47 protein-coding genes, 1 other RNA gene and 1 pseudogene (1 of these 49 running past the window's edge) are annotated in these 57,671 nt (G+C 43.4%); 41 read left to right on the top strand and 8 right to left on the bottom strand.

What is annotated here, in order from left to right; translation table 11 throughout:
- Positions 1 to 156: 156 nt before the first annotated feature.
- Positions 157 to 254, top strand: an RNA gene (gene ffs, locus ACHBIE_RS02360) — signal recognition particle sRNA small type.
- A 148-nt stretch (positions 255 to 402) separates the two neighbouring features.
- On the opposite strand, the gene ACHBIE_RS02365 is transcribed toward ffs, so the two are convergent.
- Complete coding sequence (locus ACHBIE_RS02365; protein ID WP_105111132.1) at positions 403 to 1,209, bottom strand: formate/nitrite transporter family protein; 807 nt, start codon at positions 1,207 to 1,209, stop codon at positions 403 to 405.
- A gap of 157 nt (positions 1,210 to 1,366) precedes the next feature.
- Here ACHBIE_RS02365 and gla point away from each other — a divergent pair, with 157 nt between their 5' ends.
- The 7 genes from gla to glnA all read left to right on the top strand — a co-directional run bounded on the left by gla (position 1,367) and on the right by glnA (position 8,624).
- A complete protein-coding gene (gene gla, locus ACHBIE_RS02370; RefSeq protein WP_105111131.1) occupies positions 1,367 to 2,212 on the top strand; it encodes an aquaglyceroporin Gla in 846 nt (281 codons plus the stop codon).
- Positions 2,213 to 2,341: 129 nt separating this feature from the next.
- A complete protein-coding gene (locus ACHBIE_RS02375) occupies positions 2,342 to 3,862 on the top strand; it encodes a helicase HerA-like domain-containing protein (protein ID WP_394732629.1) in 1,521 nt (506 codons plus the stop codon).
- A 112-nt stretch (positions 3,863 to 3,974) separates the two neighbouring features.
- Entirely contained in the window at positions 3,975 to 4,607 is a 633-nt protein-coding gene (locus tag ACHBIE_RS02380) for a CoA pyrophosphatase (protein WP_105122151.1), read from the top strand.
- Positions 4,608 to 4,851: 244 nt separating this feature from the next.
- A complete protein-coding gene (locus ACHBIE_RS02385) occupies positions 4,852 to 6,051 on the top strand; it encodes a phosphoglycerate kinase (protein WP_105122150.1) in 1,200 nt (399 codons plus the stop codon).
- A 236-nt stretch (positions 6,052 to 6,287) separates the two neighbouring features.
- A complete protein-coding gene (locus ACHBIE_RS02390; protein WP_105122149.1) occupies positions 6,288 to 6,803 on the top strand; it encodes an aromatic acid exporter family protein in 516 nt (171 codons plus the stop codon).
- A 75-nt stretch (positions 6,804 to 6,878) separates the two neighbouring features.
- Entirely contained in the window at positions 6,879 to 7,250 is a 372-nt protein-coding gene (locus ACHBIE_RS02395; protein ID WP_394732630.1) for a MerR family transcriptional regulator, read from the top strand.
- Between the two features lie 27 nt (positions 7,251 to 7,277).
- Positions 7,278 to 8,624: a type I glutamate--ammonia ligase gene (gene glnA / locus ACHBIE_RS02400; RefSeq protein WP_394732631.1), complete on the top strand. Its 1,347-nt coding sequence runs from the start codon at positions 7,278 to 7,280 to the stop codon at positions 8,622 to 8,624.
- Between the two features lie 359 nt (positions 8,625 to 8,983).
- On the opposite strand, the gene rnjA is transcribed toward glnA, so the two are convergent.
- Positions 8,984 to 10,663, bottom strand: coding sequence for a ribonuclease J1 (gene rnjA, locus ACHBIE_RS02405; protein WP_394732632.1), 1,680 nt, complete (start codon positions 10,661 to 10,663; stop codon positions 8,984 to 8,986).
- Between the two features lie 3 nt (positions 10,664 to 10,666).
- On the bottom strand, positions 10,667 to 10,897 hold the full coding sequence (locus ACHBIE_RS02410) for a DNA-dependent RNA polymerase subunit epsilon (RefSeq protein ID WP_044754810.1): 231 nt from the start codon (positions 10,895 to 10,897) through the stop codon (positions 10,667 to 10,669).
- Between the two features lie 298 nt (positions 10,898 to 11,195).
- Here ACHBIE_RS02410 and ACHBIE_RS02415 point away from each other — a divergent pair, with 298 nt between their 5' ends.
- From ACHBIE_RS02415 to gap, 9 genes are all read left to right on the top strand, one after another.
- Entirely contained in the window at positions 11,196 to 12,062 is an 867-nt protein-coding gene (locus ACHBIE_RS02415; RefSeq protein ID WP_394732633.1) for an Rgg/GadR/MutR family transcriptional regulator, read from the top strand.
- Positions 12,063 to 12,332: 270 nt separating this feature from the next.
- On the top strand, positions 12,333 to 12,914 hold the full coding sequence (locus tag ACHBIE_RS02420; RefSeq protein ID WP_024397995.1) for a hypothetical protein: 582 nt from the start codon (positions 12,333 to 12,335) through the stop codon (positions 12,912 to 12,914).
- Positions 12,915 to 12,950: 36 nt separating this feature from the next.
- Positions 12,951 to 14,054: a S8/S53 family peptidase gene (locus ACHBIE_RS02425; protein ID WP_073259261.1), complete on the top strand. Its 1,104-nt coding sequence runs from the start codon at positions 12,951 to 12,953 to the stop codon at positions 14,052 to 14,054.
- Positions 14,055 to 14,360: 306 nt separating this feature from the next.
- The gene (tsaB, locus tag ACHBIE_RS02430; RefSeq protein ID WP_394732634.1) at positions 14,361 to 15,044 is read left to right on the top strand and encodes a tRNA (adenosine(37)-N6)-threonylcarbamoyltransferase complex dimerization subunit type 1 TsaB; all 684 of its coding nucleotides are present in this window, start codon (positions 14,361 to 14,363) and stop codon (positions 15,042 to 15,044) included.
- Complete coding sequence (gene rimI, locus ACHBIE_RS02435; protein WP_394732635.1) at positions 15,041 to 15,481, top strand: ribosomal protein S18-alanine N-acetyltransferase; 441 nt, start codon at positions 15,041 to 15,043, stop codon at positions 15,479 to 15,481. Before tsaB ends, rimI begins: the two co-directional genes overlap by 4 nt.
- A complete protein-coding gene (gene tsaD, locus ACHBIE_RS02440) occupies positions 15,471 to 16,478 on the top strand; it encodes a tRNA (adenosine(37)-N6)-threonylcarbamoyltransferase complex transferase subunit TsaD (protein WP_105123038.1) in 1,008 nt (335 codons plus the stop codon). Before rimI ends, tsaD begins: the two co-directional genes overlap by 11 nt.
- Positions 16,479 to 16,534: 56 nt before the next feature.
- Positions 16,535 to 17,233 carry an AzlC family ABC transporter permease gene (locus ACHBIE_RS02445; RefSeq protein ID WP_394732636.1) on the top strand — a complete coding sequence of 233 codons (699 nt, stop codon included), beginning with the start codon at positions 16,535 to 16,537 and terminating at the stop codon, positions 17,231 to 17,233.
- Positions 17,223 to 17,549 carry an AzlD domain-containing protein gene (locus ACHBIE_RS02450; protein WP_105123036.1) on the top strand — a complete coding sequence of 109 codons (327 nt, stop codon included), beginning with the start codon at positions 17,223 to 17,225 and terminating at the stop codon, positions 17,547 to 17,549. Before ACHBIE_RS02445 ends, ACHBIE_RS02450 begins: the two co-directional genes overlap by 11 nt.
- A gap of 289 nt (positions 17,550 to 17,838) precedes the next feature.
- Positions 17,839 to 18,849, top strand: coding sequence for a type I glyceraldehyde-3-phosphate dehydrogenase (gene gap / locus ACHBIE_RS02455; RefSeq protein WP_024397990.1), 1,011 nt, complete (start codon positions 17,839 to 17,841; stop codon positions 18,847 to 18,849).
- Here gap and ACHBIE_RS02460 read toward each other — a convergent pair.
- Positions 18,842 to 19,039, bottom strand: a pseudogene (locus ACHBIE_RS02460) (IS5/IS1182 family transposase); the annotation flags it as partial. The gene gap and the pseudogene ACHBIE_RS02460 overlap by 8 nt on opposite strands.
- A gap of 261 nt (positions 19,040 to 19,300) precedes the next feature.
- Between ACHBIE_RS02460 and ACHBIE_RS02465 the strand changes: the two are divergent.
- The 10 genes from ACHBIE_RS02465 (at position 19,301) to ACHBIE_RS02510 (ending at position 34,079) form a co-directional block, all read left to right on the top strand.
- Positions 19,301 to 20,248 (top strand): substrate-binding domain-containing protein, encoded by a 948-nt coding sequence (locus ACHBIE_RS02465; protein ID WP_172009766.1) that lies wholly within the window; start codon positions 19,301 to 19,303, stop codon positions 20,246 to 20,248.
- 193 nt (positions 20,249 to 20,441) lie between these two features.
- Entirely contained in the window at positions 20,442 to 26,897 is a 6,456-nt protein-coding gene (locus tag ACHBIE_RS02470; protein WP_394732637.1) for a pullulanase, read from the top strand.
- 315 nt (positions 26,898 to 27,212) lie between these two features.
- Entirely contained in the window at positions 27,213 to 29,183 is a 1,971-nt protein-coding gene (gene tkt / locus ACHBIE_RS02475; RefSeq protein ID WP_105123033.1) for a transketolase, read from the top strand.
- A 71-nt stretch (positions 29,184 to 29,254) separates the two neighbouring features.
- Positions 29,255 to 29,518 carry a hypothetical protein gene (locus tag ACHBIE_RS02480; protein WP_105123032.1) on the top strand — a complete coding sequence of 88 codons (264 nt, stop codon included), beginning with the start codon at positions 29,255 to 29,257 and terminating at the stop codon, positions 29,516 to 29,518.
- 229 nt (positions 29,519 to 29,747) lie between these two features.
- Entirely contained in the window at positions 29,748 to 30,191 is a 444-nt protein-coding gene (locus ACHBIE_RS02485; RefSeq protein ID WP_125266202.1) for a zinc-dependent MarR family transcriptional regulator, read from the top strand.
- Positions 30,191 to 30,901 (top strand): metal ABC transporter ATP-binding protein, encoded by a 711-nt coding sequence (locus ACHBIE_RS02490; protein ID WP_394732638.1) that lies wholly within the window; start codon positions 30,191 to 30,193, stop codon positions 30,899 to 30,901. Before ACHBIE_RS02485 ends, ACHBIE_RS02490 begins: the two co-directional genes overlap by 1 nt.
- Positions 30,894 to 31,706: a metal ABC transporter permease gene (locus ACHBIE_RS02495; RefSeq protein WP_105123029.1), complete on the top strand. Its 813-nt coding sequence runs from the start codon at positions 30,894 to 30,896 to the stop codon at positions 31,704 to 31,706. The genes ACHBIE_RS02490 and ACHBIE_RS02495 overlap by 8 nt, the downstream gene beginning before the upstream one ends.
- Positions 31,707 to 31,714: 8 nt before the next feature.
- A complete protein-coding gene (locus ACHBIE_RS02500; protein ID WP_105123028.1) occupies positions 31,715 to 33,223 on the top strand; it encodes a zinc ABC transporter substrate-binding protein AdcA in 1,509 nt (502 codons plus the stop codon).
- Positions 33,224 to 33,321: 98 nt separating this feature from the next.
- Entirely contained in the window at positions 33,322 to 33,792 is a 471-nt protein-coding gene (locus ACHBIE_RS02505) for a CopY/TcrY family copper transport repressor (RefSeq protein WP_161943389.1), read from the top strand.
- A 77-nt stretch (positions 33,793 to 33,869) separates the two neighbouring features.
- Positions 33,870 to 34,079 carry a heavy-metal-associated domain-containing protein gene (locus ACHBIE_RS02510; protein WP_105123026.1) on the top strand — a complete coding sequence of 70 codons (210 nt, stop codon included), beginning with the start codon at positions 33,870 to 33,872 and terminating at the stop codon, positions 34,077 to 34,079.
- Positions 34,080 to 34,105: 26 nt separating this feature from the next.
- Here the strand turns inward: ACHBIE_RS02510 and ACHBIE_RS02515 are convergent, their stop codons facing one another.
- Positions 34,106 to 34,483 (bottom strand): HIT family protein, encoded by a 378-nt coding sequence (locus ACHBIE_RS02515; protein WP_105123025.1) that lies wholly within the window; start codon positions 34,481 to 34,483, stop codon positions 34,106 to 34,108.
- Between the two features lie 56 nt (positions 34,484 to 34,539).
- Positions 34,540 to 35,796 carry a tyrosine--tRNA ligase gene (gene tyrS / locus ACHBIE_RS02520; protein ID WP_105123024.1) on the bottom strand — a complete coding sequence of 419 codons (1,257 nt, stop codon included), beginning with the start codon at positions 35,794 to 35,796 and terminating at the stop codon, positions 34,540 to 34,542.
- 121 nt (positions 35,797 to 35,917) lie between these two features.
- Here tyrS and pbp1b point away from each other — a divergent pair, with 121 nt between their 5' ends.
- The 3 genes from pbp1b (at position 35,918) to rpoC (ending at position 46,028) form a co-directional block, all read left to right on the top strand.
- The gene (gene pbp1b, locus ACHBIE_RS02525; RefSeq protein ID WP_394732639.1) at positions 35,918 to 38,338 is read left to right on the top strand and encodes a penicillin-binding protein PBP1B; all 2,421 of its coding nucleotides are present in this window, start codon (positions 35,918 to 35,920) and stop codon (positions 38,336 to 38,338) included.
- Positions 38,339 to 38,626: 288 nt separating this feature from the next.
- A complete protein-coding gene (gene rpoB / locus ACHBIE_RS02530) occupies positions 38,627 to 42,199 on the top strand; it encodes a DNA-directed RNA polymerase subunit beta (protein ID WP_394732640.1) in 3,573 nt (1,190 codons plus the stop codon).
- 181 nt (positions 42,200 to 42,380) lie between these two features.
- A complete protein-coding gene (gene rpoC, locus ACHBIE_RS02535; RefSeq protein WP_394732641.1) occupies positions 42,381 to 46,028 on the top strand; it encodes a DNA-directed RNA polymerase subunit beta' in 3,648 nt (1,215 codons plus the stop codon).
- 99 nt (positions 46,029 to 46,127) lie between these two features.
- Here the strand turns inward: rpoC and ACHBIE_RS02540 are convergent, their stop codons facing one another.
- Positions 46,128 to 47,279: a glycerophosphodiester phosphodiesterase family protein gene (locus ACHBIE_RS02540; protein ID WP_105123020.1), complete on the bottom strand. Its 1,152-nt coding sequence runs from the start codon at positions 47,277 to 47,279 to the stop codon at positions 46,128 to 46,130.
- A 103-nt stretch (positions 47,280 to 47,382) separates the two neighbouring features.
- Positions 47,383 to 48,147, bottom strand: coding sequence for an alpha/beta fold hydrolase (locus tag ACHBIE_RS02545; protein WP_105123042.1), 765 nt, complete (start codon positions 48,145 to 48,147; stop codon positions 47,383 to 47,385).
- A 219-nt stretch (positions 48,148 to 48,366) separates the two neighbouring features.
- Here ACHBIE_RS02545 and ACHBIE_RS02550 point away from each other — a divergent pair, with 219 nt between their 5' ends.
- The 11 genes from ACHBIE_RS02550 to lacG form a co-directional block, all read left to right on the top strand.
- Positions 48,367 to 48,957, top strand: coding sequence for a CHAP domain-containing protein (locus tag ACHBIE_RS02550; protein WP_105123019.1), 591 nt, complete (start codon positions 48,367 to 48,369; stop codon positions 48,955 to 48,957).
- Positions 48,958 to 49,094: 137 nt separating this feature from the next.
- Positions 49,095 to 50,291 (top strand): iron-containing alcohol dehydrogenase, encoded by a 1,197-nt coding sequence (locus tag ACHBIE_RS02555; RefSeq protein ID WP_105123018.1) that lies wholly within the window; start codon positions 49,095 to 49,097, stop codon positions 50,289 to 50,291.
- Between the two features lie 114 nt (positions 50,292 to 50,405).
- Positions 50,406 to 50,882, top strand: coding sequence for a type II toxin-antitoxin system antitoxin PezA (gene pezA / locus ACHBIE_RS02560; RefSeq protein ID WP_105123017.1), 477 nt, complete (start codon positions 50,406 to 50,408; stop codon positions 50,880 to 50,882).
- A complete protein-coding gene (pezT, locus tag ACHBIE_RS02565) occupies positions 50,882 to 51,640 on the top strand; it encodes a type II toxin-antitoxin system toxin PezT (protein ID WP_105123016.1) in 759 nt (252 codons plus the stop codon). Before pezA ends, pezT begins: the two co-directional genes overlap by 1 nt.
- Before the next feature lie 137 nt (positions 51,641 to 51,777).
- Positions 51,778 to 52,545, top strand: a complete 768-nt coding sequence (locus ACHBIE_RS02570; protein WP_394732642.1) for a DeoR/GlpR family DNA-binding transcription regulator — start codon at positions 51,778 to 51,780, stop codon at positions 52,543 to 52,545.
- A gap of 205 nt (positions 52,546 to 52,750) precedes the next feature.
- Positions 52,751 to 53,173: a galactose-6-phosphate isomerase subunit LacA gene (gene lacA / locus ACHBIE_RS02575; RefSeq protein WP_002941127.1), complete on the top strand. Its 423-nt coding sequence runs from the start codon at positions 52,751 to 52,753 to the stop codon at positions 53,171 to 53,173.
- A gap of 26 nt (positions 53,174 to 53,199) precedes the next feature.
- Positions 53,200 to 53,715, top strand: coding sequence for a galactose-6-phosphate isomerase subunit LacB (gene lacB / locus ACHBIE_RS02580; RefSeq protein WP_002941130.1), 516 nt, complete (start codon positions 53,200 to 53,202; stop codon positions 53,713 to 53,715).
- 9 nt (positions 53,716 to 53,724) lie between these two features.
- The gene (locus ACHBIE_RS02585) at positions 53,725 to 54,657 is read left to right on the top strand and encodes a tagatose-6-phosphate kinase (RefSeq protein WP_394732643.1); all 933 of its coding nucleotides are present in this window, start codon (positions 53,725 to 53,727) and stop codon (positions 54,655 to 54,657) included.
- Position 54,658: 1 nt separating this feature from the next.
- Entirely contained in the window at positions 54,659 to 55,636 is a 978-nt protein-coding gene (gene lacD, locus ACHBIE_RS02590) for a tagatose-bisphosphate aldolase (protein WP_394732644.1), read from the top strand.
- A gap of 186 nt (positions 55,637 to 55,822) precedes the next feature.
- Positions 55,823 to 56,659: a PRD domain-containing protein gene (locus tag ACHBIE_RS02595; protein ID WP_394732645.1), complete on the top strand. Its 837-nt coding sequence runs from the start codon at positions 55,823 to 55,825 to the stop codon at positions 56,657 to 56,659.
- Between the two features lie 10 nt (positions 56,660 to 56,669).
- A protein-coding gene (lacG, locus tag ACHBIE_RS02600; protein WP_394732646.1) for a 6-phospho-beta-galactosidase crosses the window boundary here: on the top strand, positions 56,670 to 57,671 show its 5' portion. The gene runs 399 nt beyond the window's last position; only the first 1,002 of its 1,401 coding nucleotides appear in the window; it begins with the start codon at positions 56,670 to 56,672; its stop codon lies beyond the right edge, outside the window.

Here is a 57,671-nt window from a genome sequence, read left to right on the forward strand (position 1 = left end):
CATGAGAAGATTTCCTTTTTGATGAGTAGGTGGTACTCTTATCATATCAGGGAATCTTCTTTTTGACTTCTAGAAGTCTCACATCTATTGTAACGCTACAATTTTCAGGAAGCTTGAAGTTGAGAAAAATATTGAATTTTAGTGAATTTGTGATATAATAATAAATGGAGCAAGGTTCGTGCGTGAAGCGGGTCAGGGGAGGAATCCAGCAGCCCTAAGCGATGTCGAGTCTGTGCTCTTTTTGTATGTATTCTAAAAACCCTTTGAAATCAAGCTTTCAGAGGGTTTTATTGTCATATTTCTAGAAACAGGGGCAATTAGATTATTCGCATCATATTCGGTCTCTCGGGCTATTGGTGAGTACAAAAAATACGGCTGGATTTCCAAACCGCATTCTCTAGATTAGTCGACATAGAGTTTTGATTTATCGCTGAGCCAGCTGTAAAGGAGACCGATAAGGAGACCACCGCCGACGTAGTTTCCAAGTCCTGAGAAGAGGAAATTCCTTAGGACACTGAGGATAGTCATGCCCTCGACTGGACCACCATTTGAGAAAAGGGCCAAGGAGAAGGTAGAGAAGTTGGCAATAACGTGCTCAAAGCCTAGGAAGGCAAAGATAAAGATGATAAAGATGAGGGAAATAACACGGCCCGCATCGTCTTTCATGCGCATAGAGATAAAGACAGCGATGTTTACTACGATGTTGGCAAAGATACCCTCGACAAACTGTGTCAGAGGTGTTTTTGCCAGTTTTGCGACAACAGCTTCAATCAGGTAACTATCATGTTCCAAATGTCCAACCTGGTAAGGAGTTGTGAAGGAGAGCATATAGGCTACAATGACTGCCCCAACAAAGTTGAAAAAGATACAAGTAGCTAGAATCTTGAGGGCTGTTTTGGTAGGGATCACTTTACGGTGGATAGCAGAGGTCATGTACATCATATTAGAAGTGCCTAGTTCAGCGTTCATATAAAGAATCATGACCAAGCACCAGCCGAACATGAGTCCGTAGCTGAATTTACCGAGGCCATCTACAATATGATTGAGCTTATCAGCTGTATAAACTGAGATAGCCAAACCAATTGCTAGGTAAACACTGGCCATAGCTGAGCGAATTGCATAGGCGAAGAAGTTGTTTTCAATCAAGTCTGCTTTTTTCTTGATACTTTTATCAATATTGTAAATGAGCGTGTCATTTTGGGAAGCCATATAAATCTCCTTTGGCGCTTGAAAAATAGTGTAAGTAATCATATGTTTTCAGAAAGTAAACGTTTCACTTTCCAGTTAATGCTTTACTTTGTATATTATACTTGATAAAATGAAGAATATCAATAATATTTATAAATCGGAAGGAGAATTGAAATTTATGGATGCAACATGGACAGTGAAATATATCACTGAATTTCTGGCGACTGCCTTGCTTATTATTATCGGTAATGGTACAGTTGCTAACGTCGACCTCAAAGGTACCAAAGGGAACAACTCAGGTTGGATTTTGATCGCTATCGGCTACGGATTGGCTGTTATGATGCCAGCCCTTATGTTTGGTAATGTTTCTGGTAACCATATCAACCCAGCCTTCACACTTGGTTTGGCTGTTTCAGGTCTATTCCCTTGGGCACATGTGGCTCAATACATTATCGCTCAGGTATTGGGTGCAATGTTTGGTCAATTAGTCGTTGTCACCGTTTACAAACCATATTTCTTGAAAACAGAGAATTCAAACCATGTCTTGGGTTCTTTCTCTACTATCAATGCTTTGGACAATGGCAAAGCGGAAAGCCGTAAAGCAGCAACCATCAATGGTTTCTTGAATGAGTTTGTTGGGTCATTCGTCTTGTTCTTCGGTGCGCTTGCTTTGACAAAGAACTTCTTCGGTGCAGAGTTGGTTGGTAAGTTGATTGAGCAAGGCTATGATAAGACTGCTGCTGAAACAATGGTTGCGCCATATACTGCCGGTTCCATTGCAGTAGCCCATGTCGGTATCGGTTTCCTTGTTATGGCACTTGTTGCAGCGGTCGGTGGTCCAACTGGTCCTGGTCTCAACCCAGCGCGTGACCTTGGTCCTCGTATCGTTCACCATTTCTTGCCAAAATCAATTCTTGGTCAAGCCAAGGCTGATTCAAAATGGTGGTATGCATGGGTCGGCGTTGTTGCTCCAATCCTTGCGTCAATCGCTGCAGTTGCCCTGTTTAAATATTTGTATTTGTAATATGAAAAAGTCTGCTCGTCAGGCTTTTCTTTTTTTCTTGTTACGGTGAACTTGCAAGCTGTCTGCTCTGCTATTTTCCTAAAAACTATGCTAGAATATAGACAGAACAATCGGAAAAGAGGGCAGATTATGTCAGAAGTTATTGCATTTGGGTACGGGCGTGCACGGGCGGAAATCCAGCTCAAGCGCCTCAATCGGCACGGTGTGATTGCCGGGGCGACGGGGACAGGTAAGACGGTGACGCTCAAGGTTTTGGCGGAGCAACTGAGTGAGGCGGGCATTCCTGTCTTTCTATCGGACATCAAGGGTGACCTCAATAGTTTGGTCCAGGCCAATACCAAGGAAATTGACCCAAGTCGTTTGAAGCAGACTCAGTATGCAGATTATTCGCCGAGGAGTTATCCCGTTGAGCTGTGGGATGTTTTCGGTGAAAATGGGATTCCAGTACGGATGACTATTTCTGAGATGGGGCCGGTGCTTTTGACCCGTTTGCTGGGGCTCAATGATACGCAGGAATCCATTCTCAATATCGTCTTTAGTGTGGCGGATGAACGTGGTCTGCTGTTGCTGGACCTTATGGACTTGCGGGCCATGCTCAATTTTGTGGCTGAAAATGCTCAAGAGCTTAGTCAATATTACGGCAATATTCCAGCTCGTTCGGTCGGTGCCATCTTGCGGAGTTTGGTGGTCTTGGAACAGCAGAGCGGGAAACTGTTCTTCGGTGAGCCCAGCTTGGAGATTGCGGATTTGATGCGGACAACTGCTGATGGACAAGGGGTTATCAATGTCTTGCAGGCGACAGAACTTTTCAATCAGCCGACGCTTTATTCGACCGTTCTGCTCAGTCTTTTGTCGGAACTCTACGAAATTTTACCGGAAGTAGGCGACCTAGATAAGCCCAAGATGGTCTTCTTCTTTGACGAGGCCCATGTGCTCTTCAAGGATGCACCGAAGGTCTTGCTGGAGAAGATTGAGTTGATTGTTCGCCTGATTCGTTCAAAAGGTGTTGGTGTCTTTTTCGTTACGCAAAATCCGACCGATATTCCTGATAGCATCGCTAGCCAGCTGGGCAACCGTATCCAGCATGGGCTCCGTGCTTTCACACCTAAGGAACTGAAAACGGTGGCGACAGTGGCGGATACCTTCCGTCAAGAAGGAGCTGAGGACTTAGCCAAGGTCATTCAAGAATTGCAGGTCGGAGAGGCAGTTGTCTCGACCTTGCAGGCAGATGGAACACCAAGCTTTGCAGACCGGGTGATGATTTATCCGCCGAAGAGTCAGTTGGGAACAGCTGATGCGACTCTGGTCTTGTCTGCCATCAATAATTCTTCTCTGATGGACAAATATGCGGACGCGGTTGACCGAGAATCTGCCCATGAGCAAATTCTAGCGCTGACCCAAGAAAAAGAGGCGCAGTTGATCAAGCAAGCAGAGCAGGCGGAGGCGGAAAAAGCCGCCAAAGAAACAGCAAAATTGGAAGAAAAGGCTGCCAAGGAAAGAGCAAAAGCAGAGGCCAAGGCCAGCAAACCAGCTGCCAAGCGTTCCGATTCGATGATGGACCGCTTTACCAAAAATCTCATGAGCCAAGTCGGCCGGGAAGTCGGGCGCGTGGTGACCAGAGGTATTATGGGCATGCTGAAAGGGAAGTAGGTCTGCTAAAACTGAGAACACACCGTCTCAGTTTTTCTTTGCTATTTCACTTGCTATTTGGCTGGAAATAGATTAAAATAATTTTATCACTAGTTAGCAAGGAGTTGGTTCTATGCCTCGTCAGATTCAGGAAATTCTCGACAACTACAAGCCTCAGCCTCTAGGTGAGAAAAGGTCTTTTGCGGTTTTTCTGCCTCTAGTCTGGTCAGATGATCAGTGGCAGGTTTTGTATGAAGTCCGATCGGAGTCTATTTCTCAACCTGGGGAGGTCTCTTTTCCTGGAGGAGGTATCGAAGAGGGGGAATCGGCTGAGACGGCGGTGGTCCGTGAGGTAGTAGAAGAACTGAATCTTGCAGAGGAATCTATAGAAATCTTAGGGGAAATTGACTATCTGGTCTTTGGCAAATCAACTATCCGCTGTTTTGTCGGTCGCTTAAACATAGACTGGAAAGAGATTGTACCCAATGAAGAGGTGGCCCGCTTGTTCACCGTGCCTCTGGCAACACTCCTTGAGCAGGACCCAATCTACTATCCCCTCTATCTTCGTCTGGATCCGGAGCAAGATTTTCCATTCGAGCGAATTCGTGGTGGTCGGGACTACCCTTTCAAGCACCACAAACGGTCTATCCCCTTTTATGATAACCTGCCAGAAACAGTTTGGGGAATCACGGCTCAATTTACCCATTGCTTTACAGAAATCATCAGGACAAGCCAGATTGATTTAGAAATGGGAGAGTCAAGGTAAAGTTGACTAGAGCAGAGTGAAGTATAGCTCTGTTGCTCTGGATTCTCTAGGCTATCTGGAAAATGTTACCAAAAAATGCTAATGGAAACTGGACTTTGTGCCAGTTTCTTTTGGTTGCTGCAGCTGATTGTTCGTACTTGGTCTTAGATTGATCATTATCTTGTGAAAAATTTTTCTTTGAATGGGAAAAATGTTAAAAATATGGTACAATTGAAAGGTAAAAATTTTTTAAGGAGTCTAACAAATGGCTAAATTGACTGTTAAAGACGTTGAATTGAAGGGCAAAAAAGTCCTTGTCCGTGTGGACTTTAACGTTCCTTTGAAAGATGGCGTTATCACTAACGACAACCGTATTACAGCAGCTCTTCCAACAATCAAGTATATTCTTGAGCAAGGTGGACGTGCAATTCTTTTCTCTCACCTTGGTCGTGTGAAAGAAGAAGCTGACAAAGAAGGTAAATCATTGGCTCCTGTAGCAGCTGACTTGGCAGCTAAATTGGGTCAAGACGTTGCTTTCATCGCTGGTGCTACTCGTGGTGCTGAATTGGAAGCAGCAATCAACGCATTGGAAGATGGACAAGTTCTCCTTGTTGAAAACACTCGTTTCGAAGATGTTGATGGTAAGAAAGAATCTAAAAACGACGAAGAACTTGGTAAATACTGGGCATCACTTGGTGATGGTATCTTCGTTAACGATGCCTTTGGTACAGCTCACCGTGCACACGCATCAAACGTTGGTATCTCAGCAAACGTAGAAAAAGCAGTAGCTGGTTTCCTTTTGGAAAACGAAATTGCTTACATCCAAGAAGCTGTTGAAACTCCAGAGCGCCCATTCGTGGCAATCCTTGGTGGTTCAAAAGTATCTGATAAGATCGGTGTTATCGAGAATCTTCTTGAAAAAGCTGACAAAGTTCTTATCGGTGGTGGTATGACTTACACATTCTACAAAGCTCAAGGTATCGAAATCGGTAACTCACTTGTAGAAGAAGATAAGCTTGATGTGGCAAAAGCACTTCTTGAAAAAGCTAACGGTAAATTGATCTTGCCAGTTGACTCAAAAGAAGCAAATGCATTTGCTGACTACACTGAAGTGAAAGATACTGAAGGTGAAGCAGTAGACCCAGGTTTCCTTGGTCTTGATATCGGTCCAAAATCTATCGCTAAGTTTGACGAAGCCTTGACTGGTGCGAAAACAGTTGTTTGGAACGGACCTATGGGTGTATTTGAAAACCCAGACTTCCAAGCTGGTACAATCGGTGTAATGGACGCTATCGTGAAACAACCAGGCGTGAAATCAATCATCGGTGGTGGTGACTCAGCAGCAGCAGCTATCAACCTTGGCCGTGCAGACAAGTTCTCATGGATCTCAACTGGTGGTGGTGCATCAATGGAACTCCTCGAAGGTAAAGTGCTTCCAGGTCTTGCTGCTCTTACTGAAAAATAATTTCAATAAACTTGAAGGCTAAAATGCAACGGAAATCCGTTGCATTTTGTGCATCGCGTAGAGTTTCTACGAAGCTAAGCGAGTTAGAAAGTCTAGCAAGGTGAAAAGTATTGCCAGGACTTGCAGCTTTGACAGAAAAATAATAAATGCGACGTAAAGAGTTGGGCAACCAGCTCTTTTCTGCATTTCTTGGGATAATGGGTTCATTTTACTTAAAATCATGTTAGAATAGAGTTATGTTTAAAAAATATGCATTTGATCCGAAAAAGTTTAGATTGGGAATGCGGACCTTTAAATCCGGTTTAGCTGTTTTTTTAGTTATAGTGCTTTTTGGTTATATGGGCTGGCAGGGTATTCAGATTGCTGCCTTGACAACGGTCTTTAGCTTGCGTGAAGACTTTGACCGAAGTGTGCATTTCGGGACTTCTCGCGTGTTAGGAAATACTATTGGCGGTTTTTATGCCATGATATTCTTTTTGCTAGATAGGTTGTTTTCTGATCAGTTCTGGGTGACGGCTGTTTTTGTCCCGATATTTGTCATGCTGACTATTATGACCAATGTGGCTATGAATAACAAGGCTGGGATTATTGGCGCAGTATCAGCCTTGCTGATCATTTCTTTGTCAATCCCGTCAGGTGATACCATTCAGTATGTTTTTATTCGTGTTTTTGAAACTTTTATAGGCGTTTTTATTGCAATACTTGTAAACTATGATTTGAATCTCCTGAAAAAACGATTTCAAAAACAATGATGTTATAAAATCTAACATTACCTATTGACCGATACAAGAATTTCCCCTATAATAGTGAGCAGAAAGGAGTTCATTATGAGAGAAAAAGAGTTCCGTCGTTCCTTAGCCATTTTTCCGATTGGCAGTGTCATGAAGTTGACTGACTTAACAGCCCGTCAGATTCGGTATTATGAAGATCAGGGTTTGATTAAGCCAGATCGAAATGAAGGGAATCGTCGCTTGTATTCTCTAAATGATATGGACTTACTTCTTGAAATCAAGGATTTTCTAGCTGAAGGTTTGAATATAGCTGCGATTAAGAAGGAATATGCAAATCGTGAAGCGAAAGCTAAGGTTCAAAAACAACAGAAAACCTTGACGGACGAAGATGTCCGTCGTATCTTACATGATGAATTCAGTCGGCAAGGGCGCTTTTCAAGTCCTAGTTCCATTTTCCGTTCATCGTAATTACTTTTTAAATAGAGGAGAAAACTAATGGCATTCACAGTGGCAGATATCAAACGCGATATTAAAGAGAAAAACGTTACCTTCCTGCGTCTGATGTTCACAGATATTATGGGAGTAATGAAAAACGTAGAGATTCCAGCAACTGATGAGCAGGTTGAAAAGGTATTATCAAACAAGGTCATGTTTGATGGTTCATCAATCGAAGGATTTGTACGTATTAATGAATCAGATATGTATCTTTACCCAGACTTGAATACTTGGACAATCTTCCCCTGGGGTGACGAAAATGGTTCAGTAGCAGGTTTGATCTGTGATGTTTATTCAACTTCAGGTGAGCCATTTGCAGGTGATCCTCGTGGTAACTTGAAAAAAGCCCTTCGCCACATGGAAGAACTTGGATTTTCTTCATTCAATTTGGGTCCAGAGCCAGAATTCTTCCTCTTCAAGATGGATGAGCAAGGAAATCCAACTCTTGAAGTGAACGATAAGGGGGGTTATTTTGACCTTGCTCCAACAGATTTAGCAGATAATACACGTCGTGAAATTGTGAATGTCCTTACTCAAATGGGCTTTGAAGTAGAAGCGAGTCACCATGAGTGTGCCGTTGGTCAGCATGAGATTGATTTCAAATACGATGATGTTTTGAGTGCTTGTGATAAGATTCAGCTCTTCAAGTTGGTTGTTAAAACAATTGCCCGTAAACATGGTATGTATGCAACCTTTATGGCTAAGCCAAAATATGGTATCGCTGGTTCAGGTATGCACTGTAATATGTCACTCTTTGACAAGGATGGAAACAATGCTTTCTTTGATCCAGAAGATCCACGTGGTATGCAATTGTCAGAAACAGCCTATCACTTCTTGGGTGGTTTGATCAAGCATGCTTACAACTATACTGCTATCACAAACCCAACTGTAAACTCCTACAAGCGTTTGGTTCCAGGTTTTGAAGCTCCTGTTTATATCGCTTGGGCTGGTAAAAACCGTTCTCCATTGGTTCGTGTTCCAGCTTCTCGTGGTATGGGTACTCGTTTGGAATTGCGCTCCGTTGATCCAACTGCTAACCCATACTTAGCTATGGCTGTTCTTTTAGAAGTAGGACTAGAGGGTGTTGAGAATAAGATTGAGGCACCAGCACCAGTTGAAACCAACATCTATGCAATGTCTGATGAAGAGCGTCGTGAAGCAGGCATCACTGATCTTCCTTCAACTCTGCACAATGCCCTCAAGGCTCTCCGCAAGGACGAAGTGGTGCGTGCAGCCCTAGGTGAGCACATCTACACCAACTTCATTGAAGCTAAGAAAATTGAGTGGGCAAGCTACGCAACCTACGTTTCTAAGTGGGAAATTGATAACTATTTGGATATGTATTAAACAAAGGACCCCGACGGGTCCTTTGTTCACGAGCTGAGAAATTAGAAAGCGAGTAATGGCTCAAGTGACCATTTTTTCATGAGCTTGAAAATCAGAGAGCGAGTAACGGCACTAAGACCATTTTTTCATGAGCTTGAAAACTAGATGGCGAATTGGACCCTGACGGGTCCTTTATTCATGAGCTGAGAAATTGGAAGTCGAGTCATGATCTAGTGGAGAGAGATTTAACCCTATCAGTCAAGCCAACCAGATGTAGCTAGCCTGATTTGTTTGGTCAATTGTAGCAACTGTATTATTTAACAAAGGTAAGCTAGATTAAGCAAAAATCCCACAGGTATAACCTCTGGGATTTTAGTATGTTATTGATCAGGAGTGAGAATCATTGGGATAATGATTGGTTCACGTTCTGTTTTTTCGTATAGGAATGGTCGTAGGGCGTTGACGATGGCTCCGTTGACCGTTTGGATATTGGCATCTTTATTGCGCATGGCAATTCGGATAGCGTTGAAAAGGACGCGTTGACTTTCGCGAATAAGTTCACCAGATTCGCGCATATAGATGAAGCCTCGGCTGAGTATGTCAGGTCCTGCTAGAATCATCTTGGACTTGAAGTCAACGGTTGCGACTGCAAGGACCACGCCGTCTTCTGAGAGGTCTCGGCGGTCTTTGAGGACAGCTGCTCCGATTTCACCAATACGGTTTCCGTCCACATAGATGTCTTGAGCATTGAAGTGCCCTGCTAAGCGTGCAGAATCCTTGGTCAGCGCTAGGACATCGCCGTTTTCCATGATGAAGATGTTGTCTTTTGGAACACCAGTATCTACAGCTAGGCTGGCATGGATTTTTTGCATGCGGTATTCGCCATGGACAGGCATGAAGTATTTTGGCTTGATCAAGCGGAGCATGAGTTTTTGCTCTTGCTGGCCACCGTGTCCAGAGGTATGGATGTTGTTAATCTTACCATGAATGACATCGACACCGGCTTCAATCAAGATATTGATGAGCTTGTTGACACCTGTGGTATTTCCCGGAATCGGCGAAGATGAGAAGATAACCGTATCGCCTGGCTGGAGTTGGACCTGACGGTGGGTACCGTGGGCGATGCGGGAGAGGGCAGCCATAGGCTCACCCTGGCTACCTGTACAGAGAATCATAATCTCGCTGGCAGGGAATTCTTTGATCTCGTTTGGCTCGATGAAGGTATCCTTAGGTACCTTGATGTAGCCGAGCTCGATACCATTGACGATAGCTTTTTCCATGGAGCGTCCAAAGACAGCGATTTTGCGTCCTGTCTTGACTGCGGCATCTGCTGCTTGTTGGAGACGGAAGATGTTGGAGGCAAAGGAAGCAAAGATGATGCGTCCGTGGATGCCTTCAATCAATTTCATGATGGATTGACCGACCACTTTTTCCGAGTTGGTAAAGGTTGGAACTTCGGCGTTGGTAGAGTCGGAGAGGAGGCAGAGAACGCCTTCTTCACCGAGAGCAGCCATGCGGTGCAAGTCTGCGGGCTCGCCAACTGGAGTGAAGTCGAACTTAAAGTCACCGGTACAGACGATTTTTCCTTGAGGGGTATCAACGACGATACCAAGTGGTTCTGGAATGGAGTGGGTGGTACGGAAGAAGCTGACTTTGAGGTGCTTGAAAGTCAACTCAGTCTTGTGGTTGATTTCATGCAAAGTCGCATCACGGAGCAGTCCGTGTTCTTCCAATTTGCCACGGATAAGGGCGAGGGCTAAAGGTCCAGCATAGATTGGGACATTGGCTTGCTTGAGCAAGAAGGGAATGCCTCCGATATGGTCTTCGTGCCCGTGGGTAATGACCAGACCTTTAACACGGTCTAGGTTTTCAACGATGTAGGAGTAGTCTGGGATAACGTAGTCGATACCCAATAGGTCATCTTCTGGGAACTTGATACCGGCATCGACGATGAGAATTTCATCCTTATACTCGATACCGTAGGTATTTTTCCCGATTTCTCCCAAACCACCGATGGCGAAAACGCCAACTTCATGAGGTTTTAGATTGACTGATGACATGGATTAAAACTCCGTAATTTTGAAATCTGCGTGCTCTTTCTCATACTCAAGATGATTGTCTGATAAGAGGTCGATAAATTCGATGTTGTATTCAGGGCGGTTGGTTTCCACCAATTCACGCGCGATAATACGACCTTCCAATTCTGATGTTGCATCGATGTCTAGATAAAGAGCGCGTGTTTGCTCGCGACGTGGGCTAATTTTTGATTCTTGATAGAATACTTTATAAATCATGTGTAGTATAGTTCCTTTCTTTTTGACTGGCAACTATGAAAAAAGCCCCAAACAGTTGGGTCTGTCTGGTAATGCCTATTCAATTTTTTCGAGTTGTCAAATTATTCAGTCTAAATGTACTCTTCATTATACCATAAAATATGCTGATGGTAAAAGGGTTAGATAGGAAAATGGAAAAGTGTCATGATTTTCAGAAACAAGAACAAAAACAGTAGAATAATATACAGAATTGACGGATATATATCTGTAAAGTATAATATATGTGAGAGGCATCATTTGACGAGAGAGGAGGTAATTTATGGATGCAGTACCAAAAATAGGATTGGGAGAATTTTACAGGGAACTCCGTCGTTCTCGCTTGGTCAAACAAAAGGATGTTGTCGGTGGAGACTTTACAGCAGCCCAGCTATCACGCTTTGAGTCTGGAAAATCTATGTTGGCAGCGGATAAGTTAATCACAGCAGTCGAGGGTATCAACATGACCATGGAGGAGTTTACCTACAAATACCATGGCTACAAGGAGGCAGCTCATATCGAGCTGGCTAATCTGATTTCAGATTTGTATTACCGACAGGATAGGGATGAGCTAGAGGCTTTATTGGAGTCAGATCTCTTGAAAGCTGAGGGAAATCTCTATGCTAGGTTAAATGGAATAGTCATCAAGGTAGCACTGGCTGCCTTAGATGGTCAATCTGATTTTGACGATGAGGATAGAGAGTTTCTCTCAGATTATCTCTTTGCCATTGAGGAGTGGACGAGTTTTGAGTTGTATTTATTTTTGAATGCGCAAATGTTGTTGAATAATCGGATGTTATTGTATTTTGCTCATGACTTATGTAAGGAAGAAAAATCTTTTAATAAACTTAGGAAACATCAGGAACTTATAAAATCTACGTTACTCAATACGATTTCGGAATTATTTGATAGAGGAATATACTCTCAAGTTTCCTATTACTTAGATAAAATGGAGTCTATGATTAGTTTTAAAGATACCTTTGTAAAGATAATGGCTCGCTATTATCGTCTGCTATTGGACTATATCGAAAATGGTCGTTCAGACAAAGAAAAAGAGATAATCGAAACCTACATTCAATCTATACAGGAATTGATAGATGATCAGACAGCTTCGATTATCCGGGTTCATTTTTTAAGATTTGAGTCTTAAAAATAAGAAGTTAGGAGAATGGGGACAGGATTGGATAATGGGTCAATAACGATTGGAATTGATAGCAACAAAGCGAGTACAATAATTGATATATTCTTTTTCATAGAACGCACCTCTTTTTCTTTTTAGTATAGCACAACATTTTATTTGTTAAAATGACTTACATATTTGTAAGTTTAAAAAATTGACTTACAGATTTGTAAGTGGACTTTATTTCGTTTTGAAGATGATACAATGTAGATGTACTATAAAAAAGATAGGAGTAGTTTTATGAAAAAGAAGTTCTTAGCAGTTACTATGCTGTTTTCATTGGTTTTTCCAGCTTCTTTAGTGTTTGCTGAGTCTCATGGAGACCACTCTAGTCACGGAGACCATTCTGAGGCTGTTGTTATTAGTGAAATGGCTGAAGGTCAGTTGATTGTGGAGCAACAAATAGAGGTTGCAGCACAGACGGAGCCTCTATATAGTTTTGAAGAAATCTTAGATCTACCAAATGAGGCTTTTCCGAATGCGACTCCTGATGAGGTGGAGAGTATTAAAGGTATGATTGAAGCCACTATGGATTACAATCATTCTGATATGAAGGTACCGTTATCAATGGTATATATTGATAAGACCGCAGAAAATTCAGATGCAATTCTTTCAGGCGGTGGTCTTCCATACTGTTTAGATGATAATGGTTGGGGATACCAAAATTTTATTACCTCAGATTGTAACATAGCTATGGCAGTTGTTAGCCAATGTGTTTATGAATCTATCATTAAGAATCCCAATTTGCGTTACTGTAGAGCGGATTTATATAGAAATTGTTCTCCTAGGATTGGTCACAGTCCATATTGGCATAGACATTAATAAATGTGTTTGTATAAAATTAGAAGGAGTTGCAGGTTGATTCAAAAAATACTAAGACTGTTTGGGCTTGTTAGTTGTCTTCTTGCCTTGGTTTGTGCGGTGGTATTTAGAGAGGGGCTGGTTTCCAATCCACTTGGTCAATTTTCGGGTTTTCCACTTAACCACCAGCATACAGGTTGGGGAACATCGCGTTATTATCCCAACATTGATCCGACAGCAAAGCCGACTCAGGAGGTCAGAGTTGCTATCATTGACTCTGGTATAAGGGAAGAAGCGGTAGATGAGTTTTATGTTGAGGATATGCAAGTTTTTTCCACTTCAACCTCTGTCTTTGATACCATTGGTCACGGGACAAAGATTGCCAGTATCATTGGTGCTAAGAATAATCATGTGCTAACGCTGGGATTGAGCCCGGAAGCAAGATTGTTTTCCTACAAGGTAACGGATGATGACGGGACGATAAAAAATGACTACCTTGTCAAAGCTGTTCAGCAGGCTATTGAAGATCATGTTGATGTTGTGAATCTGAGTATGGTGGTGACCAATCCAAGTAAAGAATTGGAAGATGTGGTTGAAGCCTACCTTCAACAAGGTGGCTATATGGTTGTCCCAGCTTATGATTTGAAAAAGGTAGAGGCCCTAAACCCTCTTTTGACGATTGAAGGGGTTGTCTCCGTAGGTACCTACAATGAATTTTTTACGTTATTGAATCCGCAGGAAGAGATTGCTTACTACGCACCGTACTCTCAAGAAACGCTGTCAATGGAAAACAGGATTGTACGAAGCGAGGGTTCCTCTTTTAGCACGGCCTTTGTTTCGGGGACAATTGCCCACTTGCTCTCCGTCGGACAAACCGATGCAGAAATCACCAAGCAACTAGATGACTTTTTTAGTGCACGGTCTGTGAAGAGCAAGCAGTCTCCATTGTTGGCTGGTTATGAAACGCATCAAGCTTTGGTAAATAACAGCTACACAGTGCTCTCTCTATCTCTGATAGGTCTTCTTGTTTTCCAGACAATCCTAGGGATACTCACCGCGAGAAAAGAGAGTGAGGTGCGGGGTGCTTATATGCGGTACATCGTTGTAACGGACGTGTTACTGGTTATTCTTGCCTTGTTAATTTTGCCGACTCAAATGTGAGGTGTTAGATGGAATTAATTTCAATTGTGTTCGTTGTCCTTATTGTTGGAGTTCAAGTCTATTTTTCGACAAGGTACTTTGCTAAGGCTACTTCCAAGCTACAAAAAGGATTTGTCGTCGTAACGTCCCTCTTTCAAATTGTATTTTCAATCTGGTTGATGCTGTTTGTTACACTGGGATATTTCGGTAGTATTCATTTTTGATGAGATTTTTTTGCCTCCTATACTCATAGGAGGTTTTCTATATTTGAAAAATTCCCCAAGTTAGCATACAATAGAGAGTAGCATTGTAAAGAAAGAGAAACTTATGAAAATACTAGCTTTAGACAGCTCCGACCAGGCTTTATCAGTTGCCTTGGTGGAGGACGGTCGTTTGCAGGCGGAAACCCTGCTGGCTGTTAAGAAAAATCATAGTATCAGCCTCATGCCTGTGGTCGATTTTTTAGTGGCACAGGTGGGCTGGATGCCCAAAGACTTGGAGCGGATTGTGGTCGCTCAGGGACCGGGCTCCTACACGGGTCTTCGGGTGGCGGTGGCGACTGCCAAGACCCTGGCCTACACCCTCAAGATCGACTTGGTGGGGCTATCCAGTCTTCAGTCCCTGGTTCCGCCTAGCCTGACGGGTCTGGTGGTCCCCCTCATCGATGCCCGTCGTAACTGCGTCTATGCAGGTGTTTATGAAAATGGCAGAGCAGTCGAGCCAGACCGCTACTGGTCTTTTGAAGACTTGCTTTCTAGCCTGTCTGGCAAGGAAAATATCACCTTTGTCGGCGAGGTAGAAAACTTTATGGAGCAAATCGAGCAAGCTCTACCGACTGCCCATTATCAAACTAGTCTGCCGTCTGCCTATCAGCTGGCGGTGATTGGTCAAGACTTGCCAGCAGTAGATGTCACCAGCTTTGAGCCAAACTATCTCAAGCGAGTAGAGGCAGAGGAAAACTGGCTCAAGGACAACCAAGCTGGCTTAGAAAGTTATATCAAGCGTGTATGATAGAGATTAAACACTACGACGGTCAGGAAAATCTGGCAGAGGCTGTTTTGGCAGTTATGCAGTCGGTTTATGAGCAGTCTCCATGGACCTTGGAGCAAATTGCCTCCAGTATGGCTAGTCAGGATGAAGATTACTATCTGGCCTATGAGGGTCAGGAGTTGGTCGGATTTTTGGCTGTTCAAACGGTGCTGGATGAGATGGAAATCTTGCAGATTGCTGTCAAGGCTGATTTTCAGAGGTTGGGAATCGCCAGTCAACTGATGGCTGCTGTGATGGACTGGGAGGGGGACATTTTTCTCGAAGTGAGGGAATCCAATGCCCCAGCCCAAGCTCTTTATAGACGCCAGCATTTTACCAAAATAGGAAAACGAAAGAACTATTACCACAGTCCGATTGAGGACGCAGTGGTGATGAAGAGAGAGTGGAATGGAAGATAGATTGATTTTGGCCATCGAGACGTCCTGTGATGAGACGTCAGTGGCGGTTTTACGAGGTGAAGCGGAGCTTTTGTCCAATGTGATTGCCAGTCAGGTTGCCAGCCACCAGCGTTTTGGGGGTGTGGTGCCCGAGGTGGCTAGCCGCCACCATGTGGAGGTTATCACGGCTTGCATCGAGGAGGCTTTGCTTGCGGCTGAGGTAACGGTTGAGGACTTGTCAGCGGTGGCGGTAACCTACGGTCCAGGCTTGGTCGGGGCACTCTTGGTCGGGATTTCAGCGGCCAAGGCTTTTGCCTGGGCACATGGTTTGCCTTTAATTCCTGTTAATCATATGGCGGGGCATTTGATGGCGGCGCGTGCGGTTAAGGAGTTGGAATTTCCCTTGCTGGCGCTCTTGGTCAGCGGCGGACACACGGAGTTGGTCTATGTGTCTGAGGCGGGCGATTACAAAATTGTCGGTGAGACGCGCGATGATGCGGTCGGTGAGGCTTATGACAAGGTCGGTCGCGTTATGGGCTTGCCTTATCCGGCTGGTCGTGTCATCGATGAGTTGGCACATGAGGGGCAAGACATCTATGACTTCCCTCGGGCTATGATTAAAGAGGATAATTTGGAATTTTCTTTCTCTGGACTCAAATCCGCTTTTATCAACCTCTACCACAATGCCCAGCAGAAAGGGGAAACCTTGTCCAATGCGGACCTGTCAGCCTCTTTCCAAGCCTGTGTTATGGATATCCTCATGGCCAAGACCAAGAAGGCCTTGGAGCAATACCCTGTCAAGACCTTGGTCGTGGCGGGCGGTGTAGCAGCCAATCAGGGCTTGCGGGAGCGGTTGGCGGCTGAAATCAAGGATGTGGAGGTCATCATTCCCCCGCTTCGCCTCTGCGGTGACAATGCTGGTATGATTGCCTTGGCTGCGGTTAGTGAGTACAACAAGGAAAACTTTGCTGGTTGGGATTTGAATGCCAAACCAAGTCTGGCTTTTGAAAATTTGTAAGAGTTTCGTGAGAGGTTGGACGTTTGCCCAGCCTCTTGTTATCGATAGGAGAAGATATGAAGGATATGAATTTTCGGTCGGGCATGGAAGCAGCTCTGCCGATGGTTTTGGGTTATGCTAGCATCGGTTTTGCTTGCGGGGTGGTCTCGGTCAATTCAGGGATTACAGCCGTTGAGATGGGGCTGATGAGTCTCTTGGTTTACGCGGGGAGTGCCCAGTTTGTCATGTGTGCTATGATTTTAGCTGGGGCCCCGCTTTTGTCCATTGCGGTGACGGTGTTTTTTGTTAATATCCGCCATTTTTTGATGAGTTTGCACACGACAACGATTTTTCAAGGCAATAGCCTGGGTTCTAATATTTTGATAGGTTCCCTCTTGACGGATGAATCTTATGCGGTGCTTTTGCGAAAGCATGTTGAGGAAAAGCAGATTGCGCCCAGCTGGATGTATGGCAATAATCTAGCCAGCTATGCCTCTTGGTTTATCTTTACAGTTTTGGGAAATGTGCTGGGCGGTTTGATTGCTAATCCTGAGGCTTTGGGCTTGGATTTTGCTTTGATTGCCATGTTTGTTGGGATTTTTTCTGGCCAATTGGAGGCTATGGCTCGGCAACTTCCTATGAAGAAGATTGGTTTGATTATGCTTTCGGTTTTGGTGGTTTATGTTGGCTTGGCAAGCCTAGTCTCGTCTTATTTGGCGGTCTTGTTGGCGACGCTTGTTGGATGTACAGTGGGGGTGATGGTTGATGGTCAATAAAACTATATTTTTGATTATTCTAGCTGCGGCTGCGGTGACTTGGTTTCCGCGGGTTCTCCCGTTTGTCTTGACTCAAAAAAAAGGTTTGCCTGATAGACTGGTCAAGTTTCTCAGCTTTTTGCCGCTGACCATTATCTTTGCATTGACCTTATCTAGTATCATGGACGAGGAGGTTGGACGGTTGCCGAGCTTCTTGCCGGTAGAAAGCCTAGCTTTACTTCCAACTTTTTGGGTGGTTCTCAAGACGAAAAACATCTTGCTTGCGGTCCTGGTTGGTGTTCTGACGACGGCGCTGCTAAGATTGGTATTTATATAGAAAAAGGAAGGGCTGGCTCTCTTCCTTTGCTTAGCGATTTTCTTGCCTCCACTTAGACGGCGATTGGTGATAGTGACGTTTGAAAGCAGTGGAATAATTGGATTGAGGATGGGTCTGTTGGTTTAATTTCTTAATGCTCATGAATCTCTTGCATTTTTATAAAATAAGTTATATAATAAGAACGTTGAAAACTAACTTGCAAATCTACAAGTTATATTTTTCACAAAAAGGATTAAAAGGCTTGCCTTTTAAAATAAAGAACTCGATTTTCATAAGGAGGAAATCATTCATGGTAGTTAAAGTTGGTATTAACGGTTTCGGACGTATCGGTCGTCTTGCTTTCCGTCGTATCCAAAACGTAGAAGGTGTTGAAGTTACTCGTATCAACGACCTTACAGATCCAGCAATGCTTGCACACTTGTTGAAATATGACACAACTCAAGGTCGTTTCGACGGTACTGTTGAAGTTAAAGACGGTGGTTTTGAAGTTAACGGTAAATTCGTTAAAGTTTCTGCTGAGCGTGAGCCAGGAAACATTGACTGGGCTACTGACGGTGTAGATATCGTTTTGGAAGCAACAGGTTTCTTCGCTTCTAAAGAAAAAGCTGAGCAACACATCCACGCTAACGGTGCTAAAAAAGTTGTTATCACTGCTCCTGGTGGTAACGATGTTAAGACTGTTGTATTTAACACTAACCACGACATCCTTGATGGTACTGAAACAGTTATCTCAGGTGCTTCATGTACTACAAACTGTTTGGCTCCAATGGCTAAAGCTCTTCATGACAACTTCGGTATCGTTGAAGGTTTGATGACTACAATCCACGGTTACACTGGTGACCAAATGGTTCTTGACGGACCACACCGTGGTGGTGACCTTCGTCGTGCTCGTGCTGCTGCTGCAAACATCGTTCCTAACTCAACTGGTGCTGCTAAAGCTATCGGCTTGGTAATCCCAGAATTGAACGGTAAATTGGACGGTGCTGCACAACGTGTTCCAGTTCCAACAGGATCTGTAACTGAATTGGTAGCTGTACTTGACAAGAACGTAACTGCTGAAGAAGTTAACGCTGCAATGAAAGCTGCTTCAAACGAATCTTATGGTTACACTGAAGACCAAATCGTTTCTTCAGATATCGTAGGTATCTCATTCGGTTCATTGTTCGACGCAACTCAAACTAAAGTTCTTGACGTTGACGGCAAACAATTGGTTAAAGTTGTTTCATGGTATGACAACGAAATGTCTTACACTTCACAACTTGTTCGTACTCTTGAGTACTTCGCAAAAATCGCTAAATAATCCTTAGTGAAAATCGAAGAGGCTTCGGCCTCTTCGGATTGCAGACAAACATCGTTTTGGTGTTTGTCTTTTTTACTGTTTTTAGAGAAAAATGGCTGTTTTGATGCTGAAACCACCTCATCTGGACAAAATAAAAAGGCTCTCCTGCCATCATTTTAACCAGTTTTTTGAGATTTAAGCACGCCAAAGAGTTCTATCTAAAACAAGAAGACTTGACTAGGATTAAGTTCAACGTATCTTCTCAAGGGTTATGTCAACACCGTCTTTTTAAATACAGTTAAAAGGTCTAATAAATAGGCCTTTTTATAATAAAAAAACAGATTCGCGGATCATTCAGAAAATTCTTGTAAAATAATGTGATGAAAGGGCTTTACTTTTTAGTAGTAAATAATATATAATAACACCAAGAAAACGTTTGCATATTTTGGCTAGAAAATAAGAGAGGAGATATATGACGACGTTGGCAGATGTGGCGAAAAGGGCCAATGTTTCAAAGATGACAGTTTCCAGGGTTCTGAATCATCCAGAACTCGTTACGGAAGAGTTAAAACAGATGGTCTTGTTAGCAATGAAAGAGTTAGATTATCAACCGAATGTTGTGGCAAAAGCCCTTGCACAACAACGAACTCTGACAGTCCAGGTCATTATCTTAGAGGAAATGGAGACTGTCGAGCCTTATTATGCTGAGTTGATAGCAGGAATTTCACTCGGACTGAGCGAAAAAAACTATACAATGCAAATTGTGACGGATCGGAATCAAGTGACAGAACAATGTGACGGCTACATTGTCACGGGCGCGCGTATAGAAGATTATGGCTGGTTGCGGAGTTTGTTGAAACCCGTAGTCTTATTTGGCGAAAATATGGTGGGACTTCCGTTTGTAGATACACACAATAAGGAAGCAACCTACCAAGCAAGTCGTTTTGCCTTTGAGAAAAGCTATGAACAGGTCGTATTTGTTGGGATAGATTTGCCAGATGCCTTTGCACAATCTAGGGAAGCTGGGTATGTAGAGGCAATGGAGGAATTGGGACATCCCCCTAAAATTTATCGTCTAGAAAACAGGTCTAGGGTATCAGAAGACTTTGTAAGACAATTGGACTTGTTATCACCCAATACTTGCTTTATATGTGCTTCTGATCGCATAGCGCTTGGTATTGAGCGGGGGTTATTGTTTTCATCAAAGAGAGTCCCAGAAGATTATGGGATTATTGGATTTGATGGAATCTTTATTGACCGCGTTTCTCGTCCTCAATTAACCACTATGCGGCAACCGTTCCGAAAAATGGGGAGAATTACTGTTAAGCAGTTAATGACTCTGGTGGAGGGCTGTGAATTAAAGGAACAAAAGCGATTTTGCCAAGCTAGCTTGGTAGTGAGAGAAAGTACTAGAGCATAAAATGAATGATGCTACATAACTAATAGAGGGGTTGTTAAATCCAGTGTTGATGGGTACGATGACTGGGTAAATAAAGAGTACAATCCCTTTTTTGATTAAGAAAGCTGTTACCGATAACAATTAAGAAAACGTTTGCAAAAGAAAATATTTTTTATATACTATTATCATATTATACATACCAAAGGAGTACGGCATGAATAGAAAACGTTTGCGTTTAGTAAAAAAATCACCAATGTTTGAAAAAAAAGTTATTTTCGGAATTCGTAAGTTTACGATAGGAGTTGCGTCCGTCGGTATAGCGACAGCCTTTTTAATGTCTGGACCTGGTCAAACAGTTCATGCTGAGGAAGTGGCTACTCCTGTGGAAGCTATTATAACCGATGTTTCTGAGCAGCCTGTCGAAACAGTTGAGCCAGCCCCAGTTGCAGAGACTACGCCTACAGCCTTGGATACAGCACCAAGTTCAGAAGAAACGGTGACTGAGTCTACATCAAATTCAACTGGAGTATCAGAAACAGTTGAGACTCCAGCAGTAACGGAGGTTGTTGAAACAGTAGATAATGCATCAGCAGAACCGCTGGCAACTACTGAAACAGCTGTGGCAGAAAGAGCTGCAGCAGAAACAGCTACATTATCCACCCCGGCAGAAGCACCAATTGAAGAAGGCAGTATTCGTCTGCACTTTGAAAATGTAGATGAAACAGCGCCAGAAAATCAAGGACTGTGGACTTGGGGAGGAGTGGCAGAGCCGTCCGATGGGAATCAATGGCCAACGGATACAGCGAATTTTTCAAGCAGTCAGGTAGATGACTACGGCCATTATGTTGATATTAAAAAATCTGAGACACCAGGCACAATCGGTTATTTGGTCCTTAAAGATGGGGAAAAAATAACAGAATCGGACCAAAAAGTGGAGCTTCTTGTTCCGGAACAAAATGAGGCTTGGATTGCTAGCGATTATACTGTTTCTAGCTATGAGCCACTCAAGGATGACAATGTTCTCCGTATCAACTACACCCGTGAAGACAATAATTATGAAGGTTGGGGCGTTTGGACTTGGGGCGATACGACTGAAGCGAGTGATGGCTGGCCAACGGGCGCCCTTGACTTTAAACTTGGCAAATACGGTGCCTATGTTGACATTCCCCTCTCGAACGGTTTAGATTCTAAACTTGGTTTTCTGCTCATCAACCAGAATAATCCAGATCTTGCTGGCAATAAATCGATTGATTTAGCTTTTGCAGACCGCAAACGTCATAGTCAAATTTTCCTCCGGAATGGTGATGACAAAGTCTATACCAATCCATATTTTATCGAAGAGAAAGTAGAATTAGATACAAGTAAAGCTACTCCTGGTACAAAAAATGTAACCATTGAAGCAAGTATAAAAGCACCTTTCAACTACAACGAAAGTGGTCTTGTTTCTGTAGCTATAACCAATCCTGAAAGTGCTGAGATTGTCAAAATGGAAGTCGATACAAGTGCCATCGGTGGAGGCCTTGTGCCAATCTCTACTGAGCTCAATCGTGTGACCATTAAAGCGACGTCTAGCACAGCGCCAGGTACATATAGTCTTCCTGTAAAGGTCTATGACAAGGACAACGGTTACTACGAAACCAGCCTAGATGTGACCATTACAGAGCGTATCAAGGCAGATGGTGAAAAAGACTGGGACGAGCAAGTTATCTACTTTATGATGACAGACCGTTTCTACAATGGGGACACCAGCAATGACAAGCTAGTTGAAGGAACAGCCTCCAACCCACGCGGTCTTTACCAGGGCGGTGACTTCAAAGGAGTGACAGCCAAGCTGGACTATCTGAAAGAACTGGGTGTGGACTCTATCTGGTTGACTCCGATTGTGGAAAATATTCCACAGAATGTTGGTAGCGCAACAGATGGAGAGTACTATGCTTACCATGGTTATTGGGCATCCAATTTTGAGAAACTTAATCCGCATTTGGGAAGTTTAGCCGACTTCCACGAATTGATTGATGCCGCGGCAGAAAAAGGAATAAACATTGTTGTCGATGTGGTGCTTAACCATGCTGGCTATGGTACAGAAGAAACCTTTGCAGGTATGGTACGGACTAAGGAAGAAGACAAGCAGGGAGATGACCAATTAGGCTCATTATCTGGATTACCAGACTTCAAGACAGAAGAAGCAGTTGTTCGCAATCAGTTGGTTGCTTGGCAGGCATCTTGGTTGGAACGCTCAACAACTGCCAAGGGCAACTCTATCTATGCTTTCCGTGTCGATACAGTCAAACACGTTGATGATACCACATGGCAACATTTCAAAAATGAATTGGTGGATAGAGATCCTGACTTCCACTTGATTGGGGAAACTTGGGGAGCGAATTATAAGGATACCAAGGGTGACTTGGGAGTCGGTACTATGGACAGCTTGTTGGACTTTGGCTTTAAGGATATTGCCAAATATCTGGTCAATGGTCAACTAAAAGCAGCTGGACAAGAGCTGGAAGAACGTAGCAAGGTTCTGACTAGTGCAGCTTCTCTGGGTCAATTCTTGGGCAGTCACGACGAAGATGGTTTCCTCTACAGTCTCAGTGGCGCAGAAAAAGAAGGCAATCTGGATAAACTGAAATTGGCTGCTAGTCTCTTGATTACTGCTAAAGGTCAGCCTGTCATCTACTACGGTGAAGAATTAGGCCAATCTGGGCAAAACAACTGGCCAGTTTATGATAACCGGTACGATTTCGATTGGAGTAAGGTAGAAACAAGTGACATAGAGGACCATTACCAAAAATTGTTGGCTTTCCGTAATGCCAATTCAACACTACTCTCACGTGGTGATACAAGCACACTTGCTGGAAATGATAGCCAAGGTTGGCTTATCAGCAAACGCGGTTACCAAGATCAAGTAGCCTATCTTGTCTTCTCAACCAATACCGAGAACAAGGAAATGGCGCTTGAAGTATCTGGTAAAGATGTGGTTGTCACAGATGCCTACACAGGAAAATCTTACCAAGCTATCGAGAAAGATGGTAAATGGGTTGTTCAAGTCGAACTGCCAACAATCGGTCAAGGTGGCACCATGCTCCTTCAGACAGAAGCAGGTGACATCGTCAATGCAAGTGTGCAAGGAGCAACTGAAGAACCAATTGAAGCAGGTTACTTCCGTGTTCACTTTAAAACTCTACCATCTGATAATGTAGCTAGCCTAGGTTTATGGACATGGGATGATGTCGAAAAACCATCGTCAGATCTTGGTGCTTGGCCAACAGGTGCAACCAATTTCAGCACGGCTAAACAGGATGACTATGGCTATTATCTGGACATCAAGATGAAAGATGAAACAGCTAGCAAAATCAGTCTTCTGATTAATAATACATCTGGGGAAAATATAACCGGCGATAAAGTTATTGAGCGAATTAGCACCAAGATGAATGAAGCTTGGTTTGATGAAAACTACCAACTCAGCCTCTATCAACCGCTTAAAGAAGGCTACATCCGTATCAATTACTTCCGTACCGATGGCAATTATGACCAAAAAGGTCTCTGGATTTGGGGTGATGTGACTGACCTTACCTTGGGTGACTGGCCAAATGGTATTGATTTTGAAAACCAAGGCAAGTATGGTGCCTATATCGATGTCAAATTGACAGATTTACCAAGTTCCATTGGCTTTTTGCTATTGGATGAAAGCAAGTCAGGAGATGATGTGAAGATTCAACAGAAAGATTATAGCTTTACAGATTTGAAAAATCAGACACAAATATTCCTCAAGGATGATGATACGACTATTTACACCAACCCTTATTTTGTCAATAATGTCCGTGTGACAGGTGTTTCTCATGTTAGTTTAACAGCTTTAGAAGCAGCCTTTACAACATTGGAAGGTGCGGATAAGGATAGCATCTTGGAGAAATTGTCTGTAACAGATAAAAATGGCCAGACAGTGACTGTGACGGATCTTGTCTTGGATGCTACAAGCAACAAGGTGCGAGTCCTCGGGGATTTCAACCAAGAAAATGCGGGCTATACCCTCAAATATGGCAATGATAGTTTCACAACAACTATGAGCTGGCAATTGAAGGATGAGCTCTATGCTTATGATGGAGAACTTGGTGCGCGTGTGCGTCAGGCTGGTAGTGTCGTTGATATGACTCTCTGGTCTCCAAGTGCAGATAGTGTGGCAGTCGTTCTTTACGATAAGGATGACCAATCTAAGGTGGTCGGTAAATTAGCCATGACCAAGGGCGATAAGGGACAATGGGACCTCGAATTAAACAGTCAATCAGGTCTTGGTATTGCTGACTATCGTGGTTACTACTACCATTATGAAATTGCTCGTGGGGATCAATCTGTTCTTGTTTTAGACCCATATGCTAAGTCTTTAGCGGAGTGGAATAGTGATTTGGCAGATACAGATCCATCTTATCGGATTGCAAAAGCTGCGATTGTGGACCCAGCAGAGGTTGGTCCAAGTGATTTGAACTATGCCACAATTCCTAACTTCAATCAGCGTGAAGATGCCATTATCTATGAAGCCCATGTTCGTGACTTCACATCAGATCCTGCTATTTCCGATGAATTGACTGCTCAGTTTGGTACCTTTGCTGCCTTTGCAGAACGTCTCAGCTACCTAAAAGAACTGGGTGTGACCCATATTCAACTGCTCCCAGTTATGAGCTACTATTTTGTCAATGAATTGAAAAATGCAGAGCGGATGAGCGAGTACGCATCAAGCAACAGCAACTATAACTGGGGCTATGATCCACAGAGCTACTTTGCCTTTACAGGTATGTATTCTACAGATCCGACAGATCCAATGAAACGCATCGAAGAGTTCAAAAACCTGGTCAATGAAATCCACAAACAAGGCATGGGTGTTATTTTGGATGTGGTGTATAACCACACTTCTAAGACTTTCTTATTTGAAGATTTAGAGCCAAACTATTATCACTTCATGGAGGCAGATGGTACGGCTAAATCTAGCTTTGGTGGTGGTCGTCTCGGAACCACTCACTACATGAGTCGCCGTGTCCTCGTTGATTCTATCAAGTATCTTGTGGACGAGTTTAAGGTAGATGGTTTCCGTTTCGATATGATGGGGGACCATGATGCTGAAGCGATTGAGCTGGCCTTTACCGAGGCACAAAAACTCAATCCAAACATCATTATGCTTGGTGAAGGTTGGAGAACCTTTACAGGCGACACCAATCAGCCTGTTCAGCCAGCGGACCAAGACTGGATGAGTTCAACAGATACGGTTGCGGTATTTTCAGATGAAATTCGCAATACACTTAAATCTGGTTATCCAAACGAAGGTCAGCCAGCCTTTATCACAGGCGGTGCTAAGAGTGTAGAATCTGTCTTCAATAACATCAAGGCACAACCAGGCAACTTCTTGGCTGATGATCCAGGTGATGTGATCCAATATATTGCTGCGCATGATAACTTGACCCTCTTTGATATCATTGCTCAGTCCATCAAGAAGGATCCATCAATCGCTGAAAATTACACTGAAATTCACCAACGTCAACGTTTGGGTAATTTGCTAGTTTTGACTTCTCAAGGTACACCGTTTATCCATTCTGGTCAGGAGTATGGACGGACCAAACAGTTCCTTCACCCTGATTATCAGTACCCTGTAGCAGAAGATCAAGTGCCGAACAAGGCGCATTTGTTGACAAATGCTGATGGTACACCATTTGATTACCCATACTACATTCATGATTCTTATGATTCATCTGATGCGGTCAACAAGTTTGACTGGACCAAAGCGACAGATGAGACCCTCTATCCAGAGAATACCCGTACTCAGGCCTTTACAAAAGGATTGATTGCCTTGCGCAAATCTACAGATGCCTTCCGTTTGGGAACAAAAGACCAAGTCGATCAAATGGTTAGCTTGATTTCAATTCCAGGTCAAAATGGTATTGCTACAAACGATGTGGTTATTGCCTATCAAACCATTGCAAGCAACGGTGATCGCTATGCTGTCTTTGTCAATGCTGACAGTAAGGAACGTAGTTTTGTTCTTTCAGATATTTACAAAGACTTACTGCAGGGTCAAGTACTGGTTGACGGTGGACGTGCAGGTGTAAAAGCATTGTCTGATTTAGTGGGTGTCGAATTGACTGATAGCTCAGTTGTTCTTGCACCTTTGACTGCAACAGTGATTCGTTTGCCTTATATCATTACAGAAGTTCCAGATACAGCCCCTACTGCTGAAGAAAAACCAAGCCTAGACTTTACTACGAAAGAACGTACAGAAGAAACAGTCCTTCCGGTTGCAGAGGAAGTTCGCTATGATGAAACTCTCGCAAAAGGTCAATCTTATGTGCTTCAAGAAGGTAAGGCAGGTAAGAGAGTCTTGGTTTATCAAGATGTCTTGGTTGACGGCAAGGTAGTAGCAACAAATCTGTTATCTGAAACAGTAGTAGATGGTGAGGCGCGGATTGTTGTTAAGGGTAGTATGGAGGCTAAGGAAACAGTAGAAAAACCAAGTCTTTCTACTCCAATAGCTCAAGTGTCTGAACAAACCACAAGTGCATCAAACAAAGAAAGCCTACCAGCTACAGGTGACCGACAAAGTGATTTGGCACTTCTAGGCCTCGGACTTGCTGGACTTGGTTTGACAGTTGCTGCACAAGGAAGAAACAAAAAATTAGAAGAATAGTATTCTTCGGTCGTAACAATAGTTTTTACAGTTTTTGGTAAAAACTCAAAATGTAGCAAAATTATTGAGATAGACCACATTATAAAACGCATAGAATCAACGGTTCAAGTGACATACTGATTTTATGCGTTTTTTAATGAAGAATTTACTTGGATTTTAGATCTCAAAAATTGTAATTTCTTTCATACATTTATTGATTCCCCTCCTCTCAAAAAATTTCGTCATATAGAAACAAGAATATTCTGACAGACATAGAAAACGCTTTATGGTATTTTATGGTATAATGAAAACATGACTTTATAAAAGGAGAACAACATGTCACAACTTTCAGTTAACGCCATCCGTTTCCTTGGTATTGATGCCATTGAAAAATCTAAATCAGGTCACCCAGGTATTGTCATGGGTGCAGCTCCGATGGCTTACAGCCTCTTTACAAAAGAACTCCGTGTCAATCCAGCGCAACCAAACTGGATTAACCGTGATCGTTTCATCTTATCAGCCGGCCATGGCTCCATGCTTCTTTATGGCCTCCTTCATTTGTCAGGATTTGAAGATGTCACAATAGATGAAATCAAGAACTTCCGTCAGTGGGGTTCTAAAACACCAGGGCACCCAGAATTCGGTCACACAGCAGGTGTCGATGCGACAACTGGTCCGCTTGGACAAGGTATTTCAACTGCAACAGGTTTTGCGCAGGCAGAGCGTTACTTGGCGGCTAAGTACAACCGAGACGGTTTCCCAATTTTTGATCACTATACCTATGTTATCTGTGGAGACGGCGACCTCATGGAAGGTGTTTCAGCTGAGGCAGCGTCATACGCAGGTCTTCAGAAGCTTGAAAAACTCATCGTTCTTTACGATTCAAACGATATTAACTTGGACGGTGAGACCAAGGATGCCTTTACGGAAAATGTCCGTGCTCGCTACGATGCCTACGGTTGGCATACAGACCTTGTGACCGATGGTACAGATGTGGATGCGATCTTTGCGGCCATTGAAAAAGCAAAAACAGCAGGCAAGCCATCTCTGATTGAAATCAAGACAGTGATTGGTTATGGTTCACCAAACAAGGCTGGTAGCAATGCGGCTCATGGTGCTCCACTTGGACCAGATGAAGCAGAAGCAACTCGCAAGGCCTTGGATTGGAGCTATGCTCCATTTGAAATTCCAGAAGAAGTCTACGCTGACTTCAAAGAAAATGTGGCTGATCGTGGTGCAGCAGCTTACGACGCTTGGGTGAAATTGGTGGAAGACTACAAGGCTGCTTATCCAGAATTGGCAGATGAAGTGACAGCTATCTTGGAAGGCCGTGAATTGGCTGAGTTGACCGAAGCTGATTTCCCTGTCTATGAAAATGGTTTCTCACAAGCAACTCGTAATTCATCACAAGATGCGATAAATGCAGCAGCGGCTGTATTACCAAATTTCTTTGGTGGTTCAGCTGACTTGGCACACTCAAATATGACTGTCATTAAGGGGGAAGGACTTCAAGACTCTGTTAATCCTCTGAATCGTAATATCCAATTCGGTGTGCGTGAATTTGCTATGGGGACTATCTTGAATGGTATGGCAGCACACGGTGGACTTCGCATTTTCGGTGGTACATTCTTTGTATTCTCAGACTACGTCAAGGCGGCGGTACGCTTGTCAGCTCTGCAAGGATTGCCAGTGACCTACGTCTTTACCCACGACTCAATCGCAGTTGGTGAAGATGGCCCAACCCACGAACCAATCGAGCATTTGGCTGGTCTTCGTGCAATGCCAAACCTCAACGTTTTCCGTCCAGCAGATGCGCGTGAAACACAAGCTGCTTGGTACTTGTCATTGACAAGCAAGTCTACTCCGTCTGCCCTTGTCCTCACTCGTCAAAACTTGACAGTGGAAGAAGGAACAGACTTTGATAAGGTTGCCAAAGGTGCCTATGTTGTCTACGATACAGAAGGCTTTGACACTATTTTGATTGCATCAGGTTCTGAAGTTAACTTGGCAGTCAAGGCAGCCAAGGAATTGGCGGCAGCTGGTACAAAAGTCCGTGTCGTGTCAGTACCTTCGACAGAGCTCTTCGATGCTCAAGACGCAGCTTACAAGGAAGAAATCCTTCCAAACGCTATTCGCCGTCGTTTGGCTATCGAAATGGGGGCTACTCAGGGCTGGTACAAGTATGTCGGCCTTGACGGTAAGGTGCTTGGTATCGATACGTTTGGTGCATCCGCTCCAGCTCAAACCGTTATCGACAACTACGGCTTCACCGTTGAAAACGTCGTGAAATTGGTTAATGAGTTGTAAGATAGATTAACTAGGAACAGCCCTTCGCCGAGGGGCTGTTTTGTGTTATACTATAAACAAAAGGAGCTGTTATGAAATCTTTGAAATTTGATTTTTTGGCCTTTGTCGTCGGTGGGATGTTGTTTGGGGTTGGCCTAAGTTTGCTTTGGGATGGTCTGCCTGCTTGGCCTAATTTTCTAGGTGCCATCTACTTATTTCTCTGTTGGCTGGCCTTTTCGTTTATCACGGATGATTTGTATGAAAAGATACCTAAAAATGCCTTGGCAGAAAAAATCGCCTTCCCGTCTCTCTTTCTCTTTGCCCCTCTGGTATTTCTCTTAAAGATGAAAAAGTGAATCTTGTAAATATCTCGGTATGTCTGTGCGAGGTTGCCAGTTGTGCCTGTTTTGCTATTTGAATAGAAAAATACCTTACGGCATAGGTTGATACGGACCTTGGTTGCCCTATGTCCAAGCTACTCTTAGTCAGAGGTTTGCCTTTTTCTGAAAATATGACTCATTTTCTTGTTTTTTCTTTTTTTATATGATATACTTAACGAGTTAATTAAAAGGTTAAGGAAATAAAATGAATCCGATTGCGTTAGAAATTGAAAAATGTTTGCATGAGATTGTCCTGAGTTCGGAAAATCAACTGGAGATTCTAGTTGGTAATTGCCAGAGCTCGGTCAAGTTGACCAATACCCAGGAGCATATCCTCATGTTGATTGAAAAGAATGCTTATACCAATACTGAGATTGCCAAGCAGCTCAATATCAGTCAGGCTGCAGTGACCAAGGCCACCAAGTCTTTGGTTGCGCAAGGTCTCTTGGAGGCAGTGCGGGATAGTAAGGATGGCCGTGTTGTTCGCTTTAGTCTAACGGACCTGGCTCGTCCCATTGCGGCGGAGCATGCCCACCATCATGTCCACACATTAGAGGCTTACGAGGACTTGCTAAAGGGTTACACGACTGATGAGCAAGAATTGATTGGTCGATTTATGCAGGATTTAGTGGAGAAGATTAAAAAATAATGAGATACATCACAGTGGAGGATTTGTCCTTCTATTATGACAAGGAGCCGGTCCTAGAGCACATCCATTATCACTTGGATAGTGGGGAGTTTGTGACCTTGACGGGTGAAAATGGGGCTGCCAAGTCTACCTTGATCAAGGCGACCCTGGGGATTTTAAAGCCTAGGATAGGAAAAGTGACATTGGCAGAGAAGAGTGTTACGGGCAAAAAGTTACGTTTGGCCTATCTTCCACAGCAGATTGCTAGCTTTAATGCTGGTTTTCCAAGTACTGTTTTGGAATTTGTTCGTTCGGGGCGTTACCCAAGGCAGGGATGGTTTAGACGGTTGACGGCTCACGATGAGGAGCATGTGAAGAAGAGTTTGGAATCGGTTGGTATGTGGGATCATCGAGATAAAAAACTGGGTTCACTGAGTGGTGGACAGAAGCAACGGGCTGTCATTGCACGTATGTTTGCATCTGATCCGGATATTTTCATCCTAGATGAGCCAACTACTGGAATGGATAGTGGCACTAAAGATGCTTTTTATAAGTTAATGCACCATTCTGCTAAGAAGCATGGGAAGGCTGTCTTGATGATTACTCATGATCCTGATGAGTTGAGTCGGTATGCAGATCGCAATATTCATTTGGTTCGTGATCAGGCTTCGCCTTGGCGCTGTTTCAATGTTCATGACGTGGAATTAGAAATGGAGGTAGGCCATGTTTGATCTGTCTATTTTCCAGTATGATTTCATGCAGCGGGCTTTTTTGGCAATTATTGCCATGAGTTTGTTTTCGCCAATCCTGGGTATTTTTCTCATTCTCAGAAGACAGAGTTTGATGTCAGATACCCTTAGTCACGTTTCCTTAGCAGGTGTGGCGTTTGGTTTGGTTTTGGGGATTTCTCCGACTGTGTCCACCTTACTTGTTGTGGTTGTGGCAGCAGTCTTTCTTGAGTACTTGCGGACGATTTACAAGAACTTTATGGAAATCGGTACGGCAATCTTGATGTCTACAGGTCTGGCTATTTCCCTTATTGTCATGAATAAGTCTGGCGGCAAGTCGAGTTTGAGTTTAGATCAATATCTATTTGGATCGATTGTCACTATTAGCCAGGAACAGGTCTGGGCTTTATTTGGCATTGCAGTTGCGGTTATCTTGTTGACCCTTCTCTTCCTACGTCCTATGTATATCTTGACCTTTGATGAGGATACAGCTTTTGTGGACGGTTTACCAATACGTGCCATGTCTATTGCCTTTAATGTGGTGACAGGTGTCGCCATTGCCCTGATGATTCCTGCGGCTGGTGCCCTCTTGGTATCGACCATCATGGTCTTGCCTGCAGCCATTGCGCTTCGTCTGGGGAAAAATTTCAAGTCGGTGATTGTTATTGGAATGTCGATTGGTTTCTTTGGAATGGTCACTGGTTTGTTGACATCTTACTATGCTGAAACACCTGCAAGTGCCAGCATTACCTTGATTTTTATTAGTATTTTCTTATTGGTGAATCTAGTAGCCAAGTTTAAAAAATAGGAGGAATTATGAAAAAATTAGCTCTTTTAGGTTTGGGTTTATCGTTCTTCGCCTTGTCGGCCTGCGGCAATAGCACAGCTTCTCAGGATGATGAGTTGAACATTGTGACGACTTTTTATCCAGTATATGAGTTTACTAAGCAGGTTGTGGGTGAGGAAGGAACCGTTGATCTTTTGATTGAAGCGGGAACAGAAGTTCATGACTTTGAGCCGTCTGCTAAGGATATTGCCATTATTCAAGAAGCGGATACCTTTGTCTATGAAAATGAAAATATGGAGACTTGGGTGCCAGATGTTTTAGACAGTATTGATACTGAAGCGGTCGGTGTTATCAAGGCGACGGAGGGAATGTTGCTCTTGCCTGGTAGTGAGGAAGAAGAACATGACCACGAAGAAGGGGAAGACCACGAACACGCCTATGACCCACACGTATGGTTGTCACCTGAACGTTCCATTACCTTGGTGGAAACCATTCGGGACGGTTTGATTGCCCAGTATCCTGAGAAAAAAGCTGTTTTTGAAGAAAATGCAGCAGCCTATATTGAAAAGCTAGAAGCTCTGCATTCTCAATATACAGAAACCTTGTCAGCTGCTAAGCAAAAATATTTTGTCACCCAGCATACTGCCTTTGCTTATTTGGCTTTGGATTATGGTTTGCACCAAGTGTCGATCACAGGTGTCTCTGCAGACCAAGAGCCTACGGCAACTCGTTTGGCGGAATTGACCGAGTATATCAAGACCTACGGTATCAAGTATATCTATTTTGAAGAGAATGCGTCTTCAGCAGTAGCGGAAACCTTGGCAAAAGAAACTGGCGTGGAACTGGATGTTTTGGATACGCTTGAGAGTGTGACGACAGAAGCTATGGATAGTGGTGAGGATTATATTTCCATCATGGAAGCAAACTTGGCGGCTTTGGAAAAAACAACCAGCCAAGCTGGTGTAGAGATCTTGCCAGAAGAGGGTGCGGAAACGGCTCAGACGGTTTACAATGGTTATTTTGAAGATTCTGCGGTAAAAGACCGGACTTTGTCAGATTATGCCGGGGAGTGGCAGTCTGTGTATCCTTACTTGCTAGACGGTACGCTGGACCAAGTCTGGGACTACAAGGCTAAGCTCAAAGGAGGCATGACAGCTGAAGAGTATAAGGCATACTACGACACAGGTTACAAGACAGACGTTGATCAAATTAACATTACAGATAATACCATGGAGTTTGTAGTGGGAGACAAGTCTTACAAGTATACCTATAAGTACGTGGGTTATGAAATTTTGACTTATAAAAAAGGTAACCGTGGTGTTCGTTTCTTATTTGAAGCAACGGATCCAAATGCTGGTGATTACAAGTATGTGCAATTCAGTGACCACAATATTGCTCCTGTTAAGACAGGACACTTCCATATCTATTTTGGAGGAGAGAGCCAAGAAAAACTATTGGAAGAATTGGAAAACTGGCCGACCTATTATCCAGTTGGTTTGACTGGTTTGGAAATTGGTCAGGAAATGTTAGCTCACTAAGAAAACAAGGCTGAACGGAATGTTCAGTCCTTTTTCTTGACATTTTCTGACTACAAGTGTAAACTAAAATTAGAAAATTATTGTTGGGAGGTGAATGTGTGGAGCAGACAATTTCTGCTGCGGAGTGGCAGGTCATGCGGGTTCTGTGGGCCCATCCTGGTGCGACTTCACAGGAAATTATTCAGGCCTTGCAGGAGGGTTTTGACTGGCAGGCAACGACCATTAAGACACTTTTAGGTCGTCTGCGGAAGAAAAACTATCTGAGAATGGCTAAGGAAACCAGCAAGTACCATTATTATCCTATCATCAGTGAAGAGGTACATTTGCAGAGTCAGGTGGAACTTTTACTAGCTACCATCTGTTCCACTAAACAAGGTCAACTGGTTGAAAATTTGCTAGACACAGGGACATTTTCCCAAAAAAGCCTTGAACAACTAGCTAGCAAAATAGCCCAACTACAAAAGGCTGCACCTGAGCAAATCGCATGTCAATGCTTGGCGGGTCAATGTACCTGTGGGCATCATCATACTCTTCGAAAATCAACCTCAGACGTTGTTGACTTGACTTGATGAACTTCAGTTCTATCTGCATCTGCGTCGCCTAGTCTGAATCTGATTTTCATGGAGTATAAAAAAGGAGAAAGAATATGAAGCAAACTTTGAAATTGAAAAATTTATCTTGTCAAAATTGTGTCAAACACGTGACCAATCATCTCTTAGATTTGGACGGGGTGGAAGAGGTGCACATCCAGCTGGATCAGCAGTTGGCGGAGGTGGAAACCTCTGTGGCCTATGACTTGGAAGGCTATCAAGTGGCCTTGGACGATACCATCTATGAAGTGGAAGAGTTGATATAAGCGAAAAAGCAGCCGTTGGGCTGCTTTTATAACGCTTGAAGAAAGTGAGTCAGGTCTAGTTGTACTTGCGCAAGCGAAATCTGGTCCCAGAAGCCATCTGATTGAAAGCGTGGAATCAGGTGGACATGGAAATGGGTACCAGTGTCAAACAAGCGGTCATTGCAAGCTATGGTCACACCGTCAATCGCTAATTCCTGACAGAGTTTTTCAGTCAAAAAGACTTCCAAGTCCGATAATTCGTAGCGAACAACAGGTGGGACTTGGCTGAGCGTGTCATAGTGGTCTTTGCTGATAATCAGTAGATGCCCCGTTTGGACAGGATCAATATCCCAGACGACCTTGAAATATTCCGTCTGGTAGAGAATATCTTCTTCTTTGAGCTGGTGGCAAAAAATGCAGGTCATGTCTTTTCTCCTAGGTTAGCAGAAAAGGAAATCACATAGGATTTCCTTGGGAGATGTTAATACGTCAACACAGAATATTTTTTCTTCCCGCGGCGGATAACGGTCAACTCGCCGTCAATTTTATCGCTGTCAGAAAGGCTATACTCCAAGTTCTGCACACGCTCGCCGTTGACATAAATGGCACCATTTTGCACATCCTCACGAGCTTGGCGTTTTGAATTGACAATACCAGAGGTAACTAGAAGTTCAACGATGTTAAGGTTGTCTTCAGCCTGTACAGCGTAGTTTGGAACGTTGCTGAGGCCCTGCTTGAGTTCTTTTGCGGATAGGTTTTTGATATTGCCAGCGAATAATTGTTCAGTAATGTTAAGGGCTTGGTTATAAGCCTCTTCACCGTGTACCAATGTCACGACTTCCTTAGCCAAAATTTTCTGAGCCAGACGTTCATGACGGGCAGCGTCAAATTGTTTCTCGATTTCAGCAATCTCATCCAATGACAAGAAAGTAAAGATTTTCAAGAAACGGACAGCATCGTCGTCCATGACATTGAGCCAGAATTGGTACATTTCATACGGAGAAGTCTTGTCGGCATCCAACCAAACAGCGTTGCCTTCAGACTTACCAAATTTCTTACCTGTTGAGTCGGTGATAAGTGGTACAGTCATAACATGACCAGACTTGTCGGCCTTGCGGCGAAGCAACTCGGTACCTGCAGTCATGTTACCCCACTGGTCAGAACCACCGATTTGTAGGGTCACATTGTGCTTGTCATTGAGCTCGTAGAAGTCATAGCCCTGCATGATTTGGTAGGCAAACTCGGTGTAGGAAATCCCTGTTTCAATCCGTTTTTTCACAGAGTCCTTGCTCATCATGTAGTTGACTGTGTAGTATTTACCGACATCACGAAGGAAGTCAATAAAGCTGATGTCTGAGAACCAGTCGTAGTTGTTGACCATTTCGGCCTTATTGTCACCATTTTCAAAATCCAAGAAGCGAGAGAGTTGACCTTGAATTTTTGTCACCCAACCGTCCACGGTGTCCTTGGTTTGCAAGCTGCGCTCCGCATCCTTGAAGGAAGGGTCGCCAATCAGACCAGTTGCACCGCCAACGAGGGCGTAAGGCTTGTGACCAGCTAACTGCAAACGACGGCTAGTTAAGATAGCAACCAAGTGCCCCAAGTGCAAACTGTCAGCTGTTGGGTCGTAGCCTGTGTAATAAGAAACCTGCCCTTCTGTTAAGGCTTTTACCAAGGCTTCTTCGTCTGTCGTTTGAAAGACCAAGCCACGCGCTTTTAGTTCTTCAAAAATGTTCATGCGTTTCTCCTTAAATGTCGATGCGAAATCACATCTAACCAATAAAAATTATTCCCTATTATACCATGAAATTGTAGAAAGTGGGCAAAGTTTGGTATAATAAAAGGAATAAGGAGTTACTATGACGACGAAACATTCTAAATTCAAAAGGATGCTGACTTCTTTTAGCCTGACCAATGGATTGGGTATCATGTTAAGAAGCATCAAATTATTGGTGGATTATTTGGCGGTCATTTTCCTAGTCTTGGGCAGTCTGGGTGCCGGGGTTGGAGTTGGCTATGTCTTTAGCCTATTTGACCAAGTAGAGGCACCTAGTAAGGAAGAGCTGCTGTCCAATATCGCCAATATCAGTAGAAATTCTCATATTGTCTTTTCGGATGGTTCTCCTGTAGCAGATATCAATTCAGACTTGTTGCGGAGCCCTATTGAAAATGCAGATATTTCTGACTATATCAAGCAGGCCGTGATTGCTACGGAGGATGTCACCTTTGAGAGCCACAATGGTGTTGTGCCTAAGGCGGTATTGCGTGCGGCTCTGGGCTCGGTTGGTTTTGGTTCTTCCAGCGGTGGTTCGACTATTACTCAGCAGTTGATTAAGCAGCAGATTGTTGGCGACGCTCCGACTTTTACACGTAAGGCCAATGAAATTATCACAGCCTTGGCTCTGGAGCGGGACATGTCCAAGGAAGATATTTTGACTACTTATCTTAATGTCTCGCCTTTTGGTCGAAATAATCAGGGCAAGAATATTGCCGGTGTAGAGGAAGCTGCGCGGGGAATTTTCGGAAAATCAACCAAGGAATTAACGGTTCCTCAGGCGGCCTTTATTGCTGGTTTGCCACAGAGTCCCATTGTCTACTCGCCCTATGCGGCAGACGGTAGTCTCAAGTCGGATGAGTATATGTCTTACGGCCTGGCTCGACACCAAGATGTACTCTATAATATGTACCGAGCAGAATTTCTGACCAAGGAAGAGTACGAGACCTATAAGGATTATGATATTCGCCAGGACTTCCTTCCTCCTAGTCCGGTAACAGAGGATACCAAGGATTTCCTATACTATGCTGTTCTGGATGAAGCCATTGACGTCATGTATGATTATCTGGTGGAGCGGGATAAGGTTTCAGATGCCAAGCTGAAAAATGATGAGACCGTTCAGGAATACAGAGAGCTTGCCGCCCAAGAAATTAGCCAAGGGGGCTATACCGTCACTTCTACGGTCAATCCTGCCATTCACAATGCCATGAATGCTGTAGCGCGTGACAATGGCTACTTGCTGGATGAAGGAAACGGAGTTGTAGAGACCGGTTCGGTCTTGCTAGATAACAAGACAGGTGCAGTGCTTGGCTTTGTTGGTGGCCGTGATTTTTCACAGAACAAGAACAATCATGCTTTCGATACTGTTCGTTCTCCTGCATCAACTATTAAGCCTATTTTGGCCTACGGTATTGCTATGGACCAGGGCCTAATCGGATCGGCTAGTATCTTCTCAGATTACCCAGCTCGTTTCTCCAGTGGCGAGCAAATCATGAACGTCAATAACCGAGGTTCAGGTATGATTGATTTGCAGACTGCTCTCAATCGCTCGGTCAATATACCTGTCTTTTGGACCTATAAGATGCTGCAACAGTCTGGTGTGGATGTCAAGTCCTATATGGAGAAGATGGACTACCACATTCCGATGTATGACATTGAAAGTCTGCCTCTCGGAGGAGGGATTGATGTTTCTGTAGCTACCAATACCAACGCCTATCAAACCTTGGCAAACGGCGGCGTCTACAACAAGCATTATCTGGTTGAGAATATCAAGAAGGCTGATGGGACAGTTGTTTACCAGCACCAGGCGGCACCTGTTCAGGTTTACTCTAAGGCAACTTCGAGTATCATGATGAACCTGCTCAAGGGGGTTATTTCCTCTGGCTTGACCACAACCTATGCAAACCGTATCAGGGCTATCAACCCTCAAGTATTGGCCAATACAGATATAGCTGGCAAGACTGGTACGAGTAATTACGCTGGAGATGCTTGGCTCATGCTTTCGACCCCTCAGGTTACCTTGGGCTCCTGGGCAGGCTATGATGATAATACAAGTTTGGATGTTTTTGCAAGCTATAATAGCAATTCTCACTATGTTGCTTATTTGTCCAATGCCATCTATCAAGTGGCACCGGAATTATTCTCTGGACGATTTACACTGGATGATAGTGTGATTGCATCTAATGTAGTCACCTCTACTGGGCAACGGCCAGGTAGTGTGCAGGTCAATGGCCGTACGATTAACGTATCAGGTGCTACTACGACTAGTTATTGGGCCAAAAATGGGGCGCCGGTGACCAACTATCGATTTATGTTAGGTGGAACAGAGGCTGATTATCAGACAGCTTGGAATAGTTTGTTTGGCAACCAGCAGCGTAGGACGACCTCCTCAAGCAGTAACAGCAGGACAGGTTCTTCTAGCAGTTCGAGCTCATCATCCTCAGCAAATAATAATGACGGAGATTCCGAACCAAGCTCGGACTCTGGTGAAGAAGATAACCCTTGATTTTTAAGCGGTCTTGTGTTATAATTTTATAAATAATTTGTCGTCTGTCTTGTTTGAAATCTTGTCCAAACAAGACTTGCAGCAGTTAAATCACACTTTTCAAAGGAAGATTTAGCTGCTCTTTTTGTGTCTATTTGATGGATTTTTAGGAATTGTAATGTATTCTTAAAGATTCTAAATATTCAGAAAAAGGACAAAAGCTAGCTCGCTAGGGCTGGCGATAGATAAAACTCGACCGGATAGCGAGTAGCTTGACGGTCTCGTATCTTATTACAAAGGAGAAAACTTTTGGCAGGACATGAAGTTCAGTACGGTAAGCACCGTACCCGTCGTAGTTTTTCAAGAATCAAGGAAGTTCTTGATTTACCAAATTTGATCGAAATCCAGACAGATTCTTTCAAAGATTTCTTGGATTCTGGTTTGAAGGAAGTCTTTGAAGATGTACTTCCAGTATCAAACTTCACAGATACCATGGAATTGGAATTTGTCGGCTACGAATTGAAGACTCCAAAATACACTTTGGAAGAGGCACGTTCGCACGATGCCAACTATTCTGCGCCTATCTATGTGACATTCCGCTTGGTCAACAAGGAAACGGGTGAAATCAAGACCCAGGAAGTTTTCTTTGGAGAATTCCCAATCATGACTGAAATGGGTACCTTCATCATCAACGGTGCAGAGCGGATTATCGTTTCTCAGTTGGTGCGTTCACCGGGTGTTTACTTTAATGACAAGGTAGATAAGAACGGTAAAGTAGGTTATGGTTCAACGGTTATCCCTAACCGTGGAGCTTGGTTAGAATTGGAAACTGATTCTAAGGATATTGCCTATACTCGTATCGACCGTACGCGTAAGATTCCGTTCACAACGCTTGTGCGTGCTCTTGGTTTCTCAGGTGATGATGAAATCTTCGATATTTTTGGTGATAGCGAATTGGTACGCAACACTATTGAGAAAGATATTCATAAAAATCCAGCGGATTCACGTACAGATGAAGCCCTCAAGGAAATCTATGAGCGTCTTCGTCCAGGAGAACCAAAGACAGCTGAAAGCTCTCGTAGCCTTTTGACAGCTCGTTTCTTTGACCCACGTCGTTACGACCTAGCACCTGTTGGTCGTTACAAGATTAATAAAAAACTCAACCTCCGTACTCGTTTGCTCAACCAAACACTTGCTGAGCATGTGATTAACGGTGAGACAGGCGAAATCGTCTTGGAAGCAGGTACAGTCTTGAGCCGTGATGTGCTTGAAAAAGTAGAAGCTCAATTCGACGAACTCAACCTTGTTGAATACATTCCAAATGACAACGCTGTTCTTCTTGAGCCAGTTCTTTTGCAGAAATTCAAGATTGTGGCACCAAAAGATCCAGATCGTGTAGTCACTGTGATTGGTAATGCTAATCCGGCGGAAAACGTACGTACAGTAACACCTGCGGATATCTTGGCAGAGATGAGCTACTTCCTCAACTTGGCTGAAGGTCTTGGTCGTGTAGATGATATTGACCACTTGGGTAACCGTCGTATTCGTGCCGTTGGTGAATTGCTTGCCAACCAAGTACGTATCGGTTTGACGCGTATGGAACGTAACTTGCGTGAGCGTATGTCTGTTCAAGACAATGAAGTATTGACGCCACAACAAATCATCAATATCCGCCCTGTTACAGCTGCAATCAAAGAATTCTTTGGTTCATCTCAGTTGTCACAGTTCATGGACCAACACAACCCACTTTCCGAGTTGTCTCACAAACGCCGTTTGTCAGCCTTGGGACCTGGTGGTTTGACCCGTGACCGCGCTGGTTATGAGGTTCGAGATGTTCACTACACTCACTATGGCCGTATGTGTCCGATTGAAACGCCTGAGGGACCAAACATCGGTTTGATCAACAACTTGTCTTCTTATGGTCACCTCAACAAGTATGGTTTCATCCAAACACCATACCGCAAGATCGACCGTGCAACTGGTACTGTTACCAACGAAATCGTTTGGTTGACAGCAGATGAAGAAGATGCCTACATCGTAGCCCAATCAACATCACCACTTGATGAAAACAACCGTTTCGTTGATAAAATCGTTATGGGACGTCACCAAGGTAATAACCAAGAGTTCCCAGCAGATTCAGCGGACTTCATGGACGTTTCACCGAAACAGGTAGTTGCTGTTGCGACAGCATGTATTCCTTTCTTGGAAAACGATGACTCCAACCGTGCCCTCATGGGTGCCAACATGCAACGTCAGGCTGTTCCATTGATTGATCCAAAAGCACCTTACGTTGGTACTGGTATGGAGTATCAGGCTGCTCATGACTCAGGTGCGGCAGTTATTGCTCAACATGATGGTAAGGTAACTTATGCAGATGCGGACAAGGTAGAAGTACGCCGTGAAGATGGTTCCTTGGATGTTTATAGCATTCAAAAATTCCGCCGTTCAAACTCTGGTACAGCTTATAACCAACGTACCCTTGTAAAAGTAGGCGATGTCGTTGAAAAAGGCGACTTTATCGCAGATGGTCCTTCTATGGAACGTGGGGAAATGGCCCTCGGTCAAAACCCAATCGTTGCCTACATGACGTGGGAAGGTTATAACTTCGAGGATGCGGTTATCATGTCTGAGCGTCTGGTGAAAGAAGATGTCTATACATCTGTTCACTTGGAAGAATACGAATCAGAAACCCGCGATACCAAGTTAGGCCCTGAAGAAATCACACGCGAAATTCCAAACGTTGGTGAGGATGCCCTTCGTCAGTTGGATGAAATGGGTATCATACGTATCGGTGCGGAAGTTAAAGAAGGCGATATTCTTGTTGGTAAGGTCACACCTAAGGGTGAAAAAGATCTTTCTGCTGAAGAGCGCCTCTTGCATGCAATCTTCGGTGACAAGTCACGTGAAGTGCGTGACACCTCTCTTCGTGTACCTCACGGTGCCGATGGTGTCGTTCGTGATGTGAAAATCTTTACCCGTGCCAACGGTGATGAATTGCAATCAGGTGTTAACATGTTGGTTCGTGTTTACATCGCTCAAAAACGTAAGATCAAGGTCGGAGATAAGATGGCCGGTCGTCACGGTAACAAGGGTGTCGTTTCACGTATTGTACCTGTTGAGGATATGCCATATCTTCCAGACGGAACGCCAGTTGACATCATGTTGAACCCACTTGGGGTGCCATCACGTATGAACATCGGTCAGGTTATGGAACTTCACTTGGGTATGGCGGCTCGCAACTTGGGTATCCATATTGCAACACCAGTTTTCGATGGTGCAAGTTCAGAAGACCTCTGGTCAACTGTTAAAGAAGCAGGTATGGATTCAGATGCCAAGACCATTCTTTACGATGGACGTACAGGTGAGCCATTTGATAACCGTGTGTCTGTCGGTGTCATGTACATGATCAAGCTTCACCACATGGTTGATGATAAGCTTCACGCCCGTTCAGTCGGACCATACTCACTCGTTACCCAACAGCCACTCGGAGGTAAGGCTCAGTTTGGTGGTCAGCGTTTCGGTGAGATGGAGGTTTGGGCCCTTGAAGCCTACGGTGCTTCAAACGTCCTTCAAGAAATCTTGACTTACAAGTCAGATGATGTGACAGGTCGTCTTAAAGCCTATGAAGCTATCACCAAAGGTAAACCAATTCCAAAACCAGGTGTTCCAGAATCATTCCGCGTTCTTGTCAAAGAATTGCAATCACTTGGTTTGGATATGCGTGTCCTTGATGAAGACAATAATGAAGTAGAATTGCGTGACCTTGATGAAGGTGAAGATGATGACATCATCCACGTAGATGATCTTGAAAAAGCACGTGCAAAAGCCGCAGCTGACGCAGCCGCAGCCTTTGCAGCAGAAGAAGCAGAAGGTAAAGAATAGTTCAATTGGATGGAAGAAGTTGGTCCTTGTTCTAGTGATAATGAGGACAAGGACTGGCTGACTTTATTCGTTTGATTTATGGAAGAGTAATGAAATGGTTATTCCTCCTACCTTATGTAGATAATTCAAGAATTTGAGGTGTGGAAAACCAACCTCTCACAAGAAAAGAAAGGGATTATTAGTGGTTGACGTAAATCGATTTAAAAGTATGCAAATCACGTTAGCTTCACCAAGTAAGGTTCGTTCATGGTCTTACGGTGAGGTTAAAAAACCTGAAACAATCAACTATCGTACACTCAAACCAGAACGTGATGGACTTTTTGACGAAGTCATCTTTGGTCCAACAAAAGACTGGGAGTGTTCATGTGGTAAATACAAGCGTATCCGTTATAAAGGGATCACTTGTGACCGCTGTGGTGTGGAAGTAACTCGTGCAAAAGTCCGTCGTGAACGTATGGGACACATTGAGTTGAAAGCACCCATTTCACACATTTGGTATTTCAAAGGCATTCCAAGTCGTATGGGCCTGACCTTGGATATGAGCCCACGTGCGCTTGAAGAAGTTATTTACTTCGCAGCTTATGTGGTCATCGATCCAAAAGATACACCGCTTGAGCACAAGTCTATCATGACAGAGCGTGAATATCGTGAGCGTTTGCGTGAATATGGCTATGGTTCATTCGTTGCCAAAATGGGTGCAGAAGCCATTCAAGACCTCTTGAAGCAAGTTGATCTTCCAAAAGAAATCGCAGCTTTGAAAGAAGAATTGAAAACAGCTTCTGGTCAAAAACGCATTAAAGCAGTTCGTCGCTTGGATGTATTGGATGCTTTCTATAAATCTGGTAACAAGCCTGAGTGGATGATTCTCAATATCCTTCCAGTTATTCCACCAGATTTGCGTCCGATGGTTCAGTTGGATGGTGGCCGTTTTGCGGCGTCTGACTTGAACGAACTCTACCGCCGTGTTATCAACCGTAACAACCGTTTGGCTCGTCTCTTGGAACTGAACGCTCCAGGTATCATTGTACAAAACGAAAAACGGATGCTTCAAGAAGCTGTGGATGCTTTGATTGACAACGGTCGCCGTGGTCGTCCAATTACAGGACCAGGTAGCCGTCCACTTAAATCACTCAGCCACATGCTTAAAGGTAAGCAAGGACGTTTCCGTCAAAACTTGCTTGGTAAGCGTGTTGACTTCTCAGGACGTTCCGTTATCGCCGTTGGTCCAACGCTGAAAATGTACCAATGTGGTGTGCCACGTGAAATGGCAATCGAGCTCTTCAAACCGTTTGTCATGCGCGAAATCGTTGCCCGTGATATTGCTGGTAACGTCAAAGCCGCGAAACGTTTGATTGAACGTGGTGATGATCGTATCTGGGATATCTTGGAAGAAGTGATCAAAGAACACCCAGTTCTTTTGAACCGCGCACCTACCCTTCACCGTTTGGGTATCCAGGCTTTTGAGCCAGTTCTAATTGACGGTAAAGCCCTTCGTTTGCACCCGCTTGTCTGTGAAGCCTACAACGCCGACTTTGACGGTGACCAGATGGCGATTCACGTTCCATTGTCAGAAGAAGCACAAGCAGAAGCACGTATCCTTATGCTTGCGGCAGAACACATCCTTAACCCTAAAGATGGTAAACCAGTCGTAACACCATCTCAGGATATGGTCTTGGGTAACTACTACTTGACCATGGAAGATGCTGGTCGTGAAGGTGAAGGTATGGTCTTCAAGGATGCGGATGAAGCTGTTATGGCTTACCGCAACGGCTATGTTCACTTGCATACCCGTGTTGGTATTGCAACAGATAGCCTTGATAAGCCTTGGAAAGACAACCAAAAACACAAGGTCATGATGACAACTGTCGGAAAAATCTTGTTCAACGCGATTATGCCAGAAGGTCTTCCTTACTTGCAAGAACCAAACAATGCTAACTTGACAGAAGGAACTCCTGATAAATACTTCTTGGAACCAGGATCAGATATCAAGGCTGCCATTGCAGAATTGCCAATCAACCCGCCATTCAAGAAGAAAAATCTCGGTAACATCATCGCTGAAATCTTCAAGCGTTTCCGTACAACTGAAACATCAGCCCTTCTTGACCGTTTGAAAGACTTGGGTTATTATCACTCAACACTTGCTGGTTTGACAGTGGGTATTGCCGATATCCCAGTTATCGACAACAAGGCTGAAATCATTGAAGAATCTCACGAACGTGTAGAACAAATCAAGAAACAATTCCGCCGTGGTATGATTACGGATGACGAGCGTTATGCAGCTGTTACAGATGAATGGCGTTCAGCTAAGGAAAAATTGGAAAAACGTCTGGTTGAAAAACAAGATCCGAAGAACCCAATCGTTATGATGATGGACTCTGGTGCCCGTGGTAACATTTCCAACTTCTCCCAGTTGGCCGGTATGCGTGGTCTGATGTCAGCTCCGAACGGACGTATCATGGAATTGCCTATCTTGTCTAACTTCCGTGAAGGTCTTTCTGTATTGGAAATGTTCTTCTCAACTCACGGTGCCCGTAAGGGTATGACGGATACGGCCTTGAAGACAGCCGAGTCAGGTTATCTGACTCGTCGTTTGGTTGACGTTGCCCAAGATGTCATCATCCGTGAAGACGACTGTGGAACAGACCGTGGTCTTGACATCCGTTCTATCACAGATGGCAAGGAAATGATCGAGCCACTTGAAGAGCGTTTGCAAGGTCGTTACACTAAGAAAACTGTTAAACATCCTGAAACGGGTGCCGTTATCATTGGTCCAAACAAATTGATTACGGAAGATATTGCCCGTGAAATTGTCAATGCAGGCGTTGAACAAGTAACCATCCGTAGCGTATTTACATGTAACACTCGTCACGGTGTCTGCCGTCATTGTTACGGTATCAACTTGGCAACAGGTGATGCGGTTGAAGTGGGTGAAGCAGTTGGTACGATTGCAGCTCAATCTATCGGTGAGCCTGGTACACAGCTTACAATGCGTACCTTCCACACGGGTGGTGTAGCCTCAAACAGCGATATCACGCAGGGTCTTCCTCGTGTTCAAGAGATCTTTGAAGCTCGCAATCCAAAAGGGGAAGCGGTTATCACTGAGGTCAAAGGGGAAGTTATCGCTATTGAAGAAGATGCTTCTACTCGTACCAAGAAAGTCTTTGTTAAAGGTGTAACTGGTGAAGGCGAATACGTGGTACCATTTACAGCCCGTATGAAGGTTGAAGTGGGTGACCAAGTTGCGCGTGGTGCAGCCCTTACCGAAGGTTCTATCCAACCAAAACGCTTGCTCGAAGTCCGTGATGTCTTGGCGGTTGAAACTTACCTTCTTTCTGAAGTTCAAAAAGTTTACCGTAGCCAGGGTGTAGAAATCGGCGACAAGCACATCGAGGTAATGGTTCGTCAAATGCTTCGTAAAGTTCGTGTCATGGATCCAGGTGACACAGATCTTCTCATGGGTACCCTCATGGATATCACAGACTTTACAGATGCCAATGCTGACGTGGTTATTGCAGGTGGTATTCCGGCAACAGCTCGTCCAGTTCCTATGGGTATCACAAAAGCGTCCCTTGAAACCAACTCATTCTTGTCTGCCGCATCCTTCCAGGAAACAACTCGCGTTCTTACAGATGCAGCTATTCGTGGTAAACGTGACAACCTTCTCGGTCTTAAAGAGAACGTTATCATCGGTAAGATTATCCCAGCAGGTACAGGTATGGCCCGCTACCGTAATCTTGAACCACAAGCCATTAATGAAGTTGAAATCATTGAAGACACAGTAGCTGAAGAACTTGCAGCAGAAGCAGAGCTTGAAGCTGTAACTGAATAATAATCTTTAAGGGAGGACCGTTTGGTCTTCTCTTTTTGTGTAGCCTGTTCAAAAAAAAAACAACCAGATGGTATCCACCTGATTGCTACTATGCTGTCTTTATTTTAAGCTTGGAAAGATGAGAAGGTTCTCCAATTGCTTGTGATAATAATCCTTGTACTTAGAATACACCAAGGTGTGGTTTAGTTGGTCTTGGGTCTTGCCAGGAAAGTCTGAAATGATGCCATCAACCGCTAAATCATCTGCCTGGGTCACGCCAGCTTCATCATTGACTGTCCAGACATAGAGAAATTTCTTGGAGGCTTTGATGTAATCATGTAATTCGGGAGACAGGTCGCTCAAAGGGACGCTGAATCCAGTCAGACCTGGAAATTGCTCCTCAAGGATGGAATTCATAATCAAGACTGTTTCAAATTTAGGTGAGTGGCTGAGGACTCTCTTCATAAATTCTTGGTCAGCTGTTTGTAGTTGATGCTGGCCTTGCTCTAACCGCTGTTGGTATTTTCCTAGAAAGTTTTCTACAATCTGTGGACTGTCTAGCTCAGAAGTTTTGAAATCAATCAGGAGCTTTTGACCAGACTTTTCGGCCTCTGTCAGAATCTGATCAAAGCTGGCGATATGGGCTGTGTGCCCCTCTTGATCGGTCAAGCTAATGTTGGTTAGAGTGCTTAAGGGCAGGTCGTGTGGCCGATAGTGGAGCCCTGTCCAGCCGGATAGATTAGGGTCGTGAAAGACCACATATTCCAAATCTGCTGTTTCCCAGATGTCAATTTCAATGTAGTCAAACTTGCTTTTGCTGGAAATTTGGAAGGCCTCGAGACTATTTTCAACTGCGCTAGGACCGTTGAGGGCCCGGTGGGAAATGACCTGTGGAGACTTTGGGATAATCTGTCTGGCCTCTTGTTTAACAAGGTAGAAGACTGGAAAGACGGGTAGCCAGACGACCAGTAAGGAAGCTGGTTTCCACCAGGTGAATTTTTCGTCAAAAATGACTTTCCACCAGAGCCAGAGCGAGAAAGACAGGACCAGAACAAGGCCACTATAGAGCAGGGCGAAGAGAATGAAGTAAATTTCTTGTACATGCTGGGGAAATCTTTCTGTCAGATGTGCTTGGAGATAGTAATTGGCCAGACTGACAGAGTACCAAAGTCCCAGGGCCAATAGGGGGACCAGGAGTCCAGTGGCTAATTTTTTCCATAGGGGTCTTTGTATTTTTCGTTTTCGGATGTTTGATTTGATAGATTGCTTCATGCTTGCGGAACTTTCTGATTTTACGTACTAGCTTATTATACTTTAAAACCGTCAAATAATCTACTATATTTTTGAGAAACCTAAGCGCAATTGGTGTGGGGAATCAGATGAAATTCTTCTCGGTCAACCAGGCGCGGATAACAGAGAGGGTTTTGTCTTGGAATTTGCCGGATTCGTACATGTGGTCGGCTCCTGTTAGGGACACGAGCACTGATTCGGCGTAGTTCTGAGCTGTTTTTCTGGCGATGGCGGATACGGTCATCTTGTCTTCGCTGCCCGTGATGACCAGGACTGGACCCGAAATCTTGCTGAAATCCACATAGCCTGCTCTGCTTTTGTCAAAGAAAGGAAAGGCCATCTGAGTGTAAACCTTGCCGGATTCAGGAACCAGGGTCTTGAAGATATCCTCCTTGAGACTAGGGTCCTGGATGTTGAGGCAATAGGTGAAAAACTCATCCTTGTATGGTGGCATGGGCTTTTTCCAGAAGCCCCAGCGCAGGAAGTGGCGGATGAAACAACGAATCATGGTTGGATAGAGGGCAAAGATGTCGGCAGTAGGGGCAGGCCCCATGAGAATCATGCCGGCGATTTCTGTGCGCTCGGCGACCATTTGTGCCAAGAGACAGCCCAGGGAATGCCCTAGTAGTAGAGGAGGCTCTTCCAGACTTTCGACCAGGGCAACCAAATCATCAGCGTAGTCGGTCAGGCTGACGGCACCAACCTTTTCCATCACTTGCTCATAGGGTAAGTCGTGGTAGCGCAGGCTAGGCGTGTGAACAATGATGCCCATTTTTTCTAATTTTGTGGCAAATTCTCCCCAGACAGCCCCATCGCACCAGGTTCCGTGAATCAAGATTATATGTTTCATAGACTTTCCTCCAATCATTTTTTCCATTATAACATGTTTGTCATCTGCTTGTGAGTCAGCTGTAACAGTTGTCATATTTATTTAAGTCTTCTTCAAGCTTTCTGCCTTAGGATAGATAGGGTAATATCTGAACCCACCTTTATAGCTCGGCATCTTTATTTTTTTATATAAATGTGCTTCGCTTGGGAATATAGGTTCTAGAAGAAAGGAAGTATTGAAATGAATACATTTTTTGCAAACAAGAAGTTGAAATTGGGAATCGCTGCAAGCTTAGTTGCAGGTATGGCCATGCTGGGACAATCCTTGGCAAGTGCAGATACCTCTGATTCCTATGGTCCGCGCTATCTGGGAGAACATCCAGCTCCAATCTACCAATCATTTGGAGTGGCTGATAGCAGTAGCGCTGTCATTTCGGAGACGGTCTCTACAGCCTCTACGACCTATAGTTCCGCTGTAACGACCAATTATACTGCCAACACCTATCCAGTCGGCCAATGTACCTGGGGTGTAAAGGAGCTAGCGCCATGGGTAGGTAACTATTGGGGCAATGGAGGTGATTGGGCAGCAAGTGCTGCGGCTCAGGGCTATACGGTTGGGACAACTCCTCAGGTAGGTGCCGTTATCGTATGGACAGATGGTGGCTATGGACATGTGGCTTATGTGACAGACGTAGCAGCAGACGGGACCATTCAGGTGATGGAATCGAATTTTAATGGTAATATGTCCATTGGAAACTACCGTGGATGGTTTAACCCGACGACTACCGGGGCAGGTACGGTTAGCTATATCTACCCACCAGCGGATGCTTAGGTAAGGGATAGGAAAGAGGTCTTGGCCTCTTTTTGCTTTCCTATCTACAGCAGCTGATTTTTGGAGCCAAGAATGATATACTAAGAGTGTAGCGTTTTCACTAATTTATACATTTCTCGTCGTTGAAAGGAGACATGATGAATAATTTTCGTTTACAGATTCCGACAGACATCCGTTTCGGACGTGACCGCTTAGCTGAATTGCCAGAGGTCTTGGAACAATTCGGCAAGAAGGTACTTTTGGTCTACGGTGGTGGCTCCATCAAACGCTCTGGTCTCTATGATAAGGTTACGGCCTTGCTGAAGGACAATGATTTTGAGTGGGTGGAGCTGGCAGGTGTCGAGCCCAATCCGCGGATAGATTCAGTCCGTGAAGGTGGAAGGTTGATTCGCGAAAATAGCCTAGACATGCTTTTGGCTGTCGGTGGCGGTTCAGTCGTTGATGCCAGTAAGGTTATGGCTGCGGCAGCTTATTACGATGGTGATGCCTGGGATTTGGTCAAAAATCCTCGCCTGATTGGCCAGGCAGTTCCGATTGTAGATATTCTGACGCTGGCGGCAACTGGTACAGAAATGAACCGTGGGGCTGTGATTTCCAATATGGAGACCAATGAAAAATTGGGTACAGGTGGCTGGGAGCTCATTCCGCGGGCCTCTTTCTTAGATCCGACCTTGACTTACACGGTTTCAAAATGGCAGACGGCAGCTGGTACGGCGGATATGATGAGCCATCTTTTTGAGCAATATTTTAATCGCACAGTTGGAGTGGATGTTCAGGATAGCATTGCAGAGGGCTTGTTGAAGACGGCCATCAAACATGGTCCGGTGGCTCTTGCAGAACCAGAAAATTATGAGGCGCGTGCCAACTTGCTTTGGACCTCGACCCTGGCTTTGAATGGCTTGGTTGCTAGTGGACGTGCGGGCGGCTGGACTTGCCATGCTATCGAGCATGAATTGTCGGCCTATTATGATATTACGCACGGTATTGGTTTGGCTGTCTTGACACCGCGCTGGATGAAATTCTGTGTTGATACTGATCCGACGACACATGCGAAATTTGCAACTTATGCCCGCAATGTTTGGGGACTGACAGAAGGTTCAGATGAAGAATTGGCTAGACAGGCTATTGAGAAAACCTACCATTTCTTCAAAAATGAGATGGAAATTCCGATGACCTTGCCTGAAGTAGGTATCCCAGTCCAAGATTTGGTGAGAGAAATGAGCGAGCAGGCTGTGTTGCATGGTCGCTTGGATGGAAATGTTTTTGTGACTCTTTCAGTGGACCATGTGGAAGAGATTATTCTTGCCTCCTTTGTGGAGATGGAGGAGTTTTAGGCCTAAGTAGGTTTAAAAAGAGCACGAGAGCTATTTTGTGAAAAAACCGATTAATAACGCACCAAATTTGGTGCGTTTTGTGTTACAATAAAACTAAGAATAGGGGGAAAGGCTATGATTGGAGACAATATAAAATCACTACGCCATACACACGATTTAACACAACCAGAATTTGCGAAAATGGTGGGGATTTCACGCAATAGCCTGAGTCGCTATGAAAATGGCACCAGCACCGTATCAACAGAGCTTATCGACCGCATTTGTCAGAAATTTAACATCTCTTATGTCGATATTGTAGGGGAGGACAAGATGTTAACACCTGTTGAAGATTACCATCTGACTTTAAAAGTAGAAGTGATAAAAGAACGAGGAGCAGCCATTTTATCACAGCTTTATAGATATCAGGATAGTCAAGAGATTGCTTTTGATGATGAAGCGAATCCTTGGATTTTGATGAGTGATGACTTGGCTGAATTGATCAATACGAAAATTTACCTTGTCGATACCTTCGATGAAATCGAGCGTTACAATGGTTATTTAGATGGTATTGAGCGGATGTTAGAGATGGTGCATCATCGGGTGGTGGCTTAATGAGATTGGAAGAATTTAGTGAGGCTGACTTTCAGAAGGCTTTACAGCGAACCATTCGGGCTTTAACCCGAGGAAAGATGATTCCAGATCGATCGAAAGCTATTTTGCTTGGAGGACAAAGCGGGGCTGGTAAGACGACTATTCATCGTATCATGCAAAAGGAATTTCAAGGTAATATCATTATCATTGATGGTGATAGCTGCCGTTCTCAGCATCCCAACTACTTAGCCCTGCAAGAAGAGTATGGCAAGGACAGCGTGGACTATACCAAGGGATTTGCAGGAAAAATGGTAGAACAGTTGGTTGACGAACTCAGCACGCAGGGTTATCATTTGCTGATTGAAGGGACTTTGCGTACCACTCAAGTTCCTCGTCAGACTGCTCAATTACTCCGTTCTAAAGGTTACCAAGTTTCTTTAGCTGTAATTGGTACCAAACCAGAGCTTTCTTATCTCAGCACCTTGATTCGTTACGAAGAACTTTATGCCATCGATCCGACTCAGGCTAGAGCAACACCAAAAGAACACCATGATGGGATTGTAGAGAACTTGGTGGATAACTTGAGGGAGTTAGAAAGTGAGAAACTCTTTGAACGAATTCAAATTTACCAAAGAGATAGAACTTGTATATATGATTCTGAATCAGATGAAGGTTCCGTAGCAGAAGTGTTACAAGAGTGTCTCTTTGGAAAATGGAGTAAGGTAGAGGAAGAGATGATGAAGTTTGGACAGGAACGGTTGAGGGAGTTTAAAAAGTAGTTAATTTTCTAATTGATAATTCTTCTAGGAACAGTAATTCGCATTATATTATCGAATGGGTGGTTTGAATTGTTCAAAATTCCAACATATTCTTGTTTATTTTTGATATAATGTAAAAAAACAACAAAGGATTAAACATGAATAAACGAGAACGACTAGAAGAAATTACACGATTGGTAAACAAAAAAGGCACAGTTCGAATTTCTGAGATTGTTGAATTGCTAAATGTTACTGATATGACTGTTCGACGTGATTTTATTGAATTGGAAGAGCAAGGTGTCTTAACAAAAATTCACGGCGGTGCTAGAAGTAATAAGGCTTTTCAATATCGGGAATATTCCCATTCTGAGAAACACATTCAGAATAAGGAAGCCAAGCAAGAGATAGCGGAAAGGGCTGCACAACTGATAGAAGATGGAGACACGGTATTTTTAGGTCCAGGAACAACAGTGGCCTTTCTGGCTGAGGCCATTAAAAATCCTCGCCTAACAGTCATCACAAACTGTATGCCTGTTTTTACCATCCTATCTCAAAAGAAGACTGAGGAGTTTCAAGTCTTTCTTCTGGGGGGAGAATATCGCCAAGTGACAGAATCTTTTGTAGGAGAAATTACCAATACAAGTTTAGAAAAAATGCGATTCAGCAAGATTTTCTTTTCAGGTAACGGACTTAAGGGAACTGATGTCATGACCTCTACCCTAGCCGAAGCCTATACGCAAAATATTGCCATTAAACATTCTTTAGAAAAATATCTACTGCTGGATGCCTCGAAAATTGGAAAAGATGATTTTACTTCCTTTTGTGATTTGCATGATGTAACTGCTCTAGTGACCGATATGACTGCAAAGGATGAAAATTACCAATTATTAAGTAAGCACATCGAAATTATTTCTACAAAATCATAAAGTTATCAAAACCAACAGAGAAATGTTGGTTTTTTGTTTGTATGCTAAAAAAATAAACAAAAATAAAACAAAATATGTTGACTTTATGTTTATTTGGCTGTATAATTTAAACATAAAAAGCGAAAACGCTTTTTCTAAGTTTTGCAAAACAAAGATTTTCTGCCAAATATGGCTACAACTTTCTATTTTTGTTAGGAGATAGGTTATGACAATCATTATCGGTGCTGATCCAGCGGGTTCAAAACTAAAAGACGTTATTAAAGATTATTTGCTAGAAAAATCATATGACTTTAAAGATGTCAGTGATGGAAGCGATTTTGTTGATACAACTTTGGCAGTAGTTGCAGAAGTTAATCAAGAGGAAGGAAATCTTGGCATTGTGATTGATGCTTATGGTGTTGGTCCATTTATGACCGCAACTAAAGTCAAAGGCATGATTGCTGCAGAAGTTTCAGACGAACGCTCTGCCTATATGACAAGAGGACACAACAATTCGCGTATTATTACAATCGGTAGTGAGATTGTAGGAGAAGGAATTGCTAAAAATATCGTTAAAGGATTTGTTGAAGGTGAGTATGATGGTGGCCGTCACCAAATTCGTGTCGATATGCTAAATAAAATGTGCTAATTGTTGTAAACAAAGGAGAATACGAGATGAAAATTGCAATCGGTTGTGACCACATTGTAACCTATGAAAAAATTGCTGTGGTAGATTATTTGAAAAATCAAGGATATGAAGTGTTGGACTTTGGGACTTATGACAATGTTCGTACTCATTACCCAATCTTTGGTAAAAAAGTTGGTGAAGCTGTTGCAAGCGGACAAGCAGATTTAGGAATTTGTATTTGTGGAACAGGTGTTGGAATCAACAATGCTGTAAACAAGGTGCCTGGTGTTCGATCAGCCCTGGTTCGTGATATGACCTCTGCACTCTATGCAAAAGAAGAGTTAAATGCCAACGTCATTGGTTTTGGAGGAAAGATTACAGGTGAGTTGCTCATGTGCGACATCATTGAAGCCTTCATTAAAGCAGAATACAAACCAACTGAAGCAAACAAACGTTTGATTGAAAAGATTGCTGCAGTTGAAACGCTCAATCAAGAGCAGGCTAATCCAGAGTTCTTTACGGAATTTCTTGAAAAGTGGGATCGTGGAGAATACCACGACTAGGAGGTTCTCATGATTTTGACAATCACTTTAAATCCGTCGGTTGATATTGCCTATCACTTGGATACCTTTTATTTGGATACGGTCAATCGAGTAGAAAAAGTTCAAAAAACAGCTGGAGGCAAGGGGCTCAATGTCACACGAGTTTTGAAACAAATCGGTGAAGATGTTGTAGCAACAGGCTTTATTGGCGGTGAGATTGGAAGTTATGTAAAGAAACAACTCACTCGAAATGATATTAAAAATTCCTTTGTGGAAATTGGGAGCGAAACACGTAACTGTATTGCGGTTCTTCATGATGGCAAACAGACGGAGATTTTAGAACAAGGACCAACTATTCAAGAACACGAAGCCTTTAATTTTATTGAACACCTTGAAATTACTCTGAACAATGTAGATGTAGTTGTCATTTCAGGAAGTTTGCCTAAGGGACTTGCTAGCAATTATTATGTTGAGATTGTAGAACTTTGTAAAAAATACGGTGTAGCTGTTGTTTTGGATTGTTCTGGTGAGGCGCTGAAAAACGTTTTAGAAAGCCAGCAGAAGCCGACAGTTATTAAGCCGAATACAGAGGAGTTATCACAACTGATTGGTAAAGAAGTTACTGATGATATTCAAGAGTTGAAATCAGTTTTGTCTGGTCAACTTTTTCAAGGAATTGAGTGGATAGTCGTCTCATTAGGGGCACAGGGGGCTTTTGCCAAGCACAATGACAAGTTCTATCGTGTCAGAATTCCAAAAATCAAAGTCGTCAATCCAGTAGGATCAGGCGATTCAACTGTTGCAGGTATTGCAGCAGGTTTGGTACATGCTTTACCTGATGCAGAATTATTAAAAAATGCTAATGTTTTAGGCATGTTAAATGCCCAGGAAGAACAGACAGGTTACGTCAATTTAGAAAATGCAGAATCGTTGTATTCGCAAATCGAAGTCGAAGAGGTATAATATGGTAGTAACAGCAGATAAAAGAAAATACATGGAAAAAGTAAGCAATGAAGCAGGTATTATTTCAGCTTTAGCTTTCGACCAACGTGGAGCCCTGAAAAAAATGATGGCAAAACATCAGGCAGAAGAACCTACTGTGGAGCAGATGGAAGAACTAAAGAAACTAGTTTCAGAGGAATTAACACAGTTTTCTTCCTCAATTCTGTTAGATCCTGAATTTGGTTTGCCAGCATCACGCGCTCGTGACGAACAGTGCGGTTTGCTTTTGGCTTATGAAAAAACTGGCTATGACACTAGTTCAACCAGTCGTTTGCCAGATTGCCTGGTAGAATGGTCTGTAAAACGACTAAAAGAAGAAGGGGCAGATGCTATCAAGTTCTTACTCTACTATGACGTTGATGGTGATTCATATGTCAACCTTCAAAAACATGCCTATATTGAACGCTTGGGTTCAGAATGTCAGGCTGAAGGTTTACCATTCTTCTTGGAAATTTTGAGCTACGATGAAACGATTGAAGACAATGCCAGTGTGGAATTTGCAAAAGTCAAACCTCGAAAAGTAAATGAGGCTATGAAAGTATTTTCGGATGAACGCTTTGGAGTGGATGTTCTCAAGGTAGAGGTACCTGTGAACATGAATTTTGTAGAAGGCTTTGGAACAGGGGAAGTCATCTATACGAAAGAAGAAGCAGCTGAATTTTTCCGTCAACAAGAAGCATCAACTCATTTACCATACATTTATCTAAGTGCAGGTGTTTCTGCTAAGCTTTTCCAAGATACACTAGTGTTTGCACATGAAGCAGGTGCTAAATTTAACGGTGTTCTCTGTGGTCGTGCGACGTGGGCGGGTGTTGTGCCAGTCTATATTGAACAGGGTGAAGAAGCTGCGCGTGAATGGTTACGTACTGTTGGTCGTGAAAATATTGAGGGACTTGATGCAGTCTTGTCTCAAACAGCAACTTCTTGGCTAGAAAAATAATTGAAAAATAACCATTTTCTTAAAAGAAAGGGTTTACATTTTCTGAGAATATGCTATAATAATCTCATCAGCAAGAATAGAGTGGATTGTAACTAATTCGATTAGGCAAGACTACAAATGGATTTGAGAGTAGGATATTCTCGGTTTGTTTGTAGTCTTTTTTGCTTAAAAATATAGGAGGGATATATGTTTAGGATTATACAAGCGCTCAATAATAATGTTGCTTTAGTGAAAAACGAACAAGATGAACAAGCCGTTGTCATGGGGCTAGGAATAGTCTTTCAAAAGAAAAAAGGTGATTTGATCACTCCAAGCAAGGTCGAGAAAGTTTTCCTTTTGAAAACAGAGGAATCCAAAGAAAACTTTTTAACCCTTTTGAAAAATATTCCGCTTGATATCCTAACGGTGACTTATAACATGATTGATGATTTGGTAGTAAAATATCATTTTCCGGTTCAGGAATACCTATATGTAACCCTTACCGACCACGTTTATTCGGTGTATCAAAAGCTTTTAAAGGGAACTTATCAGGAAAGTCATTTACCAGATATTTCAGCGGCGTATGTTACTGAGTTTCAAATGGCGAAAGAGGCTGTTGTCGTTTTAAGTCAAAAGTTGTCGGTAACTTTTCCAGAAGATGAAGTTGGACGAATGGCTTTACATTTCATTAATGCCAAAGGGGATTACGAAGTTTCTGATAATAACAAAGAGGATGCAACGAAAAAAGTGCTAACTTTGATTGAAGACGAGCTGGCAAAAAATAATATCAAGCGCAGCGCAGAAAATAGTAATCTTTACGACCGTTTGATGATTCATTTAACCTACCTCATTAATCGATTGCAGATGAATCAGCAAGATAATGCATCGTTGATTAATTTGGAAGAATATGTGAAATCAGATTATCCGCAAGCCTATCAAATTGGGCAAGCTATTTATGATTTGATTGAACAAGAACTAAACATAGATTTATCGCGTAGTGAACGTGTTTACCTTGTGATTCACATTCAACGCTTATTGAAATAAGGAGAAAATTATGTATCAATTACCAGAAGATTTTATTTTTGGTGGGGCAACAGCAGCCTACCAAGTTGAAGGAGCTACTAAAGAAGGTGGTAAAGGTCCAGTAGCTTGGGACGATTTTTTAGCAGAACAAGGGCGTTTCAGCCCAGACCCTGCTAGTGATTTCTATCATCAATACCCACAAGATATTGAACTTTGTGAAAAATTTGGTGTCAACGGACTTCGCTTATCCATTGCTTGGAGCCGTATCTTCCCAAATGGTACTGGTGAGGTCAACCAAGAAGGAGTTGATTATTACCACAAAGTGTTTGCGGAATGTCAAAAACGCAACATCACAGCCTTTGTCACGCTCCATCACTTTGACACGCCAAAAGTTTTGTTTGACAATGGGGATTTTTTAAACCGTGATACGATTGAAGCTTTTGTTAACTATGCAAAATTCTGTTTTGAAGAATTTACAGAAGTTCGTCATTGGAGCACCTTCAATGAAATTTACCCAGTAGCAACCAACCAATATTTGCTTGGTATTTTCCCACCAGGAATCAAATATGACCTGTCAAAAGTCATTCAATGTCTGCACAATATGATGTATGCGCATGCGCGTGTGGTTAATTTGTTCAAAGATGGTGACTATCAAGGAGAAATCGGTGTAGTACATTCTCTTGAAACAAAATACCCAGCAACAGATAGCGAAGAAGATAAACACGCTGCTTTTTTAGATGATGCCCTTTCTATTCGATTTTTACTGGATGCAACTTATCTAGGTTATTATTCAAACGAAACAATGGAAGCGCTTAACGAAATCTGCGCAGCTAACAATGCCAGCTACGAATTCCTTGATAGCGACTTTGAGGAAATGAAAAAAGCCAGCCACCGCAACGATTATCTTGGTATCAATCATTACCAATGTCACTTTGTTAAAGCCTACAATGGCGAAAATGCCATTCATCACAACGGTACAGGTGACAAAGGAACATCTGTTTACAAAGTCAAAGGTATTGGCGAGCGCATTTAC

The organism is Streptococcus sp. A23 (assembly GCF_043674155.1).
Taxonomy (GTDB): Bacteria; Bacillota; Bacilli; order Lactobacillales; family Streptococcaceae; genus Streptococcus; species Streptococcus suis_V.

What these genes read in the sequence shown, in the direction of transcription:
- ACHBIE_RS02365 (WP_105111132.1), bottom strand. Translation starts at nt 1,209, where the DNA reads ATGGCTTCCCAAAATGACACGCTCATTTACAATATTGATAAAAGTATC.
- gla (WP_105111131.1), top strand. Translation starts at nt 1,367, where the DNA reads ATGGATGCAACATGGACAGTGAAATATATCACTGAATTTCTGGCGACT.
- ACHBIE_RS02375 (WP_394732629.1), top strand. Translation starts at nt 2,342, where the DNA reads ATGTCAGAAGTTATTGCATTTGGGTACGGGCGTGCACGGGCGGAAATC.
- ACHBIE_RS02380 (WP_105122151.1), top strand. Translation starts at nt 3,975, where the DNA reads ATGCCTCGTCAGATTCAGGAAATTCTCGACAACTACAAGCCTCAGCCT.
- ACHBIE_RS02385 (WP_105122150.1), top strand. Translation starts at nt 4,852, where the DNA reads ATGGCTAAATTGACTGTTAAAGACGTTGAATTGAAGGGCAAAAAAGTC.
- ACHBIE_RS02390 (WP_105122149.1), top strand. Translation starts at nt 6,288, where the DNA reads ATGTTTAAAAAATATGCATTTGATCCGAAAAAGTTTAGATTGGGAATG.
- ACHBIE_RS02395 (WP_394732630.1), top strand. Translation starts at nt 6,879, where the DNA reads ATGAGAGAAAAAGAGTTCCGTCGTTCCTTAGCCATTTTTCCGATTGGC.
- glnA (WP_394732631.1), top strand. Translation starts at nt 7,278, where the DNA reads ATGGCATTCACAGTGGCAGATATCAAACGCGATATTAAAGAGAAAAAC.
- rnjA (WP_394732632.1), bottom strand. Translation starts at nt 10,663, where the DNA reads ATGTCATCAGTCAATCTAAAACCTCATGAAGTTGGCGTTTTCGCCATC.
- ACHBIE_RS02410 (WP_044754810.1), bottom strand. Translation starts at nt 10,897, where the DNA reads ATGATTTATAAAGTATTCTATCAAGAATCAAAAATTAGCCCACGTCGC.
- ACHBIE_RS02415 (WP_394732633.1), top strand. Translation starts at nt 11,196, where the DNA reads ATGGATGCAGTACCAAAAATAGGATTGGGAGAATTTTACAGGGAACTC.
- ACHBIE_RS02420 (WP_024397995.1), top strand. Translation starts at nt 12,333, where the DNA reads ATGAAAAAGAAGTTCTTAGCAGTTACTATGCTGTTTTCATTGGTTTTT.
- tsaB (WP_394732634.1), top strand. Translation starts at nt 14,361, where the DNA reads ATGAAAATACTAGCTTTAGACAGCTCCGACCAGGCTTTATCAGTTGCC.
- rimI (WP_394732635.1), top strand. Translation starts at nt 15,041, where the DNA reads ATGATAGAGATTAAACACTACGACGGTCAGGAAAATCTGGCAGAGGCT.
- tsaD (WP_105123038.1), top strand. Translation starts at nt 15,471, where the DNA reads ATGGAAGATAGATTGATTTTGGCCATCGAGACGTCCTGTGATGAGACG.
- ACHBIE_RS02445 (WP_394732636.1), top strand. Translation starts at nt 16,535, where the DNA reads ATGAAGGATATGAATTTTCGGTCGGGCATGGAAGCAGCTCTGCCGATG.
- ACHBIE_RS02450 (WP_105123036.1), top strand. Translation starts at nt 17,223, where the DNA reads ATGGTCAATAAAACTATATTTTTGATTATTCTAGCTGCGGCTGCGGTG.
- gap (WP_024397990.1), top strand. Translation starts at nt 17,839, where the DNA reads ATGGTAGTTAAAGTTGGTATTAACGGTTTCGGACGTATCGGTCGTCTT.
- ACHBIE_RS02465 (WP_172009766.1), top strand. Translation starts at nt 19,301, where the DNA reads ATGACGACGTTGGCAGATGTGGCGAAAAGGGCCAATGTTTCAAAGATG.
- ACHBIE_RS02470 (WP_394732637.1), top strand. Translation starts at nt 20,442, where the DNA reads ATGAATAGAAAACGTTTGCGTTTAGTAAAAAAATCACCAATGTTTGAA.
- tkt (WP_105123033.1), top strand. Translation starts at nt 27,213, where the DNA reads ATGTCACAACTTTCAGTTAACGCCATCCGTTTCCTTGGTATTGATGCC.
- ACHBIE_RS02480 (WP_105123032.1), top strand. Translation starts at nt 29,255, where the DNA reads ATGAAATCTTTGAAATTTGATTTTTTGGCCTTTGTCGTCGGTGGGATG.
- ACHBIE_RS02485 (WP_125266202.1), top strand. Translation starts at nt 29,748, where the DNA reads ATGAATCCGATTGCGTTAGAAATTGAAAAATGTTTGCATGAGATTGTC.
- ACHBIE_RS02490 (WP_394732638.1), top strand. Translation starts at nt 30,191, where the DNA reads ATGAGATACATCACAGTGGAGGATTTGTCCTTCTATTATGACAAGGAG.
- ACHBIE_RS02495 (WP_105123029.1), top strand. Translation starts at nt 30,894, where the DNA reads ATGTTTGATCTGTCTATTTTCCAGTATGATTTCATGCAGCGGGCTTTT.
- ACHBIE_RS02500 (WP_105123028.1), top strand. Translation starts at nt 31,715, where the DNA reads ATGAAAAAATTAGCTCTTTTAGGTTTGGGTTTATCGTTCTTCGCCTTG.
- ACHBIE_RS02510 (WP_105123026.1), top strand. Translation starts at nt 33,870, where the DNA reads ATGAAGCAAACTTTGAAATTGAAAAATTTATCTTGTCAAAATTGTGTC.
- ACHBIE_RS02515 (WP_105123025.1), bottom strand. Translation starts at nt 34,483, where the DNA reads ATGACCTGCATTTTTTGCCACCAGCTCAAAGAAGAAGATATTCTCTAC.
- tyrS (WP_105123024.1), bottom strand. Translation starts at nt 35,796, where the DNA reads ATGAACATTTTTGAAGAACTAAAAGCGCGTGGCTTGGTCTTTCAAACG.
- pbp1b (WP_394732639.1), top strand. Translation starts at nt 35,918, where the DNA reads ATGACGACGAAACATTCTAAATTCAAAAGGATGCTGACTTCTTTTAGC.
- ACHBIE_RS02540 (WP_105123020.1), bottom strand. Translation starts at nt 47,279, where the DNA reads ATGAAGCAATCTATCAAATCAAACATCCGAAAACGAAAAATACAAAGA.
- ACHBIE_RS02545 (WP_105123042.1), bottom strand. Translation starts at nt 48,147, where the DNA reads ATGAAACATATAATCTTGATTCACGGAACCTGGTGCGATGGGGCTGTC.
- ACHBIE_RS02550 (WP_105123019.1), top strand. Translation starts at nt 48,367, where the DNA reads ATGAATACATTTTTTGCAAACAAGAAGTTGAAATTGGGAATCGCTGCA.
- ACHBIE_RS02555 (WP_105123018.1), top strand. Translation starts at nt 49,095, where the DNA reads ATGAATAATTTTCGTTTACAGATTCCGACAGACATCCGTTTCGGACGT.
- pezA (WP_105123017.1), top strand. Translation starts at nt 50,406, where the DNA reads ATGATTGGAGACAATATAAAATCACTACGCCATACACACGATTTAACA.
- pezT (WP_105123016.1), top strand. Translation starts at nt 50,882, where the DNA reads ATGAGATTGGAAGAATTTAGTGAGGCTGACTTTCAGAAGGCTTTACAG.
- ACHBIE_RS02570 (WP_394732642.1), top strand. Translation starts at nt 51,778, where the DNA reads ATGAATAAACGAGAACGACTAGAAGAAATTACACGATTGGTAAACAAA.
- lacA (WP_002941127.1), top strand. Translation starts at nt 52,751, where the DNA reads ATGACAATCATTATCGGTGCTGATCCAGCGGGTTCAAAACTAAAAGAC.
- lacB (WP_002941130.1), top strand. Translation starts at nt 53,200, where the DNA reads ATGAAAATTGCAATCGGTTGTGACCACATTGTAACCTATGAAAAAATT.
- ACHBIE_RS02585 (WP_394732643.1), top strand. Translation starts at nt 53,725, where the DNA reads ATGATTTTGACAATCACTTTAAATCCGTCGGTTGATATTGCCTATCAC.
- lacD (WP_394732644.1), top strand. Translation starts at nt 54,659, where the DNA reads ATGGTAGTAACAGCAGATAAAAGAAAATACATGGAAAAAGTAAGCAAT.
- ACHBIE_RS02595 (WP_394732645.1), top strand. Translation starts at nt 55,823, where the DNA reads ATGTTTAGGATTATACAAGCGCTCAATAATAATGTTGCTTTAGTGAAA.